The sequence below is a fragment of the Paraburkholderia sp. BL21I4N1 genome (assembly GCF_002973525.1).
GTDB lineage: Bacteria > Pseudomonadota > Gammaproteobacteria > Burkholderiales > Burkholderiaceae > Paraburkholderia.
Map to the genome: position 1 here is coordinate 683,369 of NZ_PVEN01000002.1, position 44,424 is coordinate 727,792.

A 44,424-nucleotide genomic window follows, 5' to 3' on the forward strand; every position below is an offset into this window, starting at 1 on the left:
GTGGATCAGCACCGTCACCTGGCTTGCTTGCGCGGCTTCGGCGGCGGGATCGATCTCGATGCGCTGGTCCGGACGCACCTTGGTGCCGAGCGTATCGATCCGCTCGCCGTCCACCAGCACCCAGCCCTTTTCGATCCACTCGTCGGCTTCGCGGCGCGAGCACAGGCCGAGCTCGGACATCAGTTTCGACAGGCGCAGCGTGCCCGGCGCGTCCTCGTAATCGCGACGCGGGGTGCGCGGAGCGGCGTCGGCGTCGTCACGTTCGGCGCGTGCCGCGGGCGCTGGGCCGCGCGGCTTGTCGGCACGCGCGGGACGGTCGTCGCCGAAGCGGCGGCCGGCGGCCGGGAGCGTTTTGTCGAAGCTGCGGGCAGGGCGGTCGCTGCGGCCGGTACGTTCGGTGCGCTCACCGGTTTGAGCCGGGCGGTCGCCGAATTCGCGTTTCGTGAATGATCGTTCGCCGCGATCACCAGCGCCTTCAAACTTACGCGGTGCGCTGTCGCTGCGCGGGCCGCGTTCGCCGCCGAAGCGTGGACGATCTCCGCCTTCGCGATCGTTGCGGACCGGACGGTCGCCACGTGGGCCGCGGTCGCCGCCTTCCGACGGACGTCCCGCGCCCGGGCGAGCACCGCTGAATGGGCGGCGTTCGCCGTCGTCACGACGCGGGGGACGGTCGCCGAAGCTGCGCGGGGCGCGTTCGCCACCGAAGCGCGGACGATCTCCGCCTTCGCGATCGTTGCGGACGGGACGGTCGCCACGTGGGCCGCGGTCGCCGCCTTCCGACGGACGCCCCGCGCCCGGACGTGCACCGCTGAACGGACGGCGTTCGCCGTCGTCACGACGCGGGGGGCGGTCGCCGAAGCTGCGCGGGGCGCGCTCGCCGCGATCACCTGCGCCTTCGAAACGGCGCGGTGCGCTGTCGCTGCGCGGGCCGCGTTCGCCGCCGAAGCGCGGACGATCTCCGCCTTCGCGATCGTTGCGCGCCGGACGGTCGCCACGTGGGTCGCGGTCGCCGCCTTCCGACGGACGTCCTGCGCCCGGGCGAGCACCGCTGAATGGGCGGCGTTCGCCGTCGTCGCGACGCGGGGGACGATCGCCGAAGCTGCGCGGAGCGCGCTCGCCGCGATCACCCGCGCTTTCGAAACGACGCGGTGCGCTGTCGCTGCGCGGGCCGCGTTCGCCGCCGAAGCGCGGACGATCTCCGCCTTCGCGATCGTTGCGGACCGGACGGTCGCCACGTGCGCCGCGGTCGCCGCCTTCCGACGGACGTCCTGCGCCCGGGCGAGCACCGCTGAATGGGCGGCGTTCGCCGTCGTCGCGACGCGGGGGGCGATCGCCGAAGCTGCGCGGGGCGCGCTCGCCGCTATCACCTGCGCCTTCAAACTTACGCGGGGCGCGATCACCACGATCACCACCGCCTTCAAACTTACGCGGCGCGCGCTCACCACGATCACCCGCACCTTCAAACTTACGCGGTGCGCGTTCGCCACGGTCCGCCGCGCCTTCGCGCCGCGGCGGCCGATCCGACGACGAGCGACCTGCGCCACCCGCATCCCGCTCGCGAGAGAACGACCCCTCAGCGCGCGGCGCGCGCGTGCCCGCGCCCGCCGGCTTACCGCCGGCCGGCCGCGCGCCGGCGCCCTTCGGCGCGCCGCCGCCTTCTCCGTGCGCCCCGCTGAAACCCGCCGTCGACGGTTTCGGTCCCGCCGGGCGTGTCGGCTTACGCGCCGACGTGCTGCCGGTACGGACAGGGGCGCGTTCGGACGAAGCCGGCCGCGGGTGCTTGGCTGTTAATTTGAGTCGCATGAAATCTCACACTGCAATCGCGCGCAGCAGTTCGGTCTCGACCTGAATTTGCAGGCGGTTGTCCGACAGGCCGTGTCCATCCAGCAGGAACACGTCTTCGACGCGTTCGCCGAGCGTATTGATCCGCGCCGAAGCGACGCCGACCCGATGCTCGGCCAGCACGCGCGCGATCGAATAAAGAAGGCCTGGCCGGTCGTTGGCCGACACGGACAGGATGTAATATTGGCCGCGTTCGTCGGCCCGAAGGTCGACGCGCGGCGTCACGGGGAAAGTCCGCGAAAGCCGCGACAACCGGCCTTTCGACGGTCCGGGGAGCAGGGTGCCGTCGCCGGTGAGACGGGCGGTCAGTTCCTGTTCGACCAGATTGGCAATATCGCGATAATGCACGTCTTCTTCGGTATGCGCGACGAGGAAATTATCGAGCGCATAGCCGTGACGGGTCGTGCTAACCCGCGCATCCAGCACCGACAGGCCGTTGCGGTCGAAATACGCGCAAATCCCGGCGAACAGATCGGGCTGATCCTTCACATACACCAGCACCTGCAGCGCCTCGCCGATCGGTGACGGCCGCGCCCGCACGATGGGTGTGGGCGTTTCGACGTGACGCGACAGCACGCGGGTTTGCCACGCGATATCGGCCGCGTCGTGACGCAGGAAATAGCCGATGTCGAGCTTGTCCCACAACGCCTTTTGCGCGCCTTCCGGCACGGTTTCGAGACGCAGCAGCGCCAGCGCCTCCTCCTGGCGTGACTTCAGTTCCGAATGCGCGTCCGGCCGGGCGCCGCCGAGCACGGCCAGCGTGGCGCGGTACAGGTCCTCGAGCAGCTTGCCTTTCCACGTATTCCAGACTTTCGGGCTGGTGCCGCGAATGTCGGCCACCGTCAGCAGGTAGAGCGCGGTGAGGCGGCGCTCGGTGCCTACCAGTTCGGCAAAGCGCTTGATCACTTCCGGGTCGCTGGTGTCCTGCTTCTGCGCGACCTGACTCATGGTCAGATGCTGCTGCACCATCCAGACCACCAGTTCGCCGTCGTCGCCCTCGATGCCGTGACTGCGGCAAAAACGCCGCGCGTCGGCCATGCCGAGCGTGGAGTGATCGCCGCCGCGGCCCTTGGCGATGTCGTGAAACAGCGCCGCCACGTACAACACCCACGGCCGGTCGAAGTTAGCGATCAACTGGCTGCAGAACGGGTATTCGTGCGCGTGCTCGGCGACCGCGAAGCGCCGCAGATTGCGCAGCACCATCAAAATGTGCTGATCGACCGTGTAGACGTGATACAGATCGTGCTGCATCTGCCCGACGATGCGCCGGAAATTCAGCAGATAACGCCCGAGCACGCTGGTCTGGTTCATCAGGCGCAACGCGTGCGTGATGCCGGCCGGCTGCTTCAGGATTTCCATGAAGAGGCGGCGGTTTTCCGGATCGCGTCGCCAGTGCTGATCCATGATGTCGCGGGCGTTGTAGATCGCGCGCAGCGTGCGCGCCGACAGGCCTTTGACGCCCGGCGTCAATTCGTACAGCAGGAACGCTTCGAGGATCGCGTTCGGCTCGCGCTCGAACACGTCGTCGCTGGCGATTTCCAGCATGCCCTGTTTTTCAACGAAGAGGTCCGTCAGCACCCGCGTGATCCCGCTCGTGTTCGGGAAAAGCTGGGCTTCGATGTTCTGGATCAGAATCGTGGCGAGCTGCGTGACAGCTTTGGCGGACCAGTAATAGCGTCGCATCAACTGCTCGCTGGCGCGCTTGGTGGCGGTCGGCTTGTAGCCGAAACTTTCGGCCACCGGCGTTTGCAGATCGAACACCAGAATGTCCTGCCGACGCCCCGCAGTGACATGCAGCCGCGCGCGCAGCGCCTTCAGAAAGCCCTCGTTGCGGCGCAGTTCGCGCGCTTCGCGTTCGGTGATCAGGCCGCGCGCCTCGAGTTCGCGCCAGCTGCTGCCGAAACCGGCCGCCTGGGTAATCCACAGAATCAGCTGAAGATCGCGCAGGCCGCCCGGACTTTCCTTGATGTTGGGTTCGAGCGCGTACGGCGTGTCCTGGAACTTGGCGTGGCGCTGACGCATTTCCAGCACTTTCGCCTGGAAGAAAGCCTTCGGATCGAGCGCTTCGCGGTAACGCTTCGCGAAATCGTCGAACAGCGGCGCGCTGCCCGTAATGCGCCGCGCTTCGAGCAGCGAGGTGCGCACGGTGACGTCGTTGGCGGCTTCCTCGAGGCACTGCGACACGCTGCGCACACTGCTGCCAAGTTCAAGCCCCAGATCCCACGCGAGGCTGATAAAGCGCTCGATACGCGCTTCGAGATGCTCGATTGGCGCGTCCGGCAGCAGCACCAGAATGTCGATGTCCGAATGCGGCGCCAGTTCGCCGCGCCCATAACCGCCGACCGCCAATAAAGCCAGCTCGGGCGGCAATTCGCAGGTGTCCCAGGCGGCGCGCAGCGAGTTGTCCGTGGCGCGCGCCAAGGCCGCCATCAACGCGTCGACGTTGGTGGCCGTCTTGAAGCGTTCCAGCAACTGGGCTTTGGCCACCTTGTAGTCCGCCTTGAGCGACGTGGCATGGGATGGGGCGACGGCGGGAACACTACTCATTGGCAGGCGGGCACGCGGACAGTGGGCGGGAGGTCGGTCAGGCCGTAGCCGCAACCACCGGCGGCCGCGCGGGCGTGCCGGCGGAAACGGTCAGCACGTCGTAGCCGGATTCCGTGACGAGCACGGTGTGTTCCCACTGCGCCGACAGGCTGCGGTCTTTGGTCTTGACGGTCCACTGGTCGGGCATGGTGCGGATATCGCGACGGCCGGCGTTGATCATCGGCTCGATCGTGAAGATCATGCCAGCCTGCAGTTCGAGCCCGGTGCCCGGACGGCCGTAATGCAGAATCTGCGGATCTTCGTGGAAAACCGTGCCGATCCCGTGGCCGCAATATTCGCGCACCACGCTGTAGCCTTGCGCTTCGGCGTGCTTCTGGATCGCATAGCCGATGTCGCCGAGATGCGCGCCGGGGCGCACTTGGTCGATGCCGAGCCACATGCATTCGAAGGTGGTCTGAACCAGCCGTTTGGCCATGATCGAACCTTCGCCGACGATGAACATGCGGCTCGTGTCGCCAAAATAGCCTTCTTTGATAACGGTGACGTCGATATTCAGCGCGTCGCCGTTCTTCAGCGTTTTTTCGCCGGGAATGCCATGGCAGATCACGTCGTTGACGGAAATGCAGGTCGCTTTCGGGTAGGGCGGGTAGCCGGGCGGCTGATAATTCAGCGGCGCGGGCACGGTGCCCTGTTCCTTCAGCATGTATTCGTGGCAGAGGCGGTCGAGTTCGCCGGTCGTGATGCCGGCGGCAACGAACGGCGTGATGTAGTCGAGCACTTCGCTCGCCAGTTTGCAGGCGACGCGCATTTGCGCGATATCGTGTTCGTTTTTGAGCGTAATAGCCATGAGTCGGGCCTGAATTGCGATTTATCGTGAGATTATCGCACCATATCCCGGCTGCCGCAGGGTTTTGCGGCCCTGGCGCGCCGCCGGGCCGCTGGCCCGGCGTCAATGAAGATTCAACACGCGCCCGCAGGTGCAACCCGGCAATGGCTGGCAGGAGCTACCGTGCGGGTTGAGTGATGCAATAGTCGCGTGCTATAATCTTTGGCTAAGTCGCTCTCTGTCTTGGTTTTATTGTCCGGTATCAGTTCAAGTCGGGCTGAAATGGTCAAAAAGACGGCGGGAGCAGCTTCCCACGGCGTTCGTTGCCTGTGTCGTGGGGTTGAGTAGTGTAAGGCGGCAGACTCGCAAGCCGGCGCACCCAGGGTGTCCGTCGCGTTACGCCAAATTGAAGGCGAGCGCGGCCGATACGGCAGCCGGCTTAAGACCCAACCCTCGCGGAGATTTTCATGGCAGTTACCATGCGTCAAATGCTGGAAGCCGGTGTCCACTTCGGTCACCAAACGCGCTTCTGGAACCCGAAGATGGCTCCCTTCATTTTCGGTCATCGCAACAAGATTCACATCATCAACCTCGAAAAGACGCTGCCGATGTACAACGACGCGCTGAAGTACGCGCGTCAACTGGCAGCGAATCGCGGCACGATCCTGTTCGTCGGCACGAAGCGTCAATCGCGCGACACGATCGCTGAAGAAGCGCAACGCGCAGGTATGCCGTTCGTCAACGCACGCTGGCTCGGCGGCATGCTGACCAACTTCAAGACGCTGAAGGTTTCGATCAAGCGCCTGAAAGACATGGAAGCAGCGCTGGAAGCCGGCGAAACCGAACGCATGAGCAAGAAAGAAGCTCTGCTGTTCGAACGCGAAATGGCTAAGCTGGTCAAGTCGATCGGCGGCGTGAAGGACATGGGCGGCATTCCGGACGCGATCTTCGTGGTCGACGTCGGCTACCACAAGATTGCCGTGACCGAAGCTAACAAGCTCGGCATTCCGGTTATCGCCGTGGTCGACACGAACCACTCGCCGGAAGGCATCGACTACGTGATCCCGGGTAACGACGACGCTTCGAAGGCTGTCGCTCTGTACACGGCTGGCGTGGCTGACGCGATCCTCGAAGGCCGTGCCAACGCGGTCAACGAAGTGGTGCAAGCTGCACGTGGCGGCGACGGCGACGAGTTCGTCGAGGTCAACGCGGAAGCGTAAAGCTGCCCCGTGTCCGGCAAAAAAGGGGGCTTTCTACAGGCCCCCTTTTTTTAAGCCGCGACAGATGTAGTAGGGCGCCGCAAACAGCGCCCGAGCAGTGCCGAAGTGTGGTTGCGTAAAAAAGTACGTGAAACGCTGAAACGAATTCTTGCCGCCGGCATCGAAGTCCGGGCGGCGTGTGACAGACGGAACTCAAGGAGCAAATGATGGCGGCAATTACCGCAAGCATGGTTGCAGAACTGCGCGCAAAGACCGACGCGCCGATGATGGAATGCAAGAAAGCGCTGACGGAAGCCGACGGCGACATGGCGCGCGCTGAAGAGCTGCTGCGTGTGAAGCTGGGCAACAAGGCGAGCAAGGCTGCATCGCGCGTTACGGCTGAAGGCGTGGTTGCTTCGTTCATCGGCGGCAACGCGGGTTCGCTGGTCGAATTGAACTGCGAAACCGACTTCGTTTCGAAGAACGACGACTTCCTGGCTTTCTCGAAGACGGTCGCGGAACTGATCGCCACGCAAAACCCGGCTGACGTCGCCGCACTGGGCGCGCTGCCGCTGGAAGGCTCGACGGTCGACGCGGTGCGTCTGGCGCTGGTCGGCAAGATCGGTGAAAACCTGTCGATCCGCCGCTTCGTGCGCTTCGACACGGCAAACAAGCTGGCAGCGTACCTGCACGGCACGCGTATCGGCGTGCTGGTCGAGTACACCGGCGCAGACGAGCAGATCGGCAAAGACGTGGCAATGCACATCGCCGCAATGAAGCCGGTGTCGCTGTCGTCGGACGACGTGCCGGCGGACCTGATCGCCAAGGAACGCAGCATTGCTGAACAGAAGGCCGCCGAATCGGGCAAGCCGGCTGAAATCGTCGCCAAGATGGTCGACGGCAGCGTGCAGAAGTACCTGAAGGAAGTGTCGCTGCTGAACCAGACGTTCGTTAAGAACGACAAGCAGACGATCGAACAGATGCTGAAGGCGGGCAACTCGAGCGTGCAGAAGTTCGCGCTGTTCGTGGTCGGCGAAGGCATCGAGAAGAAGCAGGACGACTTCGCGGCTGAAGTGGCTGCTCAGGTCGCTGCTGCAAAGCAACAATAAGCTTGGTTCAAGCCTCAGCTAGTACCGTTGGACCCGCGGCGGAGCAAGACTTTGCCGCGGTCGGCAGCGCCGCAAGGCTGCGGGCGGGTTGACCCTCGCCACGCAGCCGCCGCTGGCGGACCCTAGGGTTCGTCAATTTGGCGGTGCTTGCCCGAATCAGCATTTCACCCCTACATTAGTCCCTTGTTGTTGCCCTGTTCTGCGCGATCTGGATACCCCTATGCCCACTGCCTATAAACGCGTCCTGCTCAAACTCTCCGGTGAAGCTCTGATGGGCGACGATGCCTTCGGCATCAACCGCGCGACCATCGAAAGAATGGTGGCGGACGTGGCCGAAGTGGTCCGTCTCGGAACGCAGATGGCCGTGGTCATTGGCGGTGGCAATATTTTCCGCGGCGTCGCGGGCGGCGCGGCTGGTATGGACCGCGCCACGGCCGACTACATGGGCATGCTGGCCACCATGATGAACGCGCTCGCGCTGCAGGACGCCATGCGTCACGCCGGCATCGAGGCACGCGTGCAATCGGCGCTGCGCATGGACCAGGTGGTCGAGCCGTACATCCGCCCCCGCGCGATTCGCCAGCTCGAGGAAGGCAAAGTCGTGATTTTCGCGGCCGGCACCGGCAACCCGTTCTTCACGACCGACACCGCCGCCGCGCTGCGTGGCGCGGAAGTCGGCGCGGAAGTGGTGCTGAAAGCCACCAAGGTGGACGGCGTTTATTCGGCCGACCCCAAGAAAGACCCGAGCGCGACGCGTTACACCACGATCAGCTTCGACGAAGCCATCGGCCGCAATCTGCAGGTCATGGACGCGACCGCGTTCGCGCTGTGCCGCGACCAGAAGCTGCCGATCCGGGTGTTTTCGATCGTCAAGCCGGGCGCGCTCAAGCGCATCGTTCAAGGCGAGGACGAGGGCACCCTCGTCCACGTGTAAACTCTCGTTCACATAACGTGGGCTTTAACGCGAGCCCAGGTCGCCGCCTCGCGCGCGCCGGCCGGCTCGCACCGTTTTGAAGGTTCGGAGGTTTAAAAATGTCTGTGGCTGATATCAGGAAGGGCGCTGAACAAAAAATGCAGCGTTCCATCGACGCGTTCAAGAACGACCTGTCGAAGATCCGCACGGGCCGTGCGCACACGGGCCTGCTCGATCATATCCAGTGCGATTACTACGGTTCGCCGGTGCCGATCTCGCAGGTCGCGAACCTGACGTTGATCGACGCGCGCACGATCGGCGTGCAGCCGTGGGAAAAGAAGATGGTCCAGGTCGTCGAAAAGGCGATCCGCGAGTCGGACCTCGGTCTGAACCCGGCCACCCAGGGCGATGTGATCCGCGTACCGATGCCCGCGCTGACCGAAGAACGCCGCCGCGAACTGACCAAAGTCGTCAAGAGCGAAGCGGAAACGGCCAAGGTTGCCGTGCGCAATCTGCGCCGCGACGCCAACGAGCAACTCAAGAAGCTCGTGAAAGACAAGGAAATTTCGGAAGACGACGAGCGTCGCGCTGGTGACGACGTTCAGAAGCTGACGGACAAGTTCGTCACCGAAATCGACAAGATCGTCGTGACGAAAGAAGCCGAGATCATGACGGTGTAAGCCTTAGGGCTCAGCACTTTCACGGTTTCCACTTCTTTATCTGCAGTTATTGTCCCGACGGCCATGACCTATACCAGCTCAACCGTGCGCGTGCCTGATGTCGCCGCGGTGCCGCGACATATCGCGATCATCATGGACGGCAACGGCCGTTGGGCCACCCAGCGGCGTCTGCCGCGCGTGGCGGGCCATACGCGCGGCGTCGACGCGGTGCGCGCGGCCGTCGAGGCCTGCGCGCGTCAGGGCGTCGAATATCTGACGCTGTTCGCGTTCAGCTCGGAAAACTGGCGCCGCCCGAACGACGAAGTGTCGTTCCTGATGCGCCTGTTCGTCACCGCACTGGAGCGGGAAATCGGCAAGCTGCACGCGAACGGCATCCGTTTGCGGGTGGTCGGCGATCTGTCCCGCTTCGATACGCGCATCCGCGACCTGATCAAGCGCGCGGAAAGCAAAACCGCGCGCAATACCCGTCTGACCTTGACCATCGCCGCCAATTACGGCGGCCGCTGGGACATCATGCAGGCCGCCCGCAAGCTCGCCGAACAATCGGCGTTGGCGGGCAAGGCGGTCGAGGTCAACGAAGATTCGTTCGCCGAGCACCTGTCCATGGCTTACGCGCCGGAGCCGGACCTGTTCATCCGCACCGGCGGCGAGCGCCGTGTCAGCAACTTCCTGCTGTGGCAGCTCGCGTACACCGAGTTCTACTTCACCGACACGTTCTGGCCGGATTTCGACGCCGACGCGCTCGGCCACGCCATCGCTTCGTACGCGGAGCGCGAGCGCCGTTTCGGGCGCACCAGTGCTCAACTCGAGCCGCAATCGCAAAACGTCGATTCGCTTCCATGCTAAAAACCCGTGTCATCACGGCGATCATCCTGCTGGCAGTGTTCCTGCCGGTCACGTTGTTCGCGCCGGTGGGCGCGTTCGGCGCGCTGATCGCTTTCGTCGTCGTGTTCGCTGCGTGGGAATGGGCGCGTCTGCTCAAGCTGGGCGGCGCCGGTCCGGTCGTCTATGCGCTGGTGGCCGCGGTCGCGTTAGTCGCGAGCACGCGGCTCGGCACCGGCATTGCCGAGGCCCGTTCGCTGTTCAAGGCGGCGGCAATCTTCTGGGTGGTCGCCGGTCCGTTCGTGCTGCTGCGCAAGCCCACGCTCGCTCAGGGCGCGTGGCGTAACTTTCTGTTTCTTGCCGGCATTGTGGTATTCGTCGCGTGCTGGCATGCTCTCGTCGCTGCACGCATGCAGGGCGTGCCGTTCGTCCTGTCGCTGCTGCTCCTGGTGTGGCTGGCCGATATCGGCGCATACTTCTCCGGAAAAGCGTTCGGCAAACACAAGCTGGCGCCTGCCATCAGCCCGGGTAAAACCTGGGAGGGCGCGATCGGCGGCTGGTTGGTCGTGATGCTCGTCGCGGCGGCGGCGGTCTTTTTGCACGCGTTCGAGCCGACCCTGTATTCTTCGCTGCTGGCGCAATGGGGCGCCGTGCGCACACTGCTCGCACTGACCTTGCTGGTGGCATTCAGCGTGGTGGGCGACCTGTTCGAATCGATGATGAAACGCCAGGCCGGCGTCAAGGATTCAAGCGGCCTGTTGCCGGGGCACGGCGGCGTGCTCGATCGCATCGACGCCTTATTGCCGGTGCTGCCGCTTGCCATGCTGCTGCTCGGCTAGAGAAAGAGATATGCAAAAACGTCTGACATTGCTCGGTTCCACGGGCTCGATTGGAGACAGCACGCTCGACGTCGTCGCGCGTCATCCCGAGCGCTTTTCGGTCTACGCGCTCACCGCGCATCGCAACGGCGACAAGCTCGTCGCGCAATGCCTGCGCTTTGCGCCGGAAATCGCTGTCGTCGGCGACGCCGACACGGCCGCGCAAGTCGCGGCGAAGCTGCGCGAAGCGGGCAGCAAGACCGAGGTTACGTATGGACCGCAAGCGCTCGTCGACGTGTCGAAAAGCGACGCTTGCGACACTGTGGTCGCGGCCATCGTCGGCGCCGCCGGCCTTGCGCCCACGCTCGCTGCGGCGCGCGCCGGCAAACGCATCCTGCTCGCCAACAAGGAAGCGCTGGTCATGTCCGGTGCGATCTTCATGGACGCGGTGCGCGACCATGGCGCCGTGCTGCTGCCGGTCGACAGCGAACACAACGCGATTTTCCAATGCCTGCCGCGCGAAGCGGCGCAGCACGGCGGCGTGTCCAAAATCATTCTGACCGCGTCGGGTGGCCCGTTCCGTACCCGCGAACCGGCCACGCTCGTCGACGTCACGCCTGACGAAGCCTGCAAGCATCCGAACTGGGTGATGGGCCGCAAGATCTCGGTCGACTCCGCCACGATGATGAACAAGGGCCTCGAGGTGATCGAGGCTCATTGGCTGTTCGGTCTGCCGGGCGAGCGCATCGAGGTGCTGATTCATCCGCAGAGCGTGATTCATTCGATGGTCTCGTACGCCGACGGCTCGGTGCTCGCGCAACTCGGCAATCCGGATATGCGTACGCCGATCGCCCATGCGCTGGCATTTCCGGATCGTATCGATTCCGGCGTCGGGCAACTCGACCTGCTGCAGGTCGCGTCGCTGGCGTTCGAAAAGCCGGACTACACGCGCTTTCCGTGCCTCGCGCTCGCCATGAAGGCGCTGGCCGAAGGTGGTCTGGCCAGTGCCGCGCTGAACGCCGCGAACGAAGTCGCGGTGGAAGCCTTCCTGCAGCGCCAGATCGGTTTCATGGCGATTGCCCAGGTGGTCGACTCGGTGCTGAACGCGTTGCCGAACGGCAGCGCCCATGCGCTCGACGACGTGATCGAAGCGGATGCCGCCGCGCGTCGCGCCGCGGCCGAATTCATCGCGCGTCTGCCCGACAACGCCCGTCGCACGGAACGCGCCGTCCAGTGAGGCGCTTATGAACCTGCTGATCGAACTGCTCGCCTTCGCGGTCGCGATTGGCGTACTCGTGGTCGTTCACGAGTACGGGCATTACAGCGTGGCACGTTTGTGCGGCGTCAGGGTGCTGCGCTTTTCGATCGGCTTCGGCAAGCCGCTGTTCCAGTGGGTGAGTCCGAAAACGGGCACCGAGTGGACCATTGCCGCGTTGCCGCTCGGCGGCTACGTGAAGATGCTCGACGAGCGCGAAACCAGCGGTGCGCCGATTCCCGCCGACTTGCTGCCGCAGGCGTTCAACCGCAAGTCGGTGTGGCGTCGTTTTGCGATCGTCGCGGCCGGCCCGATCGCTAACTTCCTGCTGGCGATCGTATTGTTCGCGCTGGTGTTCGCCACCGGCGTGACAGAGCCGGCGGCCGTGGTCGCGGCGCCCGCGCCGAACACGCCGGCAGCCGTGGCCGGCTTCGACGGCGGCGAAACCATCGTCGCGGTGCGCACCGGAAATGCCGGCGAGTCCGAGCGGGTGCGTTCGTGGTCCGACCTGCGCTGGAAGCTGCTGGGCGCGGCATTCGATCACAAACGCGTGGTGTTGAGCGCGAAAGACGCGCATGGTACGTCCGATTTCCAGCTCGACCTGCGCGGTCTCAGCGAAAAAGATGTCGACGACGATTTCATGTCGCGCCTCGGCTTCGAACCGGGCGGCGGCAAGCTGACCGTGGCCGGCGTGCAGCCTGGCAGCGCCGCGCAAAAAGCCGGGCTTGCCGCGGGCGATCGCCTGCGCGCGGTCGACGGTATTCCGACCGATAACGCCACGGCCTTCATCGCTTATGTAAAATCGCACGCCGGTAAGCCGGTCACGCTGCAAGTGGAACGCGGCGGGCCAGCGGGGCAGACCGCAGGCAAGCTCGAAGCCATCAGCCTCGTGCCGCAGTCGCAGCGCGACGACGCCACCGGCCAGCAGGTCGGCCGCATCGGCGCTGAGCTGGCGACCCAGGTGCCGTCCATCGACGTGCGCTACGGGCCCGTCGAGAGCCTGCAACTCGGTGCGCGTCGTACGTGGGATCTCGCGGTGTATTCGGTGCGAATGTTCGGTCGGATGATAGTTGGCGAGGCTTCGCTGAAAAATCTTTCCGGCCCGGTGACGATCGCGGATTACGCAGGAAAGAGCGCACGTCTAGGTCCTTCTGCATTCCTGTCGTTCCTGGCCCTTGTCAGTATTAGCCTCGGTGTACTGAACCTGTTACCAATTCCGGTATTGGACGGGGGTCATCTGTTATATTATTTGGTTGAAGCTGTAACCGGCAAAGTTGTCTCCGATCGCTGGCAACTCGTTTTTCAGAGGGCGGGTCTCGCCTGCATCGTCGCATTGTCGGCGATTGCGCTGTTCAACGATCTGGCTCGTTTAATCCATTTTTAAAGTGTCCGGCGGCGTTCACGATGGCGACCGTCTGACCTGATGCAGCTATACACACTGGGGAAGCACGTTGTTTAAACCTCATCGCTTTGTTCCAAAGACGGTTATAGCCGCGGCGTTTGCCGCGCATGGGCTGGTTGCTCACGCAACGACGCCCTTCGTGGTGCAAGACATCCGGATCGAGGGATTGCAACGCGTCGAACCTGGTACCGTGTTCGCCTACCTGCCTATCAAGCAGGGCGACACCTTCAGCGACGACAAGGCATCGGAAGCCATTCGCGCACTGTATGCCACGGGCTTCTTCAACGACGTCAAGATCGCGACCGAAGGCAACGTCGTCATCGTGCAGGTGCTGGAGCGTCCGGCCATCGGCACGATCGACTTCTCCGGCATCCATGAATTCGACAAGGACAACCTGACCAAGGCGTTGCGCGCGGTCGGTTTGTCGCAGGGTCGTTACTACGACAAGGCACTCGTCGACAAGGCCGAGCAGGAGCTGAAGCGTCAGTACCTGACGCGCGGCTACTACGCGGCCGAAGTGACCACCACGATCACGCCGATCGACCGCAACCGCGTCGCGGTGCTGTTCTCGGTGGGCGAAGGTCCGAGTGCGAAGATCCGTCAGATCAACTTCATCGGCAACAAGGCGTTCAGCACCGGTACGCTGCGCGACGAAATGCAGCTGTCCACGCCGAACTGGTTCTCGTGGTACACGAAGAACGACCTGTACGCGAAAGACAAGCTCACCGGCGACCTCGAAAACGTCCGCTCGTATTACCTGAATCGCGGTTACCTCGAGTTCAGCATCGACTCCACCCAGGTGTCGATTTCGCCGGACAAGAAGGACATGTATCTGACGGTCACGCTGCATGAAGGCGAGCCGTACTCGATTTCGAGCATCAAGCTCGCCGGCAACCTGCTCGACCGCGAGCCGGAGCTGACCAAGCTGATCAAGATCAAACCGGGTGACCGCTTCTCGGCTGAAAAGCTGCAAGCCACCACCAAGGCGATCGTCGACAAGCTCGGCGAATACGGCTATGCGTTCGCAACCGTCAACGCGCAGCCGCAGATCGACCAGGCCAACCACAAGGTCGACCTGACGCTGCAAGTGGATCCGAGCCGCCGTGTCTACGTGCGCCGCATCAACGTGGTCGGTAACACGCGTACCCGCGACGAAGTGGTGCGCCGCGAAATGCGCCAGCTCGAAAGCTCGTGGTTCGACTCGAACCGCCTTGCGCTGTCGAAAGACCGGATCAACCGTCTCGGCTACTTCACGGACGTGGACGTCACCACGGTGCCGGTCGAAGGCACGCCCGACCAGGTTGACGTCGACGTCAAGGTGGCCGAAAAGCCGACCGGCGCGATCACGCTGGGCGCGGGGTTCTCGTCGACCGACAAGGTGGTGCTGTCGGCCGGTGTGTCGCAAGACAACGTGTTCGGTTCGGGCACCAGCCTGTCGGTGAACGTGAATACCGCGAAGACCTACCGGACGCTGACGGTCACGCAGGTCGACCCGTACTTTACGGTCGACGGCATCAAGCGGATTACCGACGTCTACTACCGTACGTACCAGCCGCTGTACTACTCGACGGACTCGAGCTTCAAGATCGTGACCGTGGGTGGCGATCTGAAATTCGGTATCCCGTTCTCGGAAGTGGACACGGTCTACTTCGGCGCCGGTCTCGAGCAGAACCAGCTGGACATCGACGCGAACACGCCGGCTTCGTACAAGCAGTACGTGCAGGACTTCGGCCGTGTCTCGAACAACGTGCCGATCACGGTGGGCTGGTCGCGCGACGCGCGTGACAGCGCGCTTGTGCCGAGCCGCGGTTACTTCACGCAGGCCAACGCCGAGTACGGCACGCCGATCGGTGGCACCCAGTACTACAAGGCCGACATCAACGCGCAGTACTATTACTCGTTTGCGCGCGGCTTCGTGCTGGGCTTCAACTTCCAGGGCGGTTACGGTAACGGCCTCGGCGGCAAGCCTTATCCGATTTTCAAGAACTACTACGCCGGCGGTATCGGGTCGGTGCGGGGCTACGAGCCGAGCTCGCTGGGTCCGCGCGACGCCACCACGGGCGACCCGATCGGCGGCTCGAAGCTGCTGGTCGGCAATATCGAGTTGACGTTCCCGCTGCCGGGTACGGGCTACGACCGCACGCTGCGTGTGTTCACGTTCCTCGACGCGGGTAACGTCTGGGCCGACGCGAGCAGCGCCGCAACGTCGACCGGTGCGAACGGCCTGCGTTATGGCTATGGTGTCGGTCTCGCGTGGATTTCGCCGATCGGTCCGCTCAAGCTCAGCTTGGGCTTCCCGCTCACGAAGCACACCGGCGACCAGTATCAGAAATTCCAGTTCCAGATCGGGACGGCATTCTGATCGGGCGGCGCGATCCCGCCACGGGTGTTGCCGCTGCGCGCGATCGGCAGCGGCCCACCCCGGCGGTGGGCGGCTGGCCTAATTACAGAATCGAGAGGATGACTTTGCTAACCGGTATGTTTTCGAAACGTGTGGCATGCGCGCTGGCGCTGGCAATGACCTTGGGTGTCGGGGTAGCGCACGCGCAGGAAGCCCGGATCGCCGCAGTGAACTCCGACCGGATCCTGCGGGAATCCGCTGCCGCGAAGGCCGCGCAGGTCAAGCTTGAAGCCGAGTTCGCCAAGCGCGACAAGGATCTCGCGGACATGGCGCAGAAGCTGAAGACCCTGTCGGATTCGCTCGACAAGAACGGTGCGTCGATGTCGGTGGCCGATCGGGCGCAAAAGCAGCGCGATCTGTCGCAACTGGACACGGACTTCCAGCGCAAGCAGCGCGAATTTCGCGAAGATCTGAACCAGCGCCGTAACGAAGAACTGGCGGCCGTGCTTGACCGCGCGAACAAGGTAATCAAGCAGATCGCCGAGCAGCAGCACTACGACCTGATCGTTCAGGAAGCGGTGTATGTCAGCCCGCGCATCGATATCACGGACCAGGTGCTCAAGGCGCTGGCCGCGTCGGGCAATTGAAGGCGCAAGCGCCGGGCGTTGGCTCGCGAGTGGGTAGTTTTCCTACGTCGCGCACGATCATTGCCCGGTGGCAGCAAAGACTTAGAACTGACAAGTTGGACTGAACTGCAGGAGACTGGATAGGCATGGCATTTACGCTTGAGGACATCGTCCAACGGTTCGGCGGTGAAGTCGTCGGAAACGGTTCGCAGCGCGTCGGTAGTCTCGCACCGCTCGACCAGGCCGGTCCCGACCAACTGGCGTTCCTCGCCAATCCGAAATACCTGTCGCAGGTCGAGACGACCCGCGCGGGCGCGGTGTTGATCAATGCCGCCGATCTCGCCAGGCTGGCTCCCGGCAAAAGCCGTAACTTCATCGTCACGCCGAATCCTTACGCTTACTTCGCGCGCGTCGCGCAGACCTTCATCGACCTCGCGGCGCCCAAGGTTGCGCCGGGTGTGCATCCGAGCGCCACGATCGATCCGTCCGCGCAGATTGCCGCGAGCGCGGTGATCGGCCCGCACGTCACGGTGGAAGCCGGCGCGGTGATCGGCGAGAACGTGCGGCTCGGCGCCAATGTGGTGATCGGCCGTGGCACGCGGATCGGCGCCGGTTCGCAGCTGTACCCGAACGTAGTGGTGTACCACGGCTGCAAGCTCGGTGAGCGCGTGATCGTGCATGCGGGCGCCGTGATCGGCTCGGACGGTTTCGGCTTCGCGTCTGATTTTGTCGGCGAAGGCGAGGCGCGTACCGGTAGCTGGGTCAAGATTCCGCAGGTCGGCGGTGTGTCGATCGCGAACGACGTCGAGATCGGTGCGAACACTACGATCGACCGTGGCGCGATGGCCGACACGATCATCGAAGAGTGCGTGAAGATCGACAACCTCGTGCAGATCGGCCATAACTGCAAGGTTGGCGCGTACACGGTGATCGCCGGTTGCGCGGGCATTGCGGGCAGCACGACGATCGGCCGTCATTGCATGATCGGCGGCGCGGTCGGTATCGCCGGCCATGTGACGCTCGCCGATTACGTGATCGTCACTGCGCAGTCCGGTGTATCGAAGTCGTTGTCGAAGCCCGGCATGTACACCAGCGCGTTTCCGGCCGTGAATCACGCCGACTGGAACAAAAGCGCGGCGTTGCTGCGCAATATCGGCAAACTGCGCGACCGTATCAAGGCGCTCGAGAACGCCGCGAGCGGCCAGCCGGCGGCTGTTGCAAACACTACGGCGAACGCATCGTCGAATGCAACGGATAACCCGGCAGCAAGTCATTCCGCAAGCGAGTAAGGCTGAGCCCGCGAAGTAATTCGCCGGGCGGCTGGCCGGCACCGCGTAAAATGGCGGGCTAGCATCAGAAGCAACGTCGGTTGCCGTGACCGGGTGGCACGGCCGCCGGGTCAGGGCGAGCGCCGGCAGCACGCGTTACCAACCCACCTGCACCAGCATTCGCAGTCATCATCGCGCAGTCAATGCGTGAGCAGAAACACCATGAGCACCGAAAAAATCAATCTCGACATTCATAAGATTCTCACGCTGCTGCCACATCGCTACCCGATCCTGCTGGTTGATCGGGTGCTCGAACTTGAGCCGCACAAGCGCATCAAAGCGTTGAAGAACGTGTCGATCAACGAGCCGTATTTCCAGGGGCATTTCCCGACCCGTCCGGTCATGCCCGGCGTGCTGATCCTCGAAGCGCTGGCCCAAACCGCGGCGCTGCTGACGTTTTCGGAAGAGCCGAGCGATCCGTCGAACACGCTGTACCTGTTCGTCGGCATCGACAATGCGCGCTTCAAGCGCGTGGTGGAACCGGGCGATCAGTTGATCCTGAACTGCACGTTCGAACGTCATATGCGTGGCATCTGGAAGTTCAAGGCGCGCGCCGAAGTGGATGGCGTGGTGGCGGCGGAAGCCGACCTGATGTGCGCGGTGCGGCACACGGACAAGGACGCTTAAGTCAGCGTCCGGTCAGCCCGTGGCTCGATGCCGGCAAAGCCGGCGTCGCCGGGGCCCATCCAGACAACGCAACAGAATCAGAAGCGAGGACGCATGAGCAGGATTCATCCCACTGCGATCGTCGAACCGGGCGCACAAGTCGACGAGTCCGTCGAAATCGGACCGTATGCCGTGATCGGTGCACATGTGACGATCGGCGCACGGAGCACGGTCGGCTCGCATAGCGTGATCGAAGGTCACACCACGCTTGGCGAAGACAACCGGGTCGGCCACTACGCATCGGTCGGCGGCCGTCCGCAGGACATGAAGTACAAAGACGAGCCGACCCGGCTCGTGATCGGCAACCGCAACACGATCCGCGAATTCACCACGATCCACACCGGCACGGTGCAGGACGCGGGCGTCACCACACTCGGCGACGACAACTGGATCATGGCGTACGTGCACATCGGGCACGACTGCCACGTCGGCAATAACGTCATTCTGTCCAGCAACGCCCAGATGGCCGGCCACGTGACGATCGGCGACCATGCGATCGTCGGCGGCATGTCGGGCGTGCATCAGTTCGTGCGCATCGGCGCGCACTCCATGCTGGGCGGTGCGTCGGCGCTGGTGCAGGACATTCCGCCGTTCGTGATCGCCGCCGGTAACAAGGCGGAGCCGCACGGTATCAACGTCGAAGGGCTGCGCCGCCGCGGCTTCTCGCCGGATGCGATTTCGGCGCTGCGCTCGGCCTATCGCGTGCTGTACAAGAACGGCCTGTCGCTTGAAGAAGCGAAGGTGCAGTTGCGCGAACTGGCCTCCGCGGGCGGCGACGGCGACGAACCCGTGCAGACGCTGCTCGCGTTCATCGAAATGTCGCAACGCGGCATCATCCGCTAACCGATGGCATTGCAACCCAATCCGCTGCGCGTCGCGATGGTGGCCGGCGAACCGTCCGGCGACCTGCTCGCGGCGTCGCTGCTCGACGGTCTCGCGAGCCGTCTGCCCGCCGGCACGCAGTACTACGGAATCGGCGGCCCGCGCATGATCGCCACGGGTTTCGACGCCCACTGGCCGATGGACAAGCTGACCGTGCGCGGCTATGTCGAAGCGCTGCGGCATATTCCCAGCATTCTCGCCGTCCGTAACGAACTGAAGCGCCAACTGCTGGCGGAGCCGCCGTCGGTATTCGTCGGCGTGGACGCGCCCGATTTCAACTTCGGGCTCGAGCATGCGTTGCGCGACGCCGGCATTCCGACCGTTCACTTCGTCTGTCCGTCCATCTGGGCGTGGCGCGGCGGGCGCATCAAGAAGATCGCCAAGGCGGTCGACCACATGCTGTGCGTGTTCCCGTTCGAAACCGCGCTGCTCGAGAAAGCGGGCGTCGCGGCGTCGTACGTGGGGCATCCGCTGGCCGACGAGATTCCGCTCGTACCCGACACGCTCGGCGCACGCCGCGCGCTCGGTCTCGCGGAAGACGGTCCGATCATCGCTGTGCTGCCGGGCAGCCGGCGCTCGGAGATCGATCTGATCGGCCCGACGTTCTTCGCGGCGATGGAAATGATGCAACACCAGGAGCCCAGCGTGCGCTTCGTGATGCCGGCGGCCACGCCGGCCTTGCGCGAGATGCTGCGGCCGCTGGTCGACTCGCATCCGGGTCTCGCGCTGACGATCACCGACGGCCAGTCGCAACTGGCCATGACCGCGGCCGACGCGATCCTCGTGAAGAGCGGCACCGTCACGCTGGAAGCCGCGCTGCTGAAAAAGCCGATGGTGATCTCGTACAAGGTGCCCTGGTTGACTGGTCAGATCATGCGCCGCCAGGGCTATCTGCCGTACGTGGGTCTGCCGAATATTCTGGCGGGCCGTTTCGTCGTGCCGGAAATCCTGCAGCATTTCGCCACGCCGCAAGCGCTGGCCGAGGCCACGCTGAAACAGTTGCGCGACGAAGGCAACCGGCGCACGCTGACGGAAATCTTCACGGAGATGCATCACGTGCTGAAGCAGAATACGGCGCAGCGTGCGGCGGAAGTCGTGGCGAACGTCATCGAAAAACGTAAGGCGCGGCCGTGACCAATGCGCGCACACCGCGTCGCAAGGCCGTGGCAGGCGCCGCGGCGGAGCAGGTCGGCCTGAACTTCGAGACGCCGGACGACATCGTCTGCGGCGTCGACGAAGCCGGGCGTGGCCCGCTGGCCGGTCCGGTGGTCGCGGCGGCGGTGATCTTCGACCCGTCGAAGCCAATGATTCGCGGCCTCGACGATTCCAAGGTGCTCACCGCGAAAAAGCGCGACGAACTGTACGACAAGATCGTCGACCGGGCGCTGGCGTACTGCATCGCGTCGGCGAGCGTCGAGGAAATCGATTCGCTGAATATCCTGCACGCCACCATGCTGGCCATGAAACGCGCGGTGGAAGGTCTCGCCGTCGTGCCGACGCTGGTTAAGATCGACGGGAATCGCTGCCCGACGCTGAGCGTGCGCAGCGAGGCGGTGATCGGCGGCGACGCGCTCGTCAAAAGCATTTCGGCGGCGTCGATTCTGGCTAAAGTCACACGCGACCGCATGCTGCTCGAATTGCATCAGCGCTTTCCGGTGTACGGATTCAACGCCCATGCCGGCTACGGCACGCCGCAACACCTCGCGGCGCTGCGCGAACATGGGCCGTGCGAGCATCATCGGCGCTCGTTCGCGCCGGTGCGCGAGGCGCATCTGCGCTTCGGCACGGCCGCACGTCTGCCCGCGGGTGACATCGTCGTCGTGCCCGTCGCGCTGACCGACGCGATAATCGACGACGACGCCTTCGGCGAACGCAGCGGCATCTGATTTTCAGTGAGCGCCGCGCGCGACACCACGGCGCGTCGTTCATTCTTTCCTCATTCTCACTGTCTTCGCTGCCTGTGAAAGCCATCACCTCGCGGGACAATCCGCTCTACAAACGTCTCAAGGCATTGGCTGGCTCGACGCATCAACAGCGTCGCGGCGGCCAGGCGCTGCTCGAAGGGTTTCATCTCGCGAGCGCGTTTCTCGACGTTGCCGGGCAGCCGGAAATATGCGTGGTCACCGACGGCGCGCTGGCCCACGACGAAGCGCGAGCGATCGTCGCGCGCGTCGAAGAACATCGCGTCGTGACGCTGCCGGATGCGTTATTCGGGCAGTTGTCGAACGTCTTGCATGGCGTGGGGATTCTGCTGCTGGTCGACAAGCTCGATCCGCCGCTGCCCGACAAAGTCGCGCAGACCTGTCTGGTGCTCGACGGCGTGCAGGACGCCGGTAACGTCGGCTCAATTCTGCGCAGCGCGGCGGCGGCCGGCATTCAGCAGGTGTTCTGCGCGCCGGGCACGGCGTACGCGTGGTCGTCGAAAGTCTTGCGCTCGGGCATGGGCGCGCACTTCCTGTTGCAGATTCACGAGGACGTCGAAGCGTCGTCGCTGATTGAGCGCCTCGCGGTGCCGATCGTGATTACGGATTCGCACGGCGCCGAAGCGATCTACGACTGCAATCTGAGCGGACCGCTCGCGTGGGTGTTCGGCAACGAGGGGGCGGGCGTGTCGCAGATCTGGCGCGACGCCGTTTCAATGCGGGTGACGATTCCCCAACCGGGCGGCATGGAGTCGCTCAATGTGGCGGCTGCGGCAGCGGTTTGCGTGTTCGAGCAATGCCGCCAGCAGCGCGGAAGCGAACGCTGACGCTGACGCGCCTGAGGATGGTGCTCGCGTGGGCCGCATCAAGCACCCACGTCGACCACGGGCTTCAGCGTCTCGGCCAATCGCTCAATAAGCCTGCCGATCCAGCTTGATTTCCTGCAGGATCGTCGTCGCGATCTCTTCGATCGACTTGTGCGTCGACGACAACCACTTGACGCCTTCGCGCCGCATCATCGCTTCGGCTTCGTTGATCTCGTAACGGCAGTTTTCCGGCGCGGCGTACTTGCTGCCCGGCCGGCGCTCGTTCCGAATCTCGGAAAGCCGCTGCGGGTCGATCGACAACCCAAACATCTTCTGACGATGCGCGAGCAAGGGCGTAGGCAGCTTGCCGCGTTCGAAGTCTTCGGGAATCAGCGGGTAGTTCGCTGCCTTGACGCCGTATTGCATGGCCAGATACAGGCTGGTCGGCGTTTTGCCGCTGCGCGACACGCCGACCAGAATCACGTCGGCGTCGGCGAGATTGCGGTTCGATTGACCGTCGTCATGCGCGAGCGAAAAGTTGATCGCCTCGATGCGGTTCTTGTACTCCTCGGTGTCCGCGTTCTGGTGGCCACGGCCCATGGCGTGGCTCGACTTCAGTTCCAGTTCCTGTTCGAGCGGCTCGACGAAGGTCTGAAACATGTCCAGCACCAACGCGTTCGAGCCTTTGACGATCTGGTTCGACGCGCTGTCCACGAGTGTGGTGAACACGATCGGACGGCGGCCGTCTTGCGCGATCGCCTCGTTGATTTTTTCGAGCGTGGCGTAGGCTTTTTCCGTCGAGTCGACGAAGGGCACGCGAACCAGACGGAATTTCTGGTCGAACTGGGAAAGGATCGAATGCGCGAAGGTTTCGGCAGTGATCCCGGTCCCGTCGGAGACGATGAATACGGTGGGCGGCATCAGTGGGGCTGGGGAACGTGAGCGAAAAATAGCGCTCGAATAAAACATCGCCGCGCGGATCTCGCTGCCCGGTGGCTAACCGGTGTGTGCGGCGGATCGGCACGGCGCGCCGTGGGCACCACAATTGCGTCCGGATGACGGTGGGGCCTCGCAAAGGCCCGCTGGCCGGTCCGGCGCGCGTTTCGAGGCGCAATTCTCGTCCGACAGTCACATTTTGAGAGTCGGCACGGTAGAATAGCGGCAACCTGTTGGATAAGCAATTGCAGGCGATTGGCGTCTAACTTACCGTGAACGGTCGTTCAACGCGTCGCCTTCGGTCGGTAACGTGCGGTGAATGTGGTGGATTGATCGGTAAAATCGTCCATTCGCGTTCTTCGTCGCGCATCCGGCCATTTGCACATTTGCGGCATCTCCGCGGCGCTTTTTTACCGCCCGCGGCTGCTTGCCGAGCTGTGCCGCGATTGCTTCTCCAACAGGTTGTGCAAGACGCGAAAGCACGCTCCCAATGGGCGTCTCGCGTTCGAGCCCACTTGCACAGCCGTGAATTTCTTTCACACTTAGGGGCTTGTATGACTAACGTAGTTACCGTCGCAAAGGACAAGGCGTATGTAGTTCCGTTCGAGCAGTTGCGAATGACCGACGTGGAAATTGTCGGTGGCAAGAACGCGTCGTTGGGCGAGATGATCAGTCAACTCGCCGAAGCCGGCGTGCGCGTGCCCACCGGTTTCGCCACCACGGCGCTGGCATTCCGTGACTTCCTGAATCACAACAATCTGACCGAACGCATCGCCAAACGTCTCGAGACGCTCGACGTCGACGACGTGAAGGCGCTCGCCGAAGCAGGCAAGGAGATCCGTCAGTGGATCGTCGACGCGCCGATGCAGCCGCAGCTCGAAGCGGATATCCGCGCAGGTTTCGACACCCTGCAAAACAGCTCGCCTGAAGAGCTGTCGTTCGCCGTGCGTTCGTCGGCAACGGCGGAAGACCTGCCGGACGCCTCGTTCGCGGGTCAGCAGGAAAGCTATCTCAACGTGGTCGGCGTCGAAGACGTGCTCGATCGCATGAAGCACGTGTTCGCGTCGCTGTACAACGACCGCGCTATCTCCTATCGCGTCCACAAGGGCTTCACGCATGCTGAAGTCGCGTTGTCGGCGGGCGTGCAGCGCATGGTGCGCTCGGACGTCGGCGCGGCCGGCGTGATGTTCACGCTGGACACCGAATCGGGCTTCAAGGATGCCGTGTTCATCACGTCGAGCTACGGCCTGGGCGAAACGGTGGTGCAGGGCGCCGTGAACCCGGACGAGTTCTACGTCTTCAAGACCACGCTCGCGCAGGGCAAGTACCCCATCATCCGTCGCTCGATCGGCTCGAAGCTGATCAAGATGGAATTCACCAAGGCGGGCGAAGAAGGCCGCGTGAAAACCGTCGACGTGACGCACGAGCAGCGCAACCGTTTCTCGATCACCGACGAAGACGTGATCGAGCTCGCGAAATACGCCGTCATCATCGAAAAGCACTACGAGCGTCCGATGGACATCGAGTGGGGCAAGGACGGCCGCGACGGCAAGATCTTCATTCTGCAGGCGCGCCCGGAAACGGTGAAGAGCCAGGCCGCGGGCAAGGCCGAGCAGCGCTTCAAGCTGAAAGGTCAGTCGAACGTGCTGGCCACGGGCCGCGCGATCGGCCAGAAGATCGGCGCGGGTCCGGTGCGCGTGATTCACGATCCGTCGGAAATGGACCGTGTGCAACCGGGCGACGTGCTGGTCGCCGACATGACCGACCCGAACTGGGAGCCGGTCATGAAGCGCGCGTCCGCAATCGTCACGAATCGTGGCGGCCGGACCTGCCACGCGGCCATTATCGCGCGTGAGCTGGGCGTGCCGGCGGTGGTCGGTTGCGGCGACGCGACCGACGTGCTGAAGGAAGGCGCGCTGGTCACGGTTTCCTGCGCGGAAGGCGACGAAGGCAAGATCTACGACGGCCTGCTCGAAACCGAAATCACCGAAGTGCAGCGCGGCGAGCTGCCGCCGATTCCGGTGAAGATCATGATGAACGTCGGCAATCCGCAACTGGCTTTCGACTTTTCGCAACTGCCGAACGCAGGTGTGGGTCTGGCGCGGCTAGAGTTCATCATCAATAACAACATCGGCGTGCACCCGAAGGCGATTCTCGAGTACCCGAACATCGACCAAGACCTGAAAAAGGCCGTGGAAAGCGTCGCGCGCGGTCATGCGTCGCCGCGTGCGTTCTACGTCGACAAGCTGACCGAAGGGATCGCGACGATTGCCGCAGCGTTCTATCCGAAGCCCGTGATCGTGCGTCTGTCGGACTTCAAGTCCAACGAGTACAAGAAGCTGATCGGCGGTTCGCGCTACGAGCCGGACGAAGAAAACCCGATGCTGGGTTTCCGTGGCGCGTCGCGCTACATCGCCGACGACTTCGCCGAAGCGTTCCAGATGGAATGCATCGCGCTGAAGAAGGTGCGCGAAGAGATGGGTCTCGACAACGTCGAGATCATGGTGCCGTTCGTGCGCACGCTGAAGCAGGCGGAACGCGTGATTGGGTTGCTCGGCAAGTTCGGGCTGAAGCGCGGTGAAAAGGGCCTGCGCCTGATCATGATGTGCGAAGTGCCGTCGAACGCGATTCTCGCCGAAGAATTCCTGCAATTCTTCGACGGTTTCTCGATCGGTTCGAACGACCTGACGCAACTCACGCTGGGCCTCGACCGCGACTCGGGTATGGAACTGCTGGCCGTCGATTTCGACGAACGCGACCCGGCCGTCAAGTTCCTGCTGCAGCGCGCGATCGAAACCTGCCTGCGCCTGAATAAGTACGTCGGCATTTGCGGCCAGGGTCCTTCGGATCACCCGGACTTCGCGCAATGGCTGACGGACGAAGGCATCGCGTCGATCTCGCTGAACCCCGACTCGATCATCGAGACGTGGAAGCAACTGGCGGCGTCGGCGAAGCAGTAAAACGCCTGATGCATGCCGCTTCTTAAGCGGCATGCATAGTGTGCGGGAGGGTGCGGCAAAGTGCGCGTAAAAAGCGCGTCAAAAGCTTGTCAAAGAGTGTCGCAGCGTCCGTTCGATGCACCAGCTTCGTGCTATAAACACCCCGGTAGATCCGGGGTGTTTTGCTTTGTGGAGGTCGATGTGGCGCCAGGTGGATTGTTCTGGTGGATCGGGGCGGGGGTGCTGGTCGTGCTGGAGTTGATCAGCGGTACGTTCTATCTGTTGATGATTGCGCTGGGCTTCGTCGCGGCGGCCCTCGCGCACATTGCGGGCGCGCCCGCCGATCTGCAATTCGCGGTGGCGGCGGGCGTGGCGCTGGCTGCGGTGCTGTTGCTGCGCCGCTCGCGTTTCGGCCGCAGAACGCGCAAGGACGCCTCGCACAACCCGGACGTCAATCTCGACATCGGCCAGACCTTGACCGTCGACGCCTGGCAGGCGCGTCGCGCGCGCGCCAACTATCGCGGCGCCGCGTGGGACATCGAACTCGCGCCGGGCGAACCGGAAGATGCCCATCTTTATGAAATCACCGCGCTCAACGGCAGTTGTCTTGTCGTCGTCGCCAGCAGGCGGGCGGCGGGCACCTGAGCGCATGCCGCGTTCAAGCCGTCGCCGCCGAGTTTTTCAGCTTCACGCAACCCATCGAGTACGGACCGGAGAATAACAATGGATGTATCGACCATCGTCGCGGTGGTAGTACTGATCATCGTGATCGTCACGGCGGCGCAGACGCTCAAGATCGTGCCGCAGCAACATGCATGGGTGCTCGAACGGCTCGGGCGTTATCACCGTACGCTTACGCCGGGTTTGAGCTTCGCGTTTCCGTTCGTCGACCGGATCGCGTACAAGCACATCCTCAAGGAAATCCCGCTCGAAGTGCCGAGCCAGGTCTGTATCACGCGCGACAACACGCAGTTGCAGGTGGACGGCGTGCTGTACTTTCAGGTCACGGATCCGATGAAGGCGTCGTACGGATCGAGCAACTTCGTGTTCGCGATCACGCAGTTGTCGCAGACCACGCTGCGTTCGGTGATCGGCAAGCTGGAGCTCGACAAGACGTTCGAGGAGCGCGACTTCATCAACCACAGCATCGTGTCGTCGCTCGACGAAGCCGCGTCGAATTGGGGCGTGAAGGTGCTGCGCTACGAGATCAAGGATCTGACGCCGCCCAAGGAGATTCTCCACGCCATGCAGGCGCAGATCACCGCCGAACGCGAGAAGCGTGCGCTGATCGCGGCGTCCGAGGGCCGCAAGCAGGAGCAGATCAATATCGCGTCCGGCGGGCGTGAGGCGGCGATCCAGAAGTCCGAGGGCGAGCGGCAGGCGGCGATCAATCAGGCGCAGGGGCAGGCGTCGGCGATTCTGGCCGTGGCCGAGGCCAATTCGCAGGCCATTCAGAAGATCGCGGCGGCGATCCAGTCGAACGGCGGAATGGAAGCGGTGAACCTGAAGGTGGCCGAACAATACGTGAACGCGTTCGGCAATCTGGCCAAGCAGGGCACCACGCTGATCGTGCCGGGCAATCTGGCGGATATGAGTTCGATGATCGCATCGGCGCTGACGATCGTGAACAAAGGCAAGGGCGGTGTGACCGAGGCGCGCTGAGCCGTTTGATCACTAGGTCAGACCAAAAAAATGGCCCGCTCGAGCGGGCCATTTTTTTGAATCGTCACGTCGCAGCCAAGGCGCGGCGAAGCGGAGGCGTGGCAAATCCGCGCAGTCGCGCCCGCACCAGTGCCTGCGAGTTCAGCCGGGCGAACGCATCAGGCGCGCCTTCTCGCGCTCCCAGTCGCGTTTCTTCTCGCTCTCGCGCTTGTCGTGCTGCTTCTTACCCTTGGCCAGCCCGATCTCGCATTTGACGCGGCCGCCCTTGTAGTGGAAGTTCAGCGGCACGAGCGTGTAGCCGCGCTGCTCGACCTTGCCGATCAGTTTGCTGATTTCTTCGCTATGCAGCAGCAGCTTGCGCGTGCGCACCGGATCTGGGTGGATGTGGGTCGAGGCTTCGGGCAGCGGGCTGATGTGCGTGCCGATCAGAAACAGTTCGTTGTCTTTGATCACAACGTAACCTTCCTTGATCTGGCCGCGCCCGGCGCGCAGCGCCTTGACCTCCCATCCTTCGAGCACGAGCCCTGCTTCATAGCGTTCTTCGACCGAATAGTCGTAGAAAGCTTTTCTGTTGTCGATAATGCTCATGAATGGAAAGTGCCCAACTCGTTTAAAATCACGATTTTAGCAAAGCGGGGCAAGGAAAGCCCGCCGCGCTTGTCCACCCTTGCCACGCGCTGTTCAATTTATGGCAGATGTCCAGAAAACCGTGTTGATCCGCCATTCGGCGGAACAGATGTTCGACCTCGTCACCGACGTCGCCGATTACCCCAACTTCCTGCCCTGGTGCGGGGGTGTCGAAATCCGCCGTCAGGACGAAAACGGCATGGAAGCGAAGATCGATATCAACTTCAAGGGCATCAAGCAGCATTTCGCCACGCGTAACAGCATGGAGCGGCCCACGCGCATCGATATGGAATTCGCCGATGGCCCGTTCCGCAAGTTCACCGGCTTCTGGCGTTTCACGCCGCTGCGGGCGGACGCCTGCAAGATCGAATTCGCGCTGCACTACGAATTCACCAACATCATTCTCGAGAAGATCATCGGGCCGGTGTTTAGCCACATTGCCAACACCTTCGTCGAATCGTTCGTGAAGCGCGCCGACGTGCGCTACGGTAAGGCATGAGCGCGCGCTTGTCGATTGAAGTCTGTTACGCGCTGGCGGACGAGCAGGCGCTGATCGCCGTCGATTTGCCCGAGGGTGCCACGTTGCAGCAGGCGCTCGACGCGAGCGGCATCCTGCAGCGCTTTCCGCGCATCGATCTGACCACGCAGAGAGTGGGCGTGTTTGGCAAGATCAAGGCGCTGGACACGGTGCTGGCCGATCATGATCGCGTGGAGATTTACCGGCCGCTGCTGGTGGATCCGAAGCTGTCGCGGCAGCGGCGCGTCGAGAAGACCCGCAAGGCGGGTTCGATCGAGGGGCGACGCTGGCAGAACCGGGATTCGCGCTAGGCGACGTCGCCGCGCCGACTTCACCCCATCTCACCTCACGACGCAGGAGCCTGCGCCTTTTTCCCCAGCGGCGCCGCGCCGGACGAACCGTCGTCCGCATGCTGGCGCACCGACCAGCACACGCCCGCCACCAGCAGCAGAATCGCCGCCCACTCCAGCGGACGCGGCAGGCGCTGGTCGTAAATGAACGCGTAAAGCAGCGCGAACAGCGTCTCGAACACGATCATCTGGCCGGAAAGCGTGAGCGGCAAGCGCTTGGACGCGGCGTTCCAGAGCCCGTTGCCGAGCCACGAGGCGCCGATCGCGACCGCGAGATTCAGCAGCCAGAACAGATGCCAGCGGCCGTCCGCCAGCTCGCCCTGCGGGCCGCCTGAGGGCAGCACGGCCACCACCAGCCATAGCGCCGCGCCGAGCGCGCCGGTCACCACGCCCCACAGCAGCGACCATTCGTTGCCGCTGAAATGCGTCTGGCGCTGCAGATAACGGGCGTTTTCGACCGCGAACCAGGTCCAGCAGCCGAGCGCGCCCACCGCGCAGGCGAGCCCGATCAGCTTGGTGCCGATGCTTACGGGCGTGGCGTCGGCGACCGTGAAGACGTCGACATTGATGCAGACGATGCCGGCCATCACCATCGTAAGAGGCCAGGCGAGGCGGGTGAGCGGCACCGCGCCGTGGTCGCGCCGGCCGAGCAGCGTGACGGTGACCGGCAGCACGCCGACGATCAGCGACGCCGGCGCGATTCCGATCAGATGAACGGCGGCCGTGAGCAGCAGGTAGTAGAGCAGGTTGCCGGCCAGCGCCAGCTTCACCAGCGCGCCGAGATCCTCGCGGGTCAGGCGTTTGACGAGCGAACGCGCCATCGGCAGAGCGGCGGCCAGCGAGACGATGCCGTACATCGTGTAACGGCCGGCGCTCAGCAGCAGCGGCGAAAAATCGGGCAGCACGCGCGGCACCAGAAACACCATCCCCCATAAGGCCCCGGCCATTACTCCATATGCCACACCGCGCTGCATCGACTGCCCCTGCAAGAAAACTGGAATGGTCGGCAGAATAGCCGGTCAGGCCGCGAACTGTCTTGTTCGATTCTGCATTCGCCCATCGAATCACCGCTTTCGAGCCGCCCGGCGGCGCTTTGAGCCCGAACGCGCAAACGAAACCGGATCGAACCCGAGGCGAACGGAGAAGCGAAATCGCCGAGCCGTTTATCGCGAAAAAAATCGCCCGAAACTCGCTAAGCTGCTGTTCGTGCAGTGAAAACCGGGGAGGTATCGCGTATAATCTGCTTTTGCGCCTATAGGATTTGCCATGCGTCTGATCCAAACAGCACTCACGTTCGATGACGTGCTCCTCGTCCCGGCCTTCTCCGATGTTCTGCCGCGCGACACCAGCCTCAAGACCCGGCTGACCCGCAACATCTCCCTGAATATGCCGCTCGTGTCCGCCGCCATGGACACCGTCACCGAAGCCCGTCTCGCGATCGCGATGGCGCAAATGGGTGGCGTGGGCATCATCCACAAGAATCTCACGCCGGCCGAACAGGCGCGTGAAGTTGCCAAGGTCAAGCGCTTCGAATCGGGCGTCGTGCGCGATCCGATCACGGTGCCGCCGCAAATGAAGGTGCGCGACGTGATCGCGTTGTCGCAGCAGCATGGCATTTCGGGCTTCCCGGTCGTCGAAGGCGCGCAACTGATCGGTATCGTCACGAACCGCGACCTGCGCTTTGAAGAACGTCTGGACGAGCCGGTGCGCAACATCATGACGCCGCGCGAGCGCCTCGTCACCGTCAAGGAGGGCACGCCGCTCGCCGAAGCCAAGGCGCTGATGCACAGCCACCGCCTCGAGCGCGTACTCGTCATCAACGAGGCATTCGAACTGCGCGGCCTGATGACGGTGAAAGACATCACCAAGCAAACCGAACACCCGGACGCCTGTAAAGACGAGCACGGCAAGCTGCGCGCGGGCGCGGCGGTCGGCGTCGGCGCGGACAACGAAGAGCGCGTCGAGCTGCTGGTGCAGGCAGGGGTCGACGTGATCGTCGTCGATACCGCGCACGGCCACAGCAAGGGCGTGCTCGAGCGCGTCCGGTGGGTCAAGCAGAACTTCCCGCACGTCGAGGTGATCGGCGGTAACATCGCCACCGCCGCGGCGGCCAAGGCGCTCGTCGAATACGGCGCGGACGGCGTGAAGGTCGGTATCGGGCCGGGCTCGATCTGCACGACGCGGATCGTCGCCGGTGTCGGCGTGCCGCAAGTCACGGCAATCTCGAACGTGTCCGAAGCGCTGAAGGGCACCGGCGTACCGGTGATCGCCGACGGCGGCGTGCGTTTCTCGGGCGACGTCAGCAAGGCGCTGGCCGCCGGCGCGAACGCCGTGATGATGGGCAGCATGTTCGCCGGCACCGAAGAAGCGCCGGGCGACGTGTTCCTGTATCAGGGCCGTCAGTACAAGTCATACCGTGGCATGGGCTCGGTCGGCGCGATGAAAGACGGCGCCGCGGACCGCTACTTCCAGGACAACTCCGCGAACATCGACAAGCTGGTGCCGGAAGGCATCGAAGGCCGCGTCGCCTACAAGGGCTCGGTCAACGCGATCCTGTTCCAGCTGATCGGCGGCGTGCGCGCCAGCATGGGTTATTGCGGCTGCCGCACCATCGACGAGATGAACGACAAGGCCGAGTTCGTGCAGATCACGGGCGCGGGCTTGCGCGAGTCGCACGTGCACGACGTGCAAATCACCAAGGAAGCGCCCAACTACCACGTGGACTAAACGCCAATGAAGCCATTGCTGCGCGCTGTACTCATTCTCGATGCCTTGCTGCTGCTCGCGTTCGGCCTGCTGTTCCTGCTAACGCCCTGGACTTCGTTGTACAACGCGCTGCTTCTGGTGCAAACGCAGCCGGCGCTGGTCGGCCAGGCGTTTGGCGTGGCGCTGATCGGGCTCGCGTGGCTGGCTTTTCACGCGTCGATCGACGGGGCGTTGACCTCGACGGTCGCCAAGGTGGTCGGCCATGTGAACTGGCTGACCGGCGTGCTGATGCTGGTCTGGCTGCTCGGCTTGCATACGCCGGCGCTGACCGGTTTCGGGCAGATCGTCGCGGTGCTTACCGGTGTGGTGTTGCTGGTGATCGGTCTGGGCGGCGTGCGTTTGTCGGGCGCGGTCAGGCGGCGCGAGAAGGAGCGGCTGGTGGACGCGGCCGCTGCCGGGCGTGCTGAAAAGCAGGCCGCCAAAGACGCCGCGAAAGACGCTGCCAACCGGCGCGAGCCGGGTCGTGTGACGGCGGGTTTCCCGGCTTATCGCGCTGAGCCGGCAGTGGTGCCGGTCGTCGAGCCTGTTGCGCCGGCGGTGCCGGTTACGCGGCCGGTGGATACCGCTGCAACCGGCACGCTGCATTCGGCAGTCGATGAGCCCGCGTTGACGCCGTCCGAAAGGGCGGCGCGGGCCGATACCACCATCGCGCGCGAGGAAGCCCGTAACGCCGCCGCTGACGCGTCTGGCGCCCCCCGCCCGCCATTTCATGGCTGAGCTCGCGCCGCGCCCACGCCAGCCCGCATTCGCTTCACGCTCGTTCGTCCCCGTGGACCGCTTTGAATTCAACGCCGCGCCTTGCGCGCGGCATCTTATTTCCGCTCACTTTTGACACCGTCCGTTGCCATGCACGACAAGATCCTGATCCTCGACTTCGGTTCGCAAGTCACCCAACTGATTGCACGTCGCGTTCGCGAAGCCAACGTGTATTCGGAAATCCATCCGTACGACGTCGATGCGTCGTTCATTCGCGACTTCGCGCCGAAGGGCGTGATTCTGTCGGGCGGCCCGAGCTCGGTCACCGAAACCGACACGCCGCGCGTGCCGCAAGCGGTGTTTGAACTCGGCGTGCCGGTGCTCGGCATCTGCTACGGCATGCAGGCCATGGCCGAGCAACTGGGCGGCAAGGTCGAAAACGGCCATCTGCGTGAATTCGGTTACGCCGAAGTGCGCGCGCGCAACCATACGAGCCTGCTTGAAGGCATCAGCGACTTCACCACGCCGGAAGGTCACGGCATGCTGAAGGTCTGGATGAGCCACGGCGACAAGGTGCTGGAAATGCCGCCGGGCTTCGCGCTGATGGCATCGACGGAATCGTGCCCGATCGCGGCCATGGCCGACGAAGCACGCCATTTCTACGGCCTGCAGTGGCATCCGGAAGTCACGCACACCGTGCAGGGCCGCGCGATGCTCGAACGCTTCGTGCTGCAGATCTGCGGCGCGCAGGCCGACTGGGAAATGGGTAACTATGTCGACGAAGCCGTCGCGAAGATTCGCGAGCAGGTCGGTCAGGAGCACGTGATCCTGGGGCTGTCGGGCGGCGTGGATTCGTCGGTGGCGGCGGCGCTGCTGCATCGCGCGATCGGCGATCAGCTCACCTGCGTGTTCGTCGATCACGGCCTGTTGCGTTTGAACGAAGCCGAGCAGGTCATGGCCACGTTTGCCGACCACCTCGGCGTGAAGGTGATTCACGTCGACGCGAGCGAAGTGTTCCTGCGCAAGCTGACCGGTGTCACCGATCCGGAAGCGAAGCGCAAGATCATCGGCGCGGAATTCGTCGAGGTGTTCCAGACCGAAGCCGGCAAGCTCACGGACGCGAAGTGGCTCGCGCAAGGCACGATTTATCCGGACGTGATCGAATCGGCCGGTAAGGGCAAGAAGGGCGCGCAGACCATCAAGAGCCACCACAACGTGGGCGGCCTGCCTGAAACGCTCAACCTGAAGCTGCTCGAACCGCTGCGCGAACTGTTCAAGGACGAAGTCCGCGAACTCGGCGTGAAGCTCGGTTTGCCGCCGGCCATGGTGTATCGCCATCCGTTCCCGGGTCCGGGTCTGGGCGTGCGGATTCTCGGCGAAGTGAAGCGCGATTTCGCGGACCTGCTGCGTCGCGCGGACGCGATTTTCATCGAGACGCTGCGCACGACCATCGACAAGGAAACCGGCAAGTCGTGGTACGACCTGACGAGCCAGGCGTTCGCGGTGTTTCTGCCGGTGAAGAGTGTCGGCGTGATGGGCGACGGGCGCACGTATGAGTACGTGGTCGCGTTGCGTGCCGTGCAGACGCTGGACTTCATGACCGCGCATTGGGCGCATCTGCCGCATGAACTGCTGGGGCATGTGTCGAACCGCATCATCAATGAAGTGCGCGGGATCAACCGGGTGGTGTATGACATCTCGGGGAAACCGCCGGCGACGATTGAGTGGGAGTAATTTAGACTGCTCCCAAGTCGTTCCGGGAGTGCTGGTTTTTACTGTTTTTCCTTTAAAAAAACAGTGAATTATCGTCCAATGCGATCCGCTGTGATCTGGGCAATACCAAGAAGAAATGTCGGTACCGCTGACGGTATCGACATTTCCCGCTCGGACGTGTTCCTACCAGTAAAAATTGATAGTTGACGCGATTGGATCGGTATCCATAATGAAGTTACCCGCGTCGCAACACTCACACACCATCACCGGTCCATTGAACTGGCATCTCAGCTGATATATCGCGTCTGATTGGAGAGAAACTGTGCTCCGTCCATCTGTCACTTTCGTTCGTCCAGTGGCCAACACTCGTCGATTACCCCGAAATCGCTGCCCGACTTCATGAGCGTCGCTGCCGGCCTCACGTTAACGCAACCCGTGTAATCCAGGACTTTATTCGCCTGCAAGGCGAGGAGGGCGGTCGCGGATTAATGTCTGGATTCGATTGCGGAAGACCCCCGTTTTAACTTCCGCGTTGAGCGACACGCGGCAAGCAATATGAAAGCAATCAGTTTTTCTGATAGGTGAAATCGTAAGGTCGGCTCTACAGATCGAGATCGCCATCAAGTACCGTTGCCACCAAGATTAAACCCGTGGAGGCAACAAACAAATGTCCAAGCTGAACCTGAAACTGTTAGGCCCGTGCCTGCTCGCCATAGCAATCGATGCAATGGGATTCGGTCTTGTTTACCCGATCATGGCGGCGATTTTCTCCGATCCCCATTCCGGCATTATCTCGGCCGGCACCGACCTTCATTTGCGCAATTTCTATCTGGGATTAGGCTACGGCGTATATCCGCTTTGCATGTTTTTCGGATCGTCGCTAATGGGCGAACTATCCGATGGCTACGGCCGCCGCAAGATCCTGCTGCTGTGCATATTCGGCCTCGCGCTCAGCTATTTTCTGATGGCACTCGGTGCGCTGTTGCCAAGCATCGCGCTATTGCTGGTCGGCCGAGGTCTCAGCGGATTGATGGCCGGTTGCCAGGGTATTGCGCAAGCCGCCATTACCGACGTAAGTACGCCCGAAAACAAAGCGTACAACATGAGCATTATGTCGATCGCATTCAGCGCGGGCGTTATTGTCGGCCCCGTACTCGGCGGCATTACCTCGGATCGAACGATCCTACCGTTCTTCAATTACGGCACGCCGTTCATTCTGGTCGGCGCGCTCTCGGTGATCTGCGGATTCTGGACCTTCGGATACTACCGCGACACCACTTCCCCGAAAGCCGGCGCGCGGATCGATCTTCTGCTGCCGCTGCGAATCATCTACCAGGCCGGCACGCATCGCCGCGTCGCATTTCTTTCCCTCGTGTTCTTCCTGATGCAGGTGGGCTACGGGCTGTATCTGCAAACCATCATGCTGCTGCTGCAAACCCGCTACGGCTACACGAGTTCGCAGCTTGGGCTGTTCAGTGGCTTGATCGGCATCTGCTTTGTGTTCGGCCTGATGGTCATCGTGCGGTTGATGCTGAAACTTTGGGGCGTCGTCGAGATTGCCAAGATGGGGCTGCTGATCGCCGGTATCGGTCAGATCCTCTCCGCGCTGTTTCCTCATGAAGGCGCACTGTGGGCACTGGGCATGGTGGTCGGCTGCTTCGACATGGTGGCCTACACCACGATATACACCGCTTACTCCGATGCCGTCACCGAAGATCGGCAGGGCTGGTCGCTAGGCGTCGCGGGTTCAGTGATGGCGATCGCGTGGGTGGTGACCGGTTTCCTCACCAACCTGCTGCCGGTGCTGGGCGAACTGGGTCTGCTGATGGTCGGCGGTCTGAGTTTCATCCTGAGTTTCCTGATGATGATGGCCTACGGGCGGAAGTGGGGAACACAACCCACGCGTGTCCAATCGCGCGTCTACGAATAACGGGCCTCCCTAACCGACCCGACAGCGCGCGATGATTGTCGCCCGCTGAAAAGCAGGAACTGGCGCTGGCCACCACGCGTCGACGACCGGCGCCGCACGGCTTTGCCCAGGTCCTGAAAGACCCGATGATCTATCTGATGGCCGCTGCCTATTTCTGCATTATCGGCGGAATCTATCTGGTCAATTTCTGGTTGCCGGAGATGCTCAAGACGAGTGGTGTATCCGACGCCATGCCTTTGGGTTTTTATTCCGCCATTCCATTTATCACCGCGACAGTCGGTATGTTTCTGGTCGGCCGGAGTTCGGATCACAGTAAAGAACGCAGATGGCACAGCGCGATTCCGGCCCTGGTTAGTGCAGCGTCACTGGCGGCCGCTGCGATGACCAGCAATTCACTCGGTTTATTGCTCCTTTTTATCTCAATCGCCACCGCCGGTATGTGGATGGCTTATACCGTTTTCTGGAGTATTCCCTCTCGCTATCTAAAAGGCATATCGGCCGCCGGGGGGAAGCTTTCAGGCAAACCTTCTGCTGATGGTCGGCGTCATGGCCGTCGGCGCGTTTCTCCTCGCCGCGATTAGACCTTCGTCCTTTACGGTTGACGAAGAAAGCGCAAGGAAGATTTAGATATAAATAAATATAAACTAACTCATCCTTGCAAACGGCGAACGAAGAATCGATCAAAAATAAATAAAAATAGTCGACGCAAGGCTGGTGATGATATTCACTGAATCCTTGTGAGGTTCGTTAATTTTTCGCATAATGCATACCTTTACTGATGTCCCGCAAAGCGCATAGAACATGCGCAGGCCGTCTTGTCTCAATTACGAGGGTGATTCATCCTCTCCCCGCGACGAGTAAACCTATGGATTTGTTAGCGGCAATGCGCATTTTTGTGCGGGTGGTGGAGCGGGGTAATTTATCGAAGGCCGCAAGGGACCTCGGCCTCGGTCAACCCGCCGTCAGTGATCGTATCGAACGGCTCGAGCGGGATCTCGGGGTCAAACTTCTGCTCCGAAGCACGCGTGCCGTTTCCTGCACGGATGAAGGTTCGCTTTTCTATCAAAAGAGCAAAATCGTTCTTGAGGCGGCCGACGAAGCCCGATCCGCCGTCACGGTGGGCAATAAGGTTGTTCGTGGGCGAATCCGGATAGCCGCGCCGCACGGAATAGGGGAGGTCGTGCTTCCTGAAATCATTGCGCGTATCCGTGAACAGAACCCCCAGCTGCATTTCGACCTCGTATTGAATGACGAGGTTACCGATCCCGTGACAGAGGGCGTGGATATTTCGTTGAGACTCGGGCAGGTCGGCGACGGAAACTTTGTGGCGCGCCGTTTGGGGCATATTCGCCGCGTGCTGGTGGCGTCGCCCTCGTATGTCGAGAAACACGGCTTACCCGAAGAGCCGACGGACATCGTCGGGCATGCCTTCATTCGGGTGACCGGGTTATTCAATGACGGGCAACTCCGTTTTTTGCATCCGCCGAAATCGGTTCGACCGACTCCTATCACCATCGTCATCAGCACAAGTCATTGGCGGCCAATGTACGAACTGCTGCTCTGCGGTTCGGGAATCGGCGTACTCCAGGAACCGGTATGTGCCGAGGCGTTAGAGACGGGACGTCTGATCCGGTTATTGCCAACCTACGTGGTGCCGGGATTTGATTTGCATGCGCTGCTTCCGGTCACGCGACCTGTACCGTCGAAAACGCAAGTTGTGGTGAAGATGATCGAGGAATATTTGCCCGATGCGATCGCGCATCGACCCGTCGAGGTCGTGCTCAATGCGTGAGCGTGGATCCACGCTAGCGGCGGCAAAATCTTCATCTTGTTGGGTGGGATAGGTCGCGCGTGATCACCCCGCGGTGGGTTGAGATGGGTTCGGTTTAGTGGCCGGCACGGCGGATCACCTGACCCGCGTCGGGGGCTCGATGGTGGCGCGGTTGGCGATGCGCCGTTCGTCGAAGACGACGAGGTCGGCGCGGTACGTCATGAATATAGAGAGAAACGCGGCCAATTCATCGATTTTTCTTTGTGGTCGCGATACAGCGACTGGGGAGGAATGTTGTCCACGTCGCTTGATGTAGCGCGCCTGCGGGGGGAGTCTCGCTCCGTTGTGGGGTGCTACCCGGCCATCCATCTCCTTTTACTCTGGCGTTCGAACGGCAGCCCCCTTTAGACAAGGACAAGCTGCGAGGACGAGCCGATGACAAGACAACGCAAACTGGTTCGACTCGTCGTTCCGCGCTATCGTTGCAGAAGCTCAAATTTTGTGAGGCGGACATGGCACTGCATCCCGACAATCACCTGATCCCCGCGAAACTCAATGCATTACGTCCTACACAGATGACGGTGGGTTATCGCGAAGTCATCGAGAAGCGCGAACACTGGAAGACGCTCGGCAAGAAGGCGCGCAGCGAAGCGATTGCTTCGCACTGGTTTCCCGCGGTGCTTGGTCCGGGACAGCTCTATTACATCGTGGACCACCATCACCTCGGACTTGCGTTGCTCGAGGAAGGTGTGGAAGAAGTGAAGGTGGCGATACTCAAGGACCTCTCATGGCTGGACGACGCAATTTTCTGGCGAATGATGGAACACAACCAGTGGGTCTATCCGTTCGGCGCGGACGGGTCTCGATACGCCTACGAACATCTTCCCAAGACGGTGACCGGGCTGACGGACGATCCTTATCGAAGTCTTGCTGGGGAATTACGCCGGGTCGGTGGCTTCGCGAAGGACGCAACGCCATTCAGCGAATTCCTGTGGGCTGATTTTCTACGTCAGCGGATAACGCAAGGCAAGATCCGAAAGAGCTTCGCCAAGGCACTCGATCAGGCAAAGGCCGTTGCGCACACGCCGGAAGCACGGTATCTGCCGGGCTGGTCCGGGATGATTGAAAACCCTTGAGCAGATATCCACTAGTGCCGCTTGGGGGAAATGCTGCTGGCGACGACAGGTTGTCGCTTGGAGTTACAACGGTTGGTTCGGATCTTGAACTGCCGCTAATCGCTCTCACGTGGCTGCGTTCCAACGGCCGCTGCGGGGCGAGTGCAGCCGATCGCAGCCATCGAGGTTGAAGCTTCGTATGCACAGCGCGTGAGTCGGCAGCCGGCCAGTTTCAGACGCTCAACGTTACCAGCTGGATTGGCGACAATCTGTGCCCACTTGACCAATTACAGTGAGGGGAAATGGCTGCAGGGTTGGTATTGATAATGGTGGACGGACTACTGGCGCTGAGTACGGGAGCAGGTCTCCTTCATATTCCAAACTGAAGTCGAGCAACACAAGAACGCTAAAGGACTCATCTCCCACAGCCGATATTCACTCATCAGGCCGATGACTGTACCGCAGCTCCCGCGGTCTGAAAAATTCGGATGCTCTGCGTGGCTGAGGCCTTGACCGCGGCACTGCCGGTCATCAATTTCTAAACAATAAATTCGGAAATACAAAATGCGTTTTATCTCGCTTTCAGCGATCTGCGTCCTCCTCCTTGCCGCGTGTGCGGGTGCGCCCACCATGAATCCTCTACCCGCCGACCGGGGGCACGATGTAAGCGTCGCACTTACTGGTGGTGTGAGTGAATTGCAGATCGATACGGGATCGTTCGACATTTCTTCTGAAGCGAAGGCGGACCTTCTCGGGGCCTTCCATGCAGAGATGACTAAGATCGGGATTCCGGTTACGGCGTCGGGCGTTCCGGTCGCACTTCACGTAAACGAATTCAAGACACGCCCCGTTGCGGCACGGATACTCTTTGGCGCGCTCGCCGGCAGCGACCACATCAAGGGAACTGTCACGGTCGCAGGAACCGAGTTCGAGGTGGCCGACACAGGCGTCACGGTGGTGGGTGGCCTAGGCGTTGTCGCGAGGAACGTGGGCGTACAGACGGCAGATGGGATTGGGCACTTAGCCAGCGTTGCCGTCAAGTAACAAGCGCGGTACTGTCCGGGGCGATCACGAGGCCCGTGCCACAAGCGCTATTGGTTGCGGCGCGGGCAACGAAACTGTGTCCCAGAGAGGTGAGCATTCGTATCAAATCGGCCGCTTTCGGTTGATCGAGGGACTGCTTGGGGTTGAGATATGCCAATCGCATGTAGCGGCGCCCGGCCATGAACAGTCATCCAGTGCCGTCTTCTAATTCGCGGACAATTTTCGCTATCATAGGCTGCGTGTATTTCTCGACGGGGTCCTCACCGGTTCGGCCAACTTCGCCCGCGTCGAAGGCTAAATAGACTTCGTTAAAGAATGTGGGCCAAGCGTCTTCTCCGTGCGAGGCAAAATCGTCATACACGAAACCGACTACAGCGATCGCTACCGCATCACAAAACCAGAAGGAGAGTCGACCCTCGTGAAACCCAACTGCGAGCTGGCGAGCTATCGCGTTGTATACCTCGCGCCTCGTGGACCCGACAATCTCGGTCCAGCGTTCGAAGTCGTGTGCTGGAAGCAAACACTCTCGACCTGTCTGGTCGTAGCGCGACTGCAAACGCCTCATAAAGTCTGCTTGCGGATCTTGTGTAACCGGGCTCATGCGGGCGGCTTTCGCTTGTAGGGGAGAACAGAGTATAAGCGTCCATACGAGAGCATTTTGAATGGCCGCTTACGGCAATTTCGTAGGTCCCTTCAGGGTCGTCTACCGAAGTTCAGCGTTCGAGCGGAGCTGGCGCTGCTCGGGTCGCCTGCCAATTTCCGAGGTCGGCCAGTATGGGACATTCGGCGTGAGATCGCGGATAGTCAATAATCGGCGGGGTGAGGGGAAACACGTCCGCAAGATTTGCTGGGTCAGCTATTGTTGGCCCTTACATTGATCGATGAACTCAGCGATCAATGTTGTCACTTTCTCCGGCCGCTCAAGGCTCGGCAAATGGGCGGTATCCGACACTTCGTAAAATGTGCCGCGAGCTACGTTGGCCGCGAGGTGACGACTGCGCTCCTGAATTCCTGGAAGGTCGAGATTCCCACACATCACCAACGTCGGTACAGATATTTCGCTCAACCGCCGATATGCGATCGCTGGATCCGTATTCGTGCCAACTGGCGGCAAACGGAGAGCCGTGGAATTCATCTCATAAAACAGCTTGCGAACTTCGCCGATCACGCGCCCGTCAGACTGAAGCGGCCCATCAAGCCAGAGAGTCGTACGTATCTCGATGGCCTTTTCAATATCATTTTTCAACTCCGCCTGCGCTAAGTCGGCGACCAGGTCTGCAATCGGCGCGGGGTGGGTTATCTTCGGAGCACCCGTCACGTTCGGCGCAATCAGAACGAGACCACGAACGGATGACGGATATCGAAGAGCCACGTCTAGTGCTATCCCCCCGCCCTGAGAGCAAGCCACGAGTATTGCGGGGCGATCCTCTGTCACCGACTCCAAAACAGTGATCAGGTCGTCGACTGAAGAATGATCCTCCGCTCGCGCGAAAGTCTCGCCAAATCCACGTCGATCATAGGCAATCGTCTGGTGCGTCGCGCCTATCTTGCGGATCTGATGGTCCCACATCCGGCGGTCCGCAACACGCGCGTGCAAAAAACTATCGGTTCTCCACGTCCAACAATTTCCCCTGTCAGCGTCGCTCGCCCCGACGCGATCTGAAAGCTTTTCCTCATGAACCGCCTCCGTGCCTGAGAGTGGCCATAGTACACGTCGGGTGGGAGGCTCGGTGCGGCCACAACCCGCCGCTCACATGCGTCGTCGATCGGACGTTCAGGCGTCGGCTTTGTTCCGTAACAGGCCGTCCGATTGTCACGAGGAATGTCACCGCACATCGTTCAAGAAACTACCGAGGGCGGACAACACCTCATTGGGGGCATCTTCAGGCAGCAGATGACCGCCCGGCAAGCCTCTGCCTGTAACATTCGCAGCCCATCTTGACCATGTGTGGAGGGGTGCGACATTACTTTCCTTCTGTTCTCTCTCACTCCAAAGCACTAGTACTGGACAGGCAAGCTTCCGGCCCGCTGCGAAGTCGCTCGCGTCATGTTCGAGATCCTCAGACGTCGCGGCGCGATAGTCCTCGCAAATCGCGTGACGCACGTCGGGGTTCCGAAATGCGGTTCGATAGGCGTCGAGCGCCGAAGGATCAATTCGCTCGAGTCCACCGGACATCTTTGCAAGCACCGCGTCGATATACGCGTCTGGATCGGCCGCCAGCATTCGCTCCGGGAGGTCCGCAGGTTGCGCGAGAAAGAACCAGTGCCACGTATTAAGAGCGAAAGTCTTGTCGACAGCCGCGAAAGCATCAAGCGTGGGCACGACGGTCAGCGATGCATATTTGCTGACACGTAGAGGACTATCGAGCGCAAGGCGGTATCCGGCGCGAGCGCCGCGGTCATGTCCGACCACAGCAAACCGTTCGTGTCCAAGCCGATCCATCAACCCGACGAGCGCATTGGCCACACGACGCTTGGTCCAACGCGGTTGATCGTTGCGGGTCTGGCTGTCGCCGTATCCAGGCAGGTCAGGCACGATGACGGCGTGAGACTTCGCGAGTGTGGGAGCAATCAATCGCCACGCGACGTGGGTTTGCGGATAGCCGTGCAGCAGCAGAAGCGGCGATCCTGTCCCGCCGATGGCTCCCCCAAAGGAGACATCGTCGGTTTCGATGTCAAGCTTGGCGAAGCCGGGAAAGAAGCCATTTGTCGCAGTTCGCTCGACGTCGGGCGCCATGGTGATCTCCTGATAGAACGATGCTTTATTTTCCGGACGCCGACGTGAGGAACTCGGCCAGATCGTGATTGAAACGATCGGGTTCCTCGATGAACGACGCGTGACCCGCGTCGGGGTACACCTTGCTCATGATGCGCGGATTTAGCGCGGTCGCGCGGGCGAGCGTCGTGGGTGTGTCGACCAAGGCATCGCGGCCGCCGTAGATGAATAGCAGTGGCACGTGTGCCTTGCTGAGTCCCTCGGCAGCGAATACGGTCATGGTCGGAATTTCTCGCTGCATATCCCACGACGCCAACGCGCCATTCGCAAGCAGTCGATCGAATGTCCCGACATCCGGCCGATGGTTGAAGCACAGGCCGATGAAGGTGCGCTCACCGTCGAGATGTGTCTTCAAATCCGGCGAATTCATGTCCCGATAAACCTCCGGATGATCAACGATCTGACCGGGCGCGAGTTCCACCACACCATCGACATACACGGCGCCATTGATGTTGTGATCGCCATACGTGGCGAGATAGTTAGATATCACCACGCCGCCAAGCGACCAGCCGACGACAACAGGCTTCGTTGCGTGCGAGCCCTGAATAACAGCGTCGAGGTCGTCGGCCCAGTGACGGCCATCGCGATACGGCTCGGCACCCGATGGTTTATCCGACAGGCCGTGGCCGCGCAGATCGTAGGTGATGATCCGGTACTGGCGCAATTCGGGGCTCTGCACCTGCGCTTCCCAGTTGAGACGGCTGCCGAGCAGACCGTGGATGAAAATCACTGGCGGACCATTAGGGTTGCCGCTTTCCTGAACCGCAAGCTTTACTCCATCCTTTGACGTAACCATATAGCTGTTGGGGGCAGCGGCAGCATCAGATGTGGCTGCAGATAGGGACGATGCCGAAACTGCAGCGGCCAGCAGGAGATTGAGCATTCTGGAGTACATGACGAGTTCTGAAAATTAGGTAGTCCGCATAGTTTCAACCCTCACACCAATGTGAGAGTCAAGCGACTTGTGCTATTCTGATTTTCATGAAAAAGATGTCATCCGACGAATTGCTGAGTATTGGAGAACTTGCGCAACGCACCGGCGCAAGCGTGCGATCGATCCGGCACTATGATGAAAACGGTCTGCTTGCGTCTGAGCGCGCGAGCAATGGCTATCGCATGTTTCCCAACAAAGCGGTCACGCAGGTTAAGCAGATCCAGCGCATGATCGCGACCGGTTTCACCATTGAAGATATCCGCGGCTTTCCAGACTGCATGCTTCTGATCGAGGGAGCCCGGTCGTGCGACCAGATCAATGAAGTACAGCGGGAACGCCTCGAAGCCATCGATCGTCAGATCAAGGATCTCGAGCGGCGTCGCACAAGACTCCTCAAAACTTTGTCAGAAGGCGCGATTCCGCCCGTCGACTGACAGGGTGGCACGGAAACTCTATTCGTTCGGTTCGTAGGGAACGAGTATCCCCTCGAGCAGTTGTTCGCACAGGTCGAGGGCCGCTATATATTGGAAGCGGCCCTTGGAATGAGGCCCGCCCGAGCGGCGGAAATGGACCCAGAGTGTGTGGAAACTCGATTTTTGCCGCTAAGCGGGCAATTGACAGTCAGGTCGATCGCGTGTGATACAACGAGTTTGCGCCATCGAAC

40 protein-coding genes (1 of these 40 running past the window's edge) are annotated in these 44,424 nt (G+C 62.1%); 30 read left to right on the forward strand and 10 right to left on the reverse strand.

What is annotated here, in order from left to right:
- The 4 genes from B0G83_RS39560 to map form a co-directional block, all read right to left on the reverse strand.
- On the reverse strand, window positions 1-180 hold the 5' portion of the coding sequence (locus B0G83_RS39560) for a pseudouridine synthase (RefSeq protein WP_374954899.1). It extends 552 nt beyond the left edge of the window; 180 of the gene's 732 nt are visible here — the first part of the coding sequence; the start codon lies at window positions 178-180; its stop codon lies beyond the left edge, outside the window.
- The gene (locus B0G83_RS39565; protein WP_374954900.1) at window positions 180-1,550 is read right to left on the reverse strand and encodes a hypothetical protein; all 1,371 of its coding nucleotides are present in this window, start codon (window positions 1,548-1,550) and stop codon (window positions 180-182) included. The genes B0G83_RS39560 and B0G83_RS39565 overlap by 1 nt, the downstream gene beginning before the upstream one ends.
- Before the next feature lie 259 nt (window positions 1,551-1,809).
- The gene (locus tag B0G83_RS09445) at window positions 1,810-4,389 is read right to left on the reverse strand and encodes a [protein-PII] uridylyltransferase (protein WP_105507150.1); all 2,580 of its coding nucleotides are present in this window, start codon (window positions 4,387-4,389) and stop codon (window positions 1,810-1,812) included.
- A 37-nt stretch (window positions 4,390-4,426) separates the two neighbouring features.
- On the reverse strand, window positions 4,427-5,236 hold the full coding sequence (gene map / locus B0G83_RS09450; RefSeq protein ID WP_105507151.1) for a type I methionyl aminopeptidase: 810 nt from the start codon (window positions 5,234-5,236) through the stop codon (window positions 4,427-4,429).
- Window positions 5,237-5,682: 446 nt separating this feature from the next.
- Between map and rpsB the strand changes: the two genes are divergently transcribed.
- From rpsB to B0G83_RS09530, 16 genes are all read left to right on the forward strand, one after another.
- A complete protein-coding gene (rpsB, locus tag B0G83_RS09455) occupies window positions 5,683-6,435 on the forward strand; it encodes a 30S ribosomal protein S2 (protein ID WP_105507152.1) in 753 nt (250 codons plus the stop codon).
- 206 nt (window positions 6,436-6,641) lie between these two features.
- Entirely contained in the window at window positions 6,642-7,523 is an 882-nt protein-coding gene (gene tsf, locus B0G83_RS09460; protein WP_105507221.1) for a translation elongation factor Ts, read from the forward strand.
- A gap of 220 nt (window positions 7,524-7,743) precedes the next feature.
- The gene (gene pyrH / locus B0G83_RS09465; RefSeq protein WP_035546194.1) at window positions 7,744-8,457 is read left to right on the forward strand and encodes a UMP kinase; all 714 of its coding nucleotides are present in this window, start codon (window positions 7,744-7,746) and stop codon (window positions 8,455-8,457) included.
- Between the two features lie 98 nt (window positions 8,458-8,555).
- Window positions 8,556-9,116 (forward strand): ribosome recycling factor, encoded by a 561-nt coding sequence (gene frr, locus B0G83_RS09470; protein WP_105507153.1) that lies wholly within the window; start codon window positions 8,556-8,558, stop codon window positions 9,114-9,116.
- Window positions 9,117-9,179: 63 nt separating this feature from the next.
- A complete protein-coding gene (gene uppS / locus B0G83_RS09475) occupies window positions 9,180-9,962 on the forward strand; it encodes a polyprenyl diphosphate synthase (RefSeq protein WP_105507154.1) in 783 nt (260 codons plus the stop codon).
- Window positions 9,956-10,777, forward strand: coding sequence for a CDP-archaeol synthase (locus B0G83_RS09480; protein ID WP_105507155.1), 822 nt, complete (start codon window positions 9,956-9,958; stop codon window positions 10,775-10,777). The genes uppS and B0G83_RS09480 overlap by 7 nt, the downstream gene beginning before the upstream one ends.
- 10 nt (window positions 10,778-10,787) lie before the next feature.
- Window positions 10,788-11,993, forward strand: a complete 1,206-nt coding sequence (locus tag B0G83_RS09485; protein ID WP_105507156.1) for a 1-deoxy-D-xylulose-5-phosphate reductoisomerase — start codon at window positions 10,788-10,790, stop codon at window positions 11,991-11,993.
- Between the two features lie 7 nt (window positions 11,994-12,000).
- On the forward strand, window positions 12,001-13,395 hold the full coding sequence (gene rseP, locus B0G83_RS09490; RefSeq protein WP_105507222.1) for an RIP metalloprotease RseP: 1,395 nt from the start codon (window positions 12,001-12,003) through the stop codon (window positions 13,393-13,395).
- Between the two features lie 67 nt (window positions 13,396-13,462).
- The gene (bamA, locus tag B0G83_RS09495) at window positions 13,463-15,775 is read left to right on the forward strand and encodes an outer membrane protein assembly factor BamA (RefSeq protein ID WP_105507157.1); all 2,313 of its coding nucleotides are present in this window, start codon (window positions 13,463-13,465) and stop codon (window positions 15,773-15,775) included.
- 104 nt (window positions 15,776-15,879) lie between these two features.
- The gene (locus tag B0G83_RS09500) at window positions 15,880-16,401 is read left to right on the forward strand and encodes an OmpH family outer membrane protein (RefSeq protein ID WP_176061444.1); all 522 of its coding nucleotides are present in this window, start codon (window positions 15,880-15,882) and stop codon (window positions 16,399-16,401) included.
- Between the two features lie 125 nt (window positions 16,402-16,526).
- Entirely contained in the window at window positions 16,527-17,669 is a 1,143-nt protein-coding gene (gene lpxD / locus B0G83_RS09505) for a UDP-3-O-(3-hydroxymyristoyl)glucosamine N-acyltransferase (protein ID WP_105507158.1), read from the forward strand.
- A 201-nt stretch (window positions 17,670-17,870) separates the two neighbouring features.
- Complete coding sequence (fabZ, locus tag B0G83_RS09510; RefSeq protein ID WP_035546182.1) at window positions 17,871-18,335, forward strand: 3-hydroxyacyl-ACP dehydratase FabZ; 465 nt, start codon at window positions 17,871-17,873, stop codon at window positions 18,333-18,335.
- Window positions 18,336-18,428: 93 nt separating this feature from the next.
- Window positions 18,429-19,217 carry an acyl-ACP--UDP-N-acetylglucosamine O-acyltransferase gene (lpxA, locus tag B0G83_RS09515; RefSeq protein ID WP_105507159.1) on the forward strand — a complete coding sequence of 263 codons (789 nt, stop codon included), beginning with the start codon at window positions 18,429-18,431 and terminating at the stop codon, window positions 19,215-19,217.
- 3 nt (window positions 19,218-19,220) lie between these two features.
- On the forward strand, window positions 19,221-20,390 hold the full coding sequence (lpxB, locus tag B0G83_RS09520) for a lipid-A-disaccharide synthase (protein ID WP_105507160.1): 1,170 nt from the start codon (window positions 19,221-19,223) through the stop codon (window positions 20,388-20,390).
- Window positions 20,387-21,142 carry a ribonuclease HII gene (gene rnhB / locus B0G83_RS09525; protein ID WP_105507161.1) on the forward strand — a complete coding sequence of 252 codons (756 nt, stop codon included), beginning with the start codon at window positions 20,387-20,389 and terminating at the stop codon, window positions 21,140-21,142. The genes lpxB and rnhB overlap by 4 nt, the downstream gene beginning before the upstream one ends.
- Before the next feature lie 74 nt (window positions 21,143-21,216).
- Window positions 21,217-22,005, forward strand: a complete 789-nt coding sequence (locus B0G83_RS09530) for an RNA methyltransferase (RefSeq protein ID WP_105507162.1) — start codon at window positions 21,217-21,219, stop codon at window positions 22,003-22,005.
- Between the two features lie 84 nt (window positions 22,006-22,089).
- On the opposite strand, the gene B0G83_RS09535 is transcribed toward B0G83_RS09530, so the two are convergent.
- Window positions 22,090-22,905: a pyruvate, water dikinase regulatory protein gene (locus tag B0G83_RS09535; protein WP_035546174.1), complete on the reverse strand. Its 816-nt coding sequence runs from the start codon at window positions 22,903-22,905 to the stop codon at window positions 22,090-22,092.
- Window positions 22,906-23,474: 569 nt separating this feature from the next.
- Here B0G83_RS09535 and ppsA point away from each other — a divergent pair.
- From ppsA to B0G83_RS09550, 3 genes are all read left to right on the forward strand, one after another.
- On the forward strand, window positions 23,475-25,880 hold the full coding sequence (gene ppsA / locus B0G83_RS09540) for a phosphoenolpyruvate synthase (RefSeq protein ID WP_105507163.1): 2,406 nt from the start codon (window positions 23,475-23,477) through the stop codon (window positions 25,878-25,880).
- 180 nt (window positions 25,881-26,060) lie between these two features.
- A complete protein-coding gene (locus tag B0G83_RS09545; RefSeq protein WP_105507223.1) occupies window positions 26,061-26,504 on the forward strand; it encodes an NfeD family protein in 444 nt (147 codons plus the stop codon).
- Window positions 26,505-26,582: 78 nt separating this feature from the next.
- Window positions 26,583-27,521, forward strand: coding sequence for an SPFH domain-containing protein (locus B0G83_RS09550; protein ID WP_105507164.1), 939 nt, complete (start codon window positions 26,583-26,585; stop codon window positions 27,519-27,521).
- A gap of 141 nt (window positions 27,522-27,662) precedes the next feature.
- Here the strand turns inward: B0G83_RS09550 and smpB are convergent, their stop codons facing one another.
- Window positions 27,663-28,109 carry an SsrA-binding protein SmpB gene (gene smpB, locus B0G83_RS09555; RefSeq protein ID WP_035546168.1) on the reverse strand — a complete coding sequence of 149 codons (447 nt, stop codon included), beginning with the start codon at window positions 28,107-28,109 and terminating at the stop codon, window positions 27,663-27,665.
- Window positions 28,110-28,209: 100 nt separating this feature from the next.
- Between smpB and B0G83_RS09565 the strand changes: the two genes are divergently transcribed.
- Together B0G83_RS09565 and B0G83_RS09570 are read left to right on the forward strand one after the other, a co-directional pair.
- A complete protein-coding gene (locus B0G83_RS09565; RefSeq protein ID WP_035546166.1) occupies window positions 28,210-28,647 on the forward strand; it encodes a type II toxin-antitoxin system RatA family toxin in 438 nt (145 codons plus the stop codon).
- The gene (locus tag B0G83_RS09570; protein ID WP_105507165.1) at window positions 28,644-28,976 is read left to right on the forward strand and encodes an RnfH family protein; all 333 of its coding nucleotides are present in this window, start codon (window positions 28,644-28,646) and stop codon (window positions 28,974-28,976) included. Before B0G83_RS09565 ends, B0G83_RS09570 begins: the two co-directional genes overlap by 4 nt.
- Before the next feature lie 35 nt (window positions 28,977-29,011).
- On the opposite strand, the gene B0G83_RS09575 is transcribed toward B0G83_RS09570, so the two are convergent.
- Window positions 29,012-29,989, reverse strand: a complete 978-nt coding sequence (locus tag B0G83_RS09575) for a DMT family transporter (protein ID WP_105507166.1) — start codon at window positions 29,987-29,989, stop codon at window positions 29,012-29,014.
- Window positions 29,990-30,281: 292 nt separating this feature from the next.
- Here B0G83_RS09575 and guaB point away from each other — a divergent pair, with 292 nt between their 5' ends.
- The 8 genes from guaB to B0G83_RS09615 all read left to right on the forward strand — a co-directional run bounded on the left by guaB (window position 30,282) and on the right by B0G83_RS09615 (window position 40,050).
- Window positions 30,282-31,742: an IMP dehydrogenase gene (gene guaB, locus B0G83_RS09580; RefSeq protein WP_105507167.1), complete on the forward strand. Its 1,461-nt coding sequence runs from the start codon at window positions 30,282-30,284 to the stop codon at window positions 31,740-31,742.
- A gap of 6 nt (window positions 31,743-31,748) precedes the next feature.
- Window positions 31,749-32,498, forward strand: a complete 750-nt coding sequence (locus tag B0G83_RS09585) for a hypothetical protein (RefSeq protein ID WP_105507168.1) — start codon at window positions 31,749-31,751, stop codon at window positions 32,496-32,498.
- Between the two features lie 129 nt (window positions 32,499-32,627).
- Window positions 32,628-34,211, forward strand: a complete 1,584-nt coding sequence (gene guaA, locus B0G83_RS09590) for a glutamine-hydrolyzing GMP synthase (RefSeq protein WP_105507169.1) — start codon at window positions 32,628-32,630, stop codon at window positions 34,209-34,211.
- A 646-nt stretch (window positions 34,212-34,857) separates the two neighbouring features.
- Window positions 34,858-36,120: an MFS transporter gene (locus B0G83_RS09595; protein WP_105507170.1), complete on the forward strand. Its 1,263-nt coding sequence runs from the start codon at window positions 34,858-34,860 to the stop codon at window positions 36,118-36,120.
- Between the two features lie 35 nt (window positions 36,121-36,155).
- Entirely contained in the window at window positions 36,156-36,701 is a 546-nt protein-coding gene (locus B0G83_RS09600; protein ID WP_105507171.1) for an MFS transporter, read from the forward strand.
- A 284-nt stretch (window positions 36,702-36,985) separates the two neighbouring features.
- Window positions 36,986-37,912 (forward strand): LysR family transcriptional regulator, encoded by a 927-nt coding sequence (locus B0G83_RS09605; RefSeq protein WP_105507172.1) that lies wholly within the window; start codon window positions 36,986-36,988, stop codon window positions 37,910-37,912.
- Window positions 37,913-38,403: 491 nt separating this feature from the next.
- A complete protein-coding gene (locus tag B0G83_RS09610) occupies window positions 38,404-39,027 on the forward strand; it encodes a ParB-like protein (protein WP_105507173.1) in 624 nt (207 codons plus the stop codon).
- Window positions 39,028-39,570: 543 nt separating this feature from the next.
- Window positions 39,571-40,050 (forward strand): hypothetical protein, encoded by a 480-nt coding sequence (locus B0G83_RS09615; RefSeq protein ID WP_181156790.1) that lies wholly within the window; start codon window positions 39,571-39,573, stop codon window positions 40,048-40,050.
- Window positions 40,051-40,906: 856 nt separating this feature from the next.
- Here the strand turns inward: B0G83_RS09615 and B0G83_RS09625 are convergent.
- The 3 genes from B0G83_RS09625 to B0G83_RS09635 form a co-directional block, all read right to left on the reverse strand.
- Window positions 40,907-41,647, reverse strand: a complete 741-nt coding sequence (locus B0G83_RS09625; protein WP_374954901.1) for an alpha/beta fold hydrolase — start codon at window positions 41,645-41,647, stop codon at window positions 40,907-40,909.
- 228 nt (window positions 41,648-41,875) lie between these two features.
- Window positions 41,876-42,787, reverse strand: a complete 912-nt coding sequence (locus tag B0G83_RS09630) for an alpha/beta fold hydrolase (RefSeq protein WP_105507175.1) — start codon at window positions 42,785-42,787, stop codon at window positions 41,876-41,878.
- A 25-nt stretch (window positions 42,788-42,812) separates the two neighbouring features.
- Window positions 42,813-43,709, reverse strand: a complete 897-nt coding sequence (locus B0G83_RS09635; protein ID WP_374954902.1) for an alpha/beta fold hydrolase — start codon at window positions 43,707-43,709, stop codon at window positions 42,813-42,815.
- A 98-nt stretch (window positions 43,710-43,807) separates the two neighbouring features.
- Between B0G83_RS09635 and B0G83_RS09640 the strand changes: the two genes are divergently transcribed.
- Window positions 43,808-44,194, forward strand: coding sequence for a MerR family transcriptional regulator (locus B0G83_RS09640; protein WP_105507177.1), 387 nt, complete (start codon window positions 43,808-43,810; stop codon window positions 44,192-44,194).
- The last annotated feature ends 230 nt before the right edge of the window (window positions 44,195-44,424 follow it).

Excerpts from the sequence above, each read along its gene's own strand:
- ppsA (WP_105507163.1), top strand. The coding sequence starts at position 23,475 with ATGACTAACGTAGTTACCGTCGCAAAGGACAAGGCGTATGTAGTTCCG.
- B0G83_RS09630 (WP_105507175.1), bottom strand. The coding sequence starts at position 42,787 with ATGGCGCCCGACGTCGAGCGAACTGCGACAAATGGCTTCTTTCCCGGC.
- map (WP_105507151.1), bottom strand. The coding sequence starts at position 5,236 with ATGGCTATTACGCTCAAAAACGAACACGATATCGCGCAAATGCGCGTC.
- pyrH (WP_035546194.1), top strand. The coding sequence starts at position 7,744 with ATGCCCACTGCCTATAAACGCGTCCTGCTCAAACTCTCCGGTGAAGCT.
- guaB (WP_105507167.1), top strand. The coding sequence starts at position 30,282 with ATGCGTCTGATCCAAACAGCACTCACGTTCGATGACGTGCTCCTCGTC.
- B0G83_RS09570 (WP_105507165.1), top strand. The coding sequence starts at position 28,644 with ATGAGCGCGCGCTTGTCGATTGAAGTCTGTTACGCGCTGGCGGACGAG.
- B0G83_RS09575 (WP_105507166.1), bottom strand. The coding sequence starts at position 29,989 with ATGCAGCGCGGTGTGGCATATGGAGTAATGGCCGGGGCCTTATGGGGG.
- lpxA (WP_105507159.1), top strand. The coding sequence starts at position 18,429 with ATGAGCAGGATTCATCCCACTGCGATCGTCGAACCGGGCGCACAAGTC.
- fabZ (WP_035546182.1), top strand. The coding sequence starts at position 17,871 with ATGAGCACCGAAAAAATCAATCTCGACATTCATAAGATTCTCACGCTG.
- B0G83_RS09485 (WP_105507156.1), top strand. The coding sequence starts at position 10,788 with ATGCAAAAACGTCTGACATTGCTCGGTTCCACGGGCTCGATTGGAGAC.
- B0G83_RS09635 (WP_374954902.1), bottom strand. The coding sequence starts at position 43,709 with ATGCTCAATCTCCTGCTGGCCGCTGCAGTTTCGGCATCGTCCCTATCT.
- B0G83_RS09480 (WP_105507155.1), top strand. The coding sequence starts at position 9,956 with ATGCTAAAAACCCGTGTCATCACGGCGATCATCCTGCTGGCAGTGTTC.
- smpB (WP_035546168.1), bottom strand. The coding sequence starts at position 28,109 with ATGAGCATTATCGACAACAGAAAAGCTTTCTACGACTATTCGGTCGAA.
- B0G83_RS09610 (WP_105507173.1), top strand. The coding sequence starts at position 38,404 with ATGGCACTGCATCCCGACAATCACCTGATCCCCGCGAAACTCAATGCA.
- B0G83_RS09595 (WP_105507170.1), top strand. The coding sequence starts at position 34,858 with ATGTCCAAGCTGAACCTGAAACTGTTAGGCCCGTGCCTGCTCGCCATA.
- rseP (WP_105507222.1), top strand. The coding sequence starts at position 12,001 with ATGAACCTGCTGATCGAACTGCTCGCCTTCGCGGTCGCGATTGGCGTA.
- B0G83_RS09640 (WP_105507177.1), top strand. The coding sequence starts at position 43,808 with ATGAAAAAGATGTCATCCGACGAATTGCTGAGTATTGGAGAACTTGCG.
- uppS (WP_105507154.1), top strand. The coding sequence starts at position 9,180 with ATGACCTATACCAGCTCAACCGTGCGCGTGCCTGATGTCGCCGCGGTG.
- B0G83_RS39565 (WP_374954900.1), bottom strand. The coding sequence starts at position 1,550 with ATGCGGGTGGCGCAGGTCGCTCGTCGTCGGATCGGCCGCCGCGGCGCG.
- B0G83_RS09615 (WP_181156790.1), top strand. The coding sequence starts at position 39,571 with ATGCGTTTTATCTCGCTTTCAGCGATCTGCGTCCTCCTCCTTGCCGCG.
- B0G83_RS09535 (WP_035546174.1), bottom strand. The coding sequence starts at position 22,905 with ATGCCGCCCACCGTATTCATCGTCTCCGACGGGACCGGGATCACTGCC.
- tsf (WP_105507221.1), top strand. The coding sequence starts at position 6,642 with ATGGCGGCAATTACCGCAAGCATGGTTGCAGAACTGCGCGCAAAGACC.
- B0G83_RS09605 (WP_105507172.1), top strand. The coding sequence starts at position 36,986 with ATGGATTTGTTAGCGGCAATGCGCATTTTTGTGCGGGTGGTGGAGCGG.
- B0G83_RS09550 (WP_105507164.1), top strand. The coding sequence starts at position 26,583 with ATGGATGTATCGACCATCGTCGCGGTGGTAGTACTGATCATCGTGATC.
- rpsB (WP_105507152.1), top strand. The coding sequence starts at position 5,683 with ATGGCAGTTACCATGCGTCAAATGCTGGAAGCCGGTGTCCACTTCGGT.
- guaA (WP_105507169.1), top strand. The coding sequence starts at position 32,628 with ATGCACGACAAGATCCTGATCCTCGACTTCGGTTCGCAAGTCACCCAA.
- B0G83_RS09565 (WP_035546166.1), top strand. The coding sequence starts at position 28,210 with ATGGCAGATGTCCAGAAAACCGTGTTGATCCGCCATTCGGCGGAACAG.
- lpxB (WP_105507160.1), top strand. The coding sequence starts at position 19,221 with ATGGCATTGCAACCCAATCCGCTGCGCGTCGCGATGGTGGCCGGCGAA.
- B0G83_RS09445 (WP_105507150.1), bottom strand. The coding sequence starts at position 4,389 with ATGAGTAGTGTTCCCGCCGTCGCCCCATCCCATGCCACGTCGCTCAAG.
- frr (WP_105507153.1), top strand. The coding sequence starts at position 8,556 with ATGTCTGTGGCTGATATCAGGAAGGGCGCTGAACAAAAAATGCAGCGT.
- lpxD (WP_105507158.1), top strand. The coding sequence starts at position 16,527 with ATGGCATTTACGCTTGAGGACATCGTCCAACGGTTCGGCGGTGAAGTC.
- B0G83_RS09585 (WP_105507168.1), top strand. The coding sequence starts at position 31,749 with ATGAAGCCATTGCTGCGCGCTGTACTCATTCTCGATGCCTTGCTGCTG.